This is a genomic window from Bradyrhizobium sp. BRP20 (genome assembly GCF_020194215.1).
Lineage (GTDB): Bacteria > Pseudomonadota > Alphaproteobacteria > Rhizobiales > Xanthobacteraceae > Bradyrhizobium > Bradyrhizobium yuanmingense.
The window spans coordinates 56,354-112,496 of sequence record NZ_JADYVY010000010.1; the positions used below are offsets into that span (position 1 = coordinate 56,354).

51 protein-coding genes, 1 tRNA gene and 1 pseudogene (1 of these 53 only partly in view) are annotated in these 56,143 nt (G+C 65.6%); 24 read left to right on the forward strand and 29 right to left on the reverse strand.

Annotated features, from left to right (window positions below):
• Together I6F33_RS23175 and I6F33_RS23180 are read right to left on the reverse strand one after the other, a co-directional pair.
• On the reverse strand, positions 1-353 hold the beginning of the coding sequence (locus I6F33_RS23175; protein WP_225144238.1) for a YgcG family protein. 562 nt of this gene lie to the left of the window's left edge; 353 of the gene's 915 nt are visible here — the first part of the coding sequence; the start codon lies at positions 351-353; the stop codon falls past the left edge of the window.
• 131 nt (positions 354-484) lie between these two features.
• On the reverse strand, positions 485-1,093 hold the full coding sequence (locus tag I6F33_RS23180) for a LemA family protein (protein WP_036009681.1): 609 nt from the start codon (positions 1,091-1,093) through the stop codon (positions 485-487).
• 143 nt (positions 1,094-1,236) lie between these two features.
• Here I6F33_RS23180 and I6F33_RS23185 point away from each other — a divergent pair, with 143 nt between their 5' ends.
• Genes I6F33_RS23185 through I6F33_RS23195 form a run of 3 tightly spaced genes read left to right on the forward strand, consistent with a single transcriptional unit; the run spans position 1,237 to position 4,455 of the window.
• On the forward strand, positions 1,237-2,091 hold the full coding sequence (locus tag I6F33_RS23185; RefSeq protein ID WP_036028670.1) for an enoyl-CoA hydratase: 855 nt from the start codon (positions 1,237-1,239) through the stop codon (positions 2,089-2,091).
• A gap of 5 nt (positions 2,092-2,096) precedes the next feature.
• Entirely contained in the window at positions 2,097-3,245 is a 1,149-nt protein-coding gene (locus tag I6F33_RS23190) for an acyl-CoA dehydrogenase family protein (RefSeq protein ID WP_225144239.1), read from the forward strand.
• A 13-nt stretch (positions 3,246-3,258) separates the two neighbouring features.
• Positions 3,259-4,455, forward strand: coding sequence for an acyl-CoA dehydrogenase family protein (locus I6F33_RS23195; protein WP_225142135.1), 1,197 nt, complete (start codon positions 3,259-3,261; stop codon positions 4,453-4,455).
• A gap of 213 nt (positions 4,456-4,668) precedes the next feature.
• Here I6F33_RS23195 and I6F33_RS23200 read toward each other — a convergent pair whose 3' ends face one another.
• From I6F33_RS23200 to I6F33_RS23215, 4 genes and pseudogenes are all read right to left on the reverse strand, one after another.
• On the reverse strand, positions 4,669-6,993 hold the full coding sequence (locus tag I6F33_RS23200; protein ID WP_225144240.1) for a xanthine dehydrogenase family protein molybdopterin-binding subunit: 2,325 nt from the start codon (positions 6,991-6,993) through the stop codon (positions 4,669-4,671).
• Positions 6,994-7,119: 126 nt separating this feature from the next.
• The gene (locus tag I6F33_RS23205) at positions 7,120-8,226 is read right to left on the reverse strand and encodes a S1C family serine protease (RefSeq protein WP_036009668.1); all 1,107 of its coding nucleotides are present in this window, start codon (positions 8,224-8,226) and stop codon (positions 7,120-7,122) included.
• Between the two features lie 167 nt (positions 8,227-8,393).
• A complete protein-coding gene (locus I6F33_RS23210; RefSeq protein WP_036009666.1) occupies positions 8,394-9,269 on the reverse strand; it encodes a dihydrodipicolinate synthase family protein in 876 nt (291 codons plus the stop codon).
• A 63-nt stretch (positions 9,270-9,332) separates the two neighbouring features.
• Positions 9,333-10,299: pseudogene (locus I6F33_RS23215) on the reverse strand (VOC family protein).
• Positions 10,300-10,490: 191 nt separating this feature from the next.
• Between I6F33_RS23215 and I6F33_RS23220 the strand changes: the two are divergent.
• Both I6F33_RS23220 and I6F33_RS23225 read left to right on the forward strand, forming a co-directional pair.
• Positions 10,491-11,357, forward strand: a complete 867-nt coding sequence (locus I6F33_RS23220) for a S1C family serine protease (protein WP_225144241.1) — start codon at positions 10,491-10,493, stop codon at positions 11,355-11,357.
• Positions 11,354-11,725 carry a helix-turn-helix transcriptional regulator gene (locus tag I6F33_RS23225; RefSeq protein ID WP_225144242.1) on the forward strand — a complete coding sequence of 124 codons (372 nt, stop codon included), beginning with the start codon at positions 11,354-11,356 and terminating at the stop codon, positions 11,723-11,725. The genes I6F33_RS23220 and I6F33_RS23225 overlap by 4 nt, the downstream gene beginning before the upstream one ends.
• A gap of 25 nt (positions 11,726-11,750) precedes the next feature.
• Here I6F33_RS23225 and I6F33_RS23230 read toward each other — a convergent pair whose 3' ends face one another.
• Positions 11,751-14,087 (reverse strand): Tex family protein, encoded by a 2,337-nt coding sequence (locus tag I6F33_RS23230; RefSeq protein ID WP_225144243.1) that lies wholly within the window; start codon positions 14,085-14,087, stop codon positions 11,751-11,753.
• 242 nt (positions 14,088-14,329) lie between these two features.
• On the opposite strand from I6F33_RS23230, the gene I6F33_RS23235 reads away from it, so the two are divergent.
• Positions 14,330-15,439, forward strand: coding sequence for a ring-opening amidohydrolase (locus I6F33_RS23235; protein ID WP_225144244.1), 1,110 nt, complete (start codon positions 14,330-14,332; stop codon positions 15,437-15,439).
• A 116-nt stretch (positions 15,440-15,555) separates the two neighbouring features.
• Complete coding sequence (locus I6F33_RS23240; RefSeq protein ID WP_225144245.1) at positions 15,556-17,028, forward strand: amidase; 1,473 nt, start codon at positions 15,556-15,558, stop codon at positions 17,026-17,028.
• A 232-nt stretch (positions 17,029-17,260) separates the two neighbouring features.
• On the opposite strand, the gene I6F33_RS23245 is transcribed toward I6F33_RS23240, so the two are convergent.
• Positions 17,261-17,581, reverse strand: a complete 321-nt coding sequence (locus tag I6F33_RS23245) for a hypothetical protein (protein WP_036009675.1) — start codon at positions 17,579-17,581, stop codon at positions 17,261-17,263.
• A 136-nt stretch (positions 17,582-17,717) separates the two neighbouring features.
• On the opposite strand from I6F33_RS23245, the gene I6F33_RS23250 reads away from it, so the two are divergent.
• Together I6F33_RS23250 and I6F33_RS23255 are read left to right on the forward strand one after the other, a co-directional pair.
• Positions 17,718-18,626: a PaaI family thioesterase gene (locus I6F33_RS23250; RefSeq protein ID WP_225126717.1), complete on the forward strand. Its 909-nt coding sequence runs from the start codon at positions 17,718-17,720 to the stop codon at positions 18,624-18,626.
• 68 nt (positions 18,627-18,694) lie between these two features.
• On the forward strand, positions 18,695-19,054 hold the full coding sequence (locus I6F33_RS23255; protein WP_036036192.1) for a hypothetical protein: 360 nt from the start codon (positions 18,695-18,697) through the stop codon (positions 19,052-19,054).
• Positions 19,055-19,056: 2 nt separating this feature from the next.
• Here I6F33_RS23255 and poxB read toward each other — a convergent pair whose 3' ends face one another.
• From poxB to I6F33_RS23270, 3 genes are all read right to left on the reverse strand, one after another.
• Positions 19,057-20,793, reverse strand: a complete 1,737-nt coding sequence (gene poxB / locus I6F33_RS23260) for a ubiquinone-dependent pyruvate dehydrogenase (protein ID WP_225144246.1) — start codon at positions 20,791-20,793, stop codon at positions 19,057-19,059.
• Positions 20,794-20,902: 109 nt separating this feature from the next.
• Positions 20,903-21,535, reverse strand: coding sequence for a 2-dehydro-3-deoxy-6-phosphogalactonate aldolase (locus I6F33_RS23265; protein WP_225134832.1), 633 nt, complete (start codon positions 21,533-21,535; stop codon positions 20,903-20,905).
• A 14-nt stretch (positions 21,536-21,549) separates the two neighbouring features.
• On the reverse strand, positions 21,550-22,464 hold the full coding sequence (locus I6F33_RS23270) for a 2-dehydro-3-deoxygalactonokinase (protein WP_225144247.1): 915 nt from the start codon (positions 22,462-22,464) through the stop codon (positions 21,550-21,552).
• 217 nt (positions 22,465-22,681) lie between these two features.
• On the opposite strand from I6F33_RS23270, the gene I6F33_RS23275 reads away from it, so the two are divergent.
• Both I6F33_RS23275 and I6F33_RS23280 read left to right on the forward strand, forming a co-directional pair.
• Positions 22,682-23,779, forward strand: a complete 1,098-nt coding sequence (locus tag I6F33_RS23275; protein WP_036028702.1) for an LLM class flavin-dependent oxidoreductase — start codon at positions 22,682-22,684, stop codon at positions 23,777-23,779.
• A 115-nt stretch (positions 23,780-23,894) separates the two neighbouring features.
• On the forward strand, positions 23,895-24,449 hold the full coding sequence (locus I6F33_RS23280; protein WP_036009648.1) for a flavin reductase family protein: 555 nt from the start codon (positions 23,895-23,897) through the stop codon (positions 24,447-24,449).
• A gap of 164 nt (positions 24,450-24,613) precedes the next feature.
• Here the strand turns inward: I6F33_RS23280 and I6F33_RS23285 are convergent, their stop codons facing one another.
• From I6F33_RS23285 to I6F33_RS23305, 5 genes are all read right to left on the reverse strand, one after another.
• On the reverse strand, positions 24,614-26,467 hold the full coding sequence (locus I6F33_RS23285; protein ID WP_225144248.1) for a sigma-54-dependent Fis family transcriptional regulator: 1,854 nt from the start codon (positions 26,465-26,467) through the stop codon (positions 24,614-24,616).
• 96 nt (positions 26,468-26,563) lie between these two features.
• Positions 26,564-29,869 carry a carboxyl transferase domain-containing protein gene (locus I6F33_RS23290; protein WP_225144249.1) on the reverse strand — a complete coding sequence of 1,102 codons (3,306 nt, stop codon included), beginning with the start codon at positions 29,867-29,869 and terminating at the stop codon, positions 26,564-26,566.
• Between the two features lie 8 nt (positions 29,870-29,877).
• Positions 29,878-31,599, reverse strand: a complete 1,722-nt coding sequence (locus I6F33_RS23295) for an AMP-binding protein (protein ID WP_225144250.1) — start codon at positions 31,597-31,599, stop codon at positions 29,878-29,880.
• A gap of 146 nt (positions 31,600-31,745) precedes the next feature.
• Positions 31,746-32,417 (reverse strand): aspartate/glutamate racemase family protein, encoded by a 672-nt coding sequence (locus I6F33_RS23300; RefSeq protein ID WP_225144251.1) that lies wholly within the window; start codon positions 32,415-32,417, stop codon positions 31,746-31,748.
• 12 nt (positions 32,418-32,429) lie between these two features.
• A complete protein-coding gene (locus I6F33_RS23305) occupies positions 32,430-34,112 on the reverse strand; it encodes a methyl-accepting chemotaxis protein (protein ID WP_225144252.1) in 1,683 nt (560 codons plus the stop codon).
• Positions 34,113-34,400: 288 nt separating this feature from the next.
• On the opposite strand from I6F33_RS23305, the gene I6F33_RS23310 reads away from it, so the two are divergent.
• Positions 34,401-34,901: a hypothetical protein gene (locus tag I6F33_RS23310; protein WP_225144253.1), complete on the forward strand. Its 501-nt coding sequence runs from the start codon at positions 34,401-34,403 to the stop codon at positions 34,899-34,901.
• Positions 34,902-34,915: 14 nt separating this feature from the next.
• Positions 34,916-35,386 carry a hypothetical protein gene (locus I6F33_RS23315; RefSeq protein WP_225144254.1) on the forward strand — a complete coding sequence of 157 codons (471 nt, stop codon included), beginning with the start codon at positions 34,916-34,918 and terminating at the stop codon, positions 35,384-35,386.
• 3 nt (positions 35,387-35,389) lie between these two features.
• Here the strand turns inward: I6F33_RS23315 and I6F33_RS23320 are convergent, their stop codons facing one another.
• Positions 35,390-35,989: a TetR/AcrR family transcriptional regulator gene (locus I6F33_RS23320; RefSeq protein ID WP_225144255.1), complete on the reverse strand. Its 600-nt coding sequence runs from the start codon at positions 35,987-35,989 to the stop codon at positions 35,390-35,392.
• A gap of 158 nt (positions 35,990-36,147) precedes the next feature.
• On the opposite strand from I6F33_RS23320, the gene I6F33_RS23325 reads away from it, so the two are divergent.
• On the forward strand, positions 36,148-36,525 hold the full coding sequence (locus tag I6F33_RS23325) for a tautomerase family protein (protein ID WP_109145972.1): 378 nt from the start codon (positions 36,148-36,150) through the stop codon (positions 36,523-36,525).
• Between the two features lie 37 nt (positions 36,526-36,562).
• Here I6F33_RS23325 and I6F33_RS23330 read toward each other — a convergent pair whose 3' ends face one another.
• From I6F33_RS23330 to I6F33_RS23340, 3 genes are all read right to left on the reverse strand, one after another.
• Positions 36,563-37,432, reverse strand: a complete 870-nt coding sequence (locus I6F33_RS23330) for a DUF1989 domain-containing protein (RefSeq protein WP_225144256.1) — start codon at positions 37,430-37,432, stop codon at positions 36,563-36,565.
• 76 nt (positions 37,433-37,508) lie between these two features.
• Positions 37,509-38,438 carry a GTP-binding protein gene (locus tag I6F33_RS23335; protein ID WP_225144257.1) on the reverse strand — a complete coding sequence of 310 codons (930 nt, stop codon included), beginning with the start codon at positions 38,436-38,438 and terminating at the stop codon, positions 37,509-37,511.
• Between the two features lie 3 nt (positions 38,439-38,441).
• Positions 38,442-40,007: an amidohydrolase family protein gene (locus I6F33_RS23340; RefSeq protein ID WP_276573694.1), complete on the reverse strand. Its 1,566-nt coding sequence runs from the start codon at positions 40,005-40,007 to the stop codon at positions 38,442-38,444.
• Positions 40,008-40,845: 838 nt separating this feature from the next.
• Between I6F33_RS23340 and I6F33_RS23345 the strand changes: the two genes are divergently transcribed.
• The 4 genes from I6F33_RS23345 (at position 40,846) to I6F33_RS23360 (ending at position 43,462) form a co-directional block, all read left to right on the forward strand.
• Entirely contained in the window at positions 40,846-41,061 is a 216-nt protein-coding gene (locus I6F33_RS23345; RefSeq protein WP_225144258.1) for a hypothetical protein, read from the forward strand.
• Between the two features lie 155 nt (positions 41,062-41,216).
• Positions 41,217-42,200, forward strand: coding sequence for an alpha/beta hydrolase (locus I6F33_RS23350; protein ID WP_225144259.1), 984 nt, complete (start codon positions 41,217-41,219; stop codon positions 42,198-42,200).
• A 189-nt stretch (positions 42,201-42,389) separates the two neighbouring features.
• Positions 42,390-42,860 (forward strand): aminoacyl-tRNA deacylase, encoded by a 471-nt coding sequence (locus tag I6F33_RS23355; RefSeq protein ID WP_036009608.1) that lies wholly within the window; start codon positions 42,390-42,392, stop codon positions 42,858-42,860.
• 182 nt (positions 42,861-43,042) lie between these two features.
• Entirely contained in the window at positions 43,043-43,462 is a 420-nt protein-coding gene (locus I6F33_RS23360) for a CBS domain-containing protein (RefSeq protein WP_036009620.1), read from the forward strand.
• 320 nt (positions 43,463-43,782) lie between these two features.
• Here I6F33_RS23360 and I6F33_RS23365 read toward each other — a convergent pair whose 3' ends face one another.
• The 3 genes from I6F33_RS23365 to I6F33_RS23375 all read right to left on the reverse strand — a co-directional run bounded on the left by I6F33_RS23365 (position 43,783) and on the right by I6F33_RS23375 (position 46,150).
• A complete protein-coding gene (locus I6F33_RS23365; RefSeq protein ID WP_057027740.1) occupies positions 43,783-45,600 on the reverse strand; it encodes a DEAD/DEAH box helicase in 1,818 nt (605 codons plus the stop codon).
• Between the two features lie 73 nt (positions 45,601-45,673).
• Positions 45,674-45,748, reverse strand: a tRNA-Glu gene (locus I6F33_RS23370).
• A gap of 57 nt (positions 45,749-45,805) precedes the next feature.
• Complete coding sequence (locus I6F33_RS23375; protein WP_036009606.1) at positions 45,806-46,150, reverse strand: hypothetical protein; 345 nt, start codon at positions 46,148-46,150, stop codon at positions 45,806-45,808.
• Here I6F33_RS23375 and I6F33_RS23380 point away from each other — a divergent pair.
• Positions 46,149-47,156 (forward strand): RluA family pseudouridine synthase, encoded by a 1,008-nt coding sequence (locus I6F33_RS23380; RefSeq protein ID WP_225130672.1) that lies wholly within the window; start codon positions 46,149-46,151, stop codon positions 47,154-47,156. The two genes, I6F33_RS23375 and I6F33_RS23380, sit on opposite strands and share 2 nt — an antisense overlap.
• Positions 47,157-47,374: 218 nt before the next feature.
• Positions 47,375-48,274 (forward strand): RNA polymerase sigma factor RpoH, encoded by a 900-nt coding sequence (rpoH, locus tag I6F33_RS23385; RefSeq protein WP_036009602.1) that lies wholly within the window; start codon positions 47,375-47,377, stop codon positions 48,272-48,274.
• Between the two features lie 121 nt (positions 48,275-48,395).
• On the opposite strand, the gene I6F33_RS23390 is transcribed toward rpoH, so the two are convergent.
• From I6F33_RS23390 to I6F33_RS23405, 4 genes are all read right to left on the reverse strand, one after another.
• A complete protein-coding gene (locus I6F33_RS23390) occupies positions 48,396-49,022 on the reverse strand; it encodes an N-acetylmuramoyl-L-alanine amidase (protein WP_225144260.1) in 627 nt (208 codons plus the stop codon).
• A gap of 33 nt (positions 49,023-49,055) precedes the next feature.
• Positions 49,056-50,255 carry a GGDEF domain-containing protein gene (locus tag I6F33_RS23395; RefSeq protein ID WP_225144261.1) on the reverse strand — a complete coding sequence of 400 codons (1,200 nt, stop codon included), beginning with the start codon at positions 50,253-50,255 and terminating at the stop codon, positions 49,056-49,058.
• Positions 50,256-50,959: 704 nt separating this feature from the next.
• Positions 50,960-51,571 (reverse strand): LysE family translocator, encoded by a 612-nt coding sequence (locus I6F33_RS23400; protein ID WP_225144262.1) that lies wholly within the window; start codon positions 51,569-51,571, stop codon positions 50,960-50,962.
• Positions 51,572-51,617: 46 nt separating this feature from the next.
• Entirely contained in the window at positions 51,618-51,992 is a 375-nt protein-coding gene (locus I6F33_RS23405; RefSeq protein WP_036009616.1) for a response regulator, read from the reverse strand.
• Positions 51,993-52,113: 121 nt separating this feature from the next.
• On the opposite strand from I6F33_RS23405, the gene I6F33_RS23410 reads away from it, so the two are divergent.
• On the forward strand, positions 52,114-52,950 hold the full coding sequence (locus I6F33_RS23410; protein ID WP_225144263.1) for an SDR family oxidoreductase: 837 nt from the start codon (positions 52,114-52,116) through the stop codon (positions 52,948-52,950).
• Between the two features lie 146 nt (positions 52,951-53,096).
• Here I6F33_RS23410 and I6F33_RS23415 read toward each other — a convergent pair whose 3' ends face one another.
• Positions 53,097-53,903: a lytic transglycosylase domain-containing protein gene (locus I6F33_RS23415; RefSeq protein ID WP_225144264.1), complete on the reverse strand. Its 807-nt coding sequence runs from the start codon at positions 53,901-53,903 to the stop codon at positions 53,097-53,099.
• Positions 53,904-54,050: 147 nt separating this feature from the next.
• Here I6F33_RS23415 and I6F33_RS23420 point away from each other — a divergent pair, with 147 nt between their 5' ends.
• The 3 genes from I6F33_RS23420 (at position 54,051) to I6F33_RS23430 (ending at position 55,655) form a co-directional block, all read left to right on the forward strand.
• A complete protein-coding gene (locus I6F33_RS23420; RefSeq protein WP_036009591.1) occupies positions 54,051-54,557 on the forward strand; it encodes a hypothetical protein in 507 nt (168 codons plus the stop codon).
• A 16-nt stretch (positions 54,558-54,573) separates the two neighbouring features.
• Entirely contained in the window at positions 54,574-54,912 is a 339-nt protein-coding gene (locus I6F33_RS23425) for a hypothetical protein (protein ID WP_225144265.1), read from the forward strand.
• Positions 54,913-55,418: 506 nt separating this feature from the next.
• On the forward strand, positions 55,419-55,655 hold the full coding sequence (locus I6F33_RS23430; protein ID WP_036009587.1) for a hypothetical protein: 237 nt from the start codon (positions 55,419-55,421) through the stop codon (positions 55,653-55,655).
• Positions 55,656-55,673: 18 nt separating this feature from the next.
• Here the strand turns inward: I6F33_RS23430 and I6F33_RS23435 are convergent, their stop codons facing one another.
• Positions 55,674-56,051 (reverse strand): thiol-disulfide oxidoreductase DCC family protein, encoded by a 378-nt coding sequence (locus I6F33_RS23435; protein ID WP_225144266.1) that lies wholly within the window; start codon positions 56,049-56,051, stop codon positions 55,674-55,676.
• Positions 56,052-56,143: the final 92 nt, after the last annotated feature.

Genomic DNA, 56,143 nt, shown 5'->3' on the forward strand with positions numbered 1-56,143 from the left:
AAATGCCGGTCGTTCTTGGCGACGACGAGAATCGCGCCGTCGTCGACCTTCTTGCGACCGATCTTCCAGGCCTCCGCGACGCGAATCGAGAATTGCTCGATCGTCTCCGGCTGCGTGGTCGCGACGATCAGGACAGCGATCTGGCTGCCCTTGCGGTTTTCGAAGTCGCGCAGCTTTTGCGTGAGCGTGGCGATGTCGCTGCTGGAGAGCGTGCCGGTCTGATCGACGACACGGCCGGTGAGCTGGGGGACGGCGACGTCGGCATGGGAGGGGAAGGCAAAGGTGAGGAGGAGGGCGATGGCGAACACAAAAGAGGCGATCGCTCGATGCGCCCACCAAATCCTCGCTGTCATCGCCCGGCTTGACCGGGCGATCCAGTATTCCAGAGACGCCCGTGGGATGCGGAGAGGCTGCGGCGTACTGGATTCCCCGCCTTCGCGGGGAATGACAGCGGAGTGTGGGGCGCGCATTCGAAACGACGCGCTTACTTCGACGGCGCCGGCGCCGCGTTAAAGTCCACCTTCGGCGCGGTCGAGATCGCCTTCTCGTTCTCGACAGAGAAGTTCGGCTTCTCCTTGTAGCCGAACGCCATCGCGGTGAGATTGGTCGGGAACGAGCGGACGGTGACGTTATAATCCTGCACCGCCTTGATGTAGCGGTTGCGCGCCACCGTGATGCGGTTCTCGGTGCCCTCGAGCTGCGACATCAGGTCCTTGAACAGGGCATCGGACTTCAGCTGCGGATAGTTCTCGGTGACGACCAGAAGGCGCGACAGCGCGCTGGAGAGCTCGCTCTGCGCGGCCTGGAATTTCTGGAACGCGGCGGGATCGTTCAGCACCTCCGGCGTCGCCTGAATGCTGCCGACCTTGGCGCGTGCATTGGTGACGCCGAGCAGCACGTCCTTCTCCTGCTGGGCAAAGCCCTTCACCGAGTTGACGAGATTGGGCACGAGATCGGCGCGGCGCTGATACTGGTTCACGACCTCGGACCAATTGCCCTTGATCTGCTCGTCCTCGCTCTGGATCGCGTTGTAGCCGCAATTGGTCAGGCTCAGCGAGGCCAGGGCGGCCAGCACGGTCAGGATCTTGCGCATTAAATTTCTCCCGGTGGAATCCGGCGCAAACTATCAGATTGCGCGCCTGAGAAAAGCAGCAGGCTGACGCAAGCCTCTTGCCTCGCACCGGCCGACATAGTCAACTCCGGCAAAACAAGAGCGGAAACACCAGGGGGAACGCGATGTCCTCGTTCGAGACCATCCTCGTGGAACGGCCTGAGCCGGCGATCGTCCGTGTCGTGATGAACCGGCCCGAGGCGCGCAACGCGCAGAACCTGCAAATGACCTACGACCTCAACGCCGCCTTCGACGCGGCGGTGCAGGACGATGCGGTCAAGGTGATCATTCTCGCCGGGAACGGCCCGCACTTCTCCTCCGGCCACGACCTGCGCCCCGGAGACAAGAATACCGCAGGGGTCGATTTCCCGCCGATTGGAAATTGGGGCGGTTTCGCCGAGCCGAACGCCCATGGCCGGTTCGCCCGCGAGCAGGAGATTTATCTCCAGATCACCCGGCGCTGGCGCAATCTGGCAAAGCCCACCATTGCCGAGGTGCATGGCAAGTGCATCGCCGGCGGCTTGATGCTGGCCTGGGCCTGCGATCTCATCGTCGCCAGCGACGATGCGCAGTTCTGCGATCCCGTCGTCACCATGGGCGTGTGCGGCGTCGAATGGTTCGTGCATCCCTGGGAGCTGGGACCACGCAAGGCCAAGGAGTTCCTGTTCACCGCCGACAGCTGGAGCGCGCAGGAGGCGCACCAGCTCGGCATGGTCAACCAAATCGTGCCGCGCGCCGAGCTGTCGTCGCGCGTGCTGGAGCTGGCGCGAAGGATCGCAACAAAACCGTCCTTCGCGCTGAAGCTGACCAAGGAGGCGGTCAACCGCTCGGTCGACGTCATGGGCCAGCCGGCCGCGATCGACCAGGCCTTCGCGCTGCATCAGCTCTGCCACGCGCACAATCTCCAGGAGTTCGGCATGATCGTCGATCCATCCGGCCTGCATCCCTCCGTGCGCAAGCCGCCGGCCGCCGCGGAGTAGACGCGATGGATCTCAATCTCAGTGACGAGCAAAAGTTGCTGCGCGAGAGCGCGGAACGATTCGTGGCCGAAAGCTACGATGCCGACCACCGCCGCAGAATCGCGAATGATCCGCTCGGCTTCAGCCCGGCCGTTTGGAAGCAGTTCGCCGAGCTTGGCTGGCTGGCGCTGCCGCTTCCGGAAGAGTTCGGCGGGCTCGGCGGCGGCGCGGTCGATATCGGCATCTTGATGGAGGCCTTCGGCCGGGGCCTGGTTTCTGAGCCTTATGTCGCAACAATCGTGCTCGGGGCCGCGCTGATCGCCAGATGCGGCACCAGCGAGCAGAAGCAGGCGAGCGTGCCCAAGGTGGCGGACGGATCACTGAAGCTTGCCCTGGCGCATTCGGAGCGCGCCGCCCGGTTCGATCTTGCCAAGGTCACGACCAGCGCCAACAAGACCGGACAAGGCTGGCGCCTTTCCGGCAGCAAGATCGCCGTGCTCGACGGACATGCCGCCGACGAGATCATCGTCTCCGCCCATATCCACGATCATCGAGGCCCCTCGGGCCGGATCGGCCTGTTCCTCGTGCAGGCGACGACGTCAAGCCTCGTCATCAGTGATTATCCCCGTCTCGGCGGCGGACGCGCCTGCAACATCGAGCTGTTCGACGCGCATCTGCCGGAAGACGCCCTGCTCGGCGACGGCAGCGACGCCGTGCCCGCGATCGAATGGGCGATTGATCGCGCCATGGCCGCGCTCGGTGCGGAAGCTGTCGGCATCATGCAGACGCTGCTCGACACCACGCTCGACTACACCAAGATCCGAAAACAATTCGGCCGGCCGCTCTCCGCCAACCAGGTGATCCGCCACCGCCTCGCCGACATGGCGATGCAGGTGGACGAGGCCCGCTCGATGGCGCTGCGCGCGGCGTTGAAGGCCGATAGCGCGCCGATCGAGCGTGCCCGGGCAGCCTCGGGCGCGAAGGCGAAGATCGGCAAATGCGCGCGCTTCGTCGGCGAGCAGTCGATCCAGCTCCATGGCGGCATGGGCGTCACCGAGGAGCTTGAGGTCGGCGCCTATTTCAAGCGCCTCGTCGCGTTCGACACGCTGTTCGGCGGCAGCGCGCATCACTATGCCCGCCACGCCGAGCTGAGCCGCAGGGCCATCTCTGCTTAACAAGGAGCGCATCATGGACCTGTCGTTCAATGCCGAGGAGCGCGCCTTCCAGAGCGAGGTGCGCGGCTTCATCGCCAAGAATCTCACCGAGGAAATGAAGCGCGCGACCGCGCTGACGCCATCGGTGTTCTCCGATCCCGACATCGGCATGGCCTGGCAGCGCGCGCTGCACGCCCAAGGCTGGGGCGCGCCGGGCTGGCCGGTCGAATATGGCGGCCCCGACTGGACGCCGGCGCAGCGCTGGATCTTCGAGACTGAATGCGCCCGCGCCGGCGTGCCCAACGTCAACGTGATGGGCGTGAAGATGGTCGGGCCCGTCATCATCGGCTTCGGCAGCCCCGAGCAGAAGAATTTCTACCTGCCGCGGATTCTCTCCGGCGAGGATTATTGGTGCCAGGGCTATTCCGAGCCGGGCTCCGGCTCAGATCTGTCGTCCCTCAAGACGCGCGCGGTGCGCGACGGCGACGACTACATCATCAACGGCACCAAGATCTGGACCACGCACGCCCATCACGCCAACCGCATGTTCGCGCTGGTGCGCACCAGCGATGGGCCGCGGCAGCAGGACGGCATCAGCTTCATCCTGATCGACATGAAGACGCCGGGCATCACCATCCGTCCCATCCTCACCATCGGCGGCGACCACGAGGTCAACCAGGTGTTCTTCGACGACGTCCGCGTGCCCGTCGCCAACCGCGTCGGCGAGGAAGGCAAGGGCTGGACCTACGGCAAATATCTGCTTGAGTTCGAGCGCGGCGCGGGCATCGCCTCGGCCAAGCTGCGCGAAGGATTGAAGGCGGTTGCCGATCTTGCCGAGTCCGACCTCACGGGCCGCGCCATCGACAGCCCCGACATCGCGACGCGGATTGCCGAGGTCGAGGTCGACATCGACGCGCTCGAGATGACGGAGCTACGCGTGCTCTCGGCACTCCAGACCGGCCAGAATCCCGGCGCGGTGTCGTCGATCCTGAAGCTGCGCAACAGCGAGATCCGCCAGGCCGTGACGCGGTTGGGAGCCGACGTGATCGGCCACGACGCCCTCGCCGTCGAGCCGATGCGCCCGCTCTACAAGCTCAACCACGAGCCGGCGACGCCTGAGGAGATGCTGACGGTGATGCCGGAATATCTCAACGGCCGCGCCTACACCATCTTCGGCGGCACCTCGGAAATCCAGCGGGATATTATCGCGAAGATGATGCTGGGGATTTGACGGGCGGGCTGGCGTGGATAGAGCCACTCGCTCGGTGTCGTCCCCGCGAAGGCGGGGACCCATAACCACAGGAAGATGTGGTTATGGGGACTCGGAGTTGCCAGCTTCGCACGACAACCACTTCCTGTGGTTATGGGTCCCGGGCTCGCGCTTTGCGCGCCCCGGGACGACGGTTGAGTCTGCTGCGACAGCTAGAGCAACAAAGCGTTGGGCTCAACCCGCCGCCTTCGCGTCCCGGATCGCCTGCCAGATCTTCTGCGGCGTCAGGGGCGTGTTCAGCTGGGTGATGCCGAGCTCGGCGAGCGCGTCCATCACGCCGTTGGTGACGCAGGGCGGGCCGCCGATGGCGCCGGATTCGCCGCAGCCCTTGGCGCCGAGCGGATTGGTGCGGCAGGGCGCGGAATCATCCAGCGTCACTACGATCGGCGGCACGTCGTCCGCGCGCGGGATGCAGTAATCCTGGTAGCTCGCCGTCAGCAGCTGGCCGTCGGCATCATACGACACGCCTTCATACAGCGCCTGGCCGATGCCTTGCGCGACGCCGCCATGGATCTGGCCGGTGACCAGCATCGGGTTCACGGCGACGCCGACGTCGTCGACCGTGGTGTAGCGCACGACCTTGGAGACGCCGGTCTCGGGGTCGATCTCGACCTCGCAGATATGCGTGCCGTTCGGCCAGCTGGGACCATCGACCTCGCCTTCGGAATCGACGCTGAGCCTGGCGCCGCTCTCCTTCTCGGCGAGATCGAACAGGCTGATGCGGCGGTCGGTGCCGACCACGGTGAGCATGCCGCCCTGATATTCGATATCCTCGACCGAAGTCTCCAGCACGTTCGCGGCCTTCTCGCGCGCCTTCTGGATCAAGTCATTCGAGGAGACCGCAACCGCGGTGCCGCCGACGAACAGCGAGCGCGAGCCGACGCTGCCGAAGCCCATGGCAAGATCGGTGTCGCCCTGCACCACGTCGATCTTGTCCATGGCAATGCCGAGCGTGTCGGAGATCATCTGGGTGTAGGTGGTCTGCAGCCCCTGCCCCATCGCCATGGTGCCGGAATGCAGCACAACGCGGCCTTGCGAGGTCGCTTGCAGCGTGACCTTCTCGGTGTGGGCGCGGCCGCCGGTCCACTCGATGTAGGAGGTGAGTCCGCGGCCGTAGAGCAGGCCCTTCTTCTTCGCGGCCTTCTTGCGCGCGGCAAAGCCGTCCCAGTCAGCGAGCTTCACGGCGCGGTCGAGCATGTGCGCGAAGGCGCCGGAATCGTAGACCTGGCCGGCCGCATTGGTGTAGGGCAGCTGCGCCGGCTTGATGTAGTTGGCCTTACGGATCGCGCGCGGATCCATGCCGATTTTTCGCGCAGCGGCGTCGAACAGGCGCTCGACGATGAACACCGCCTCAGGGCGGCCGGCGCCACGATAGGCCCCGACCGGCGCGGTGTGGGTCATCACCGACTGCACCTCGAAGTGCACCAGCGGCAGGTCGTAGACACCGGTCTGTACGAACGGCCCGAGCACCAGCGGGATGATGTTGGCCGCGCCCGAGGAATAGGCCCCGGTGCAGCCGATCGACTTGACGCGATAGGCCAGCACCTTGCCCTTGTCATCCAGCGCGAAGGACGCCGTGGACGTGAGATCACGGCCGTGGGTACCGCCGACGAACTCATCGGTGCGGTCGCCGCGCCAGCGGATCTTCTTGTTCAGCTTGGTCGCGGCATAGGCGACGATGCCGTCCTCGGGATAGAGATTGGTCTTCTGGCCGAAGCCGCCGCCGATGTCGCCGACCAGCACGCGGACACTGTCCTTGGGACGCTTGAGCACGGCTTCCGCCAGCACGTCGCGGGTCGAGGCCGGCGTCTGCGACTGCACGTGCAGCAGGAGACGGCCGGACTTCTTGTCGATCTCGGCAATGGTCGAGCGCGGCTCCATCGCGGACGGAACGAGACGCTGGCTGACGATATCGAGCTCGACGGTGTGCGCCGCCTTGGCAAAGGCCTCGTCGACCTTGGCGGCGTCGCCGTAAGACATCGCGCCGACGATGTTGTCGGGCGCCTCCGGCCACACCACGGGCGCGCCTGATTTCACCGCCTCGACGGGATCGACCACCGCGGGCTGCACATCGTATTCGACCACGATCGCCTCGGCCGCGCTCTGCGCCTCCACGCGCGATGACGCCACCACCGCGGCCACGGCCTCGCCGGCATAGCGGACGACCTCATGGGCGAGCAGCCGGCGCGGCGGCACCGTCATCGGCTTGCCGTCCGGGCGCTTGAAGATGTTCAGCGTCGGGATGGTACCGATGTCGTCCTTGACGAGGTCCGCGCCGGTGTAGATCGCGGCAACGCCCGGCATCGAAGCCGCGGCGCTGGTGTCGATCGAGACGATCTTGGCGTGGGCGTGCGGCGAGCGCAGCACGTGCAACCACAGCGCGCCGTCTGCAGGCTTGTCGTCGATGAACTGTCCCTTCCCGGTGAGCAGCCTCTGGTCTTCCAAACGCTTGACGGGCTGCCCCGCTCCGAAACGCAAATTGCCGGGAAGAATGTTCATTCCGCTGTATCCTCGAGATCGGGAAAAACGACGGCGGCGGTTTTAACCGATTTTGCGCGCCAGACAACCGAGCCCCGGCGCATCGGCAATGCGCGTCAGGGCCCCTTGCAGGCGCGGATTGGGCGGCTAGGACCTGTCGATATCGACAATGCTCACATTCACATCACGGGTGTCCGAGCCGCGCTTGACCGTGAGCCGAACGGTCTTTCCGGCCCCGGCCTGCTCGAGCGCATCGGTCAGGTCGGCAAGGCGCCGCACCGGCTTGCCTTCCACCGCGGTGATGATGTCTCCGACCGCTCCCGTGGAAAAGTTGACGCCGCGAATCCCCGCCCGCTCGGCAGGACTGCCGGGGGCCGTCCGCACCACGATCACCCCTTCGACAGCAAGCCGGGTCGAAACATCCTCGCCGGCGGCCACGATGCCGATGCCCGGCGTCGGCACCCGGCCGTTGCGGATCAGCTCGGGCACGATCCGGTTCACGACATCGACCGGCACCGCGAAGCCGATGCCGGCGTTCGATCCGGAGGGCGAGATGATCGCAGTCGTGACGCCGATCAGCCGGCCGGCGGAATCCAATAGCGGCCCGCCCGAATTGCCGGGATTGATCGCGGCATCGGTCTGGATGACGTTCGCGATCTCCCGGCCGCCATGGGTCGGGAGCCGGCGCTTGAGCGCGCTGATGATGCCAGAGGTCATCGACTGATCCAGCCCGAAGGGATTGCCGATCGCGAAGGCGGATTGTCCGACTTTCAGGTCGCTCGAACTGCCGAGAGCGATCGGCGCTGGAAGCTGGCGCACGCTGCGGATGCGCAACACCGCGAGATCGTAATTGGGCGCCGTGCCGACCAGGTCGACCTGGGCCACCTCACCCGAGGCAAAGCGCACGGCGATCTCGCCGCCATTGGCGACAACATGATTGTTCGTCACCAGGTGGCCGTCGCGGTCCCAGACAAATCCCGTGCCGGAAGCACCGCCGCCGGCCTGGCTCTCCTCGCCCATGAGGGGACTTGCCGCCGACTTGGCCGCAACCTGAACCACCGACGGCGATACGCGCTCGAAGATGTCGATGGTTGCCTTCTCGCCGTCCCACAGCGGCCCGCGCTGCTCGACGGCACGTGCGGAGGGCGCGGCCCATGGGACATACGAGACGGGGACATGCAGGATCTTCGCGGCCGTGACCGCGACCAGCAGGGCGGCGAAGGCTGCCGCGGCAATCGCATAGCGACGATTCATTGGGTGATCACCGTGTCTTGTGCTGAATGCGGGCTGTGAGATGCACATGCATGAAGTGGCATGATCTCGCTTACGCAGCAACGTCGCAAACGCGCGGAAGTTTCTCGGTCAGGTATGGACCATTTTGCGCCCGGCACGGATGCCGGGGCATATTGCCGCGTGGCGAGCTATTCCAGCTCGCGCAGCGCCGTTTCCACGATTTTGCGCGCATCCGCCGTCAGTGGCGCCTGCGGCGGGACGGGGCCGCCGACGTCATAGCCCTGGATCGCAAGGCCGGCCTTGATGCACGCCGCGAGATTGAAACGGGCGAAGGCTTCGTTGATCCGCCACAGCCGCCGCTGCAGCGCCATGGCCTCGTCCCAGCGGCCGGCCGTGCATAGATCGTAGAGCATCACGCTCTGGCGCGGGATGATGCAGGCAGGTCCGGCCATCCAGCCGCGGCCGCCGATCAGCATCACCGCCGCCGGAATGTGGGCGGAGGCGGAGAACACGCGCAAGGAGTCCCCGCAGCGGTTCATGATCGAGAGCAGCCGACCGGTGTTGGTCGAGGCATCCTTGATGTAGCCGATGCGCGGATGCTCGGCGAGGCGCGCGATGACGTCGAGCGTGAGATCGGAGCGCTGGAATTGCGGATTGGTGTAGATGACGACGGGAATGTCGACGGCATCGGCAATGGCGCGGAAATAGGATTCGACCTGCGCATCGGCCAGGGGGAAATACGCCTCCAAAATCGCAAGGATGCCGTCGGCCCCACACTTCTGGCAGGCTTTCGCCTGCGCCACCGCATCCGCCGTTGCGGTCGAGGCGACGCCGGCGATAACAGGCACGCGCCCCTGCGCGGCCTCAATCGTGGTCTGCACGACCGCCATGCGTTGCGCGGCGTTTAGGTAAGCGAATTCGCCGGTCGAGCCCAACGGCGTCAGCCCGTGCACGCCGGCGCCGATCAGGTCGTCGCAGAGTTTTGCCAGCACGTTGGTTCGCACCGTGCCGTCGGCATCGATGGGCGAGACGAGATACGGAAAGACACCGTGGAATTCGGACATGCGGCGCTGATCCCGGTCGATTGGTTTGCGGCTGACCGCTATTACCAATGCCGGCGCCGGCGATCAAACCCTGAGCAGACGCACCCGCGTGCCCCAGGGATCAATCGCCTCCACCCCATCCGCAAGCGCCGTGACCTTCACACCGCCTTTGCGCAGCCGTTCTTCCTGCGCGGCGAGCAGCTCCGGGTTCGCCATCACCAGCGAGAACCAGGCAAGACCGGTCGTGGACTCGTCGCGCTGGCCGGCGCCCTGGCTCTGCCAGACATTCATGCCGAGGTGATGGTGATAGCGGCCCGACGCCAGGAACGCCGCGCCGCTGCGGCGGCGGGTCGGGTCGAGGCCGACGGTGCCGTGATAGAAGCTCTCGGCCTGGGCGAGATCGCCGACGCGCAGATGCATGTGGCCGATGCGCATTCCATCCGGCGCCTTGGCATAATCGGGAACGCGCGTATTGGTGAGCGACAACAGGTCGGGAATGTTGAGCTCGTCGGTCGCCATCTTCACGCTACCCTCGCTCCATTGCCATTGCGAGGGGTCGCGGTCGGCATAGACCTCGATGCCGTTGCCTTCGGGGTCGTCGAGATAGACGGATTCGGAGACGAGATGATCGGCAAAGCCCGACAACGGCACGCGGTGCGAGGCGGCATGAACCAGCCAGCGCGCCAGATCCTTGCGGGTCGGCATCAGGAAGGCGGTGTGGTAGAGGCCTGCGGCGCTGCGCGATTCAATCGCGGCTTCGGGACGGGCCTCCAGCACCAGCAGCGTGAGGCCTGATGTGCCGAGCTTGGCTGTGGCCGCCGAGCGCTCCATCACGGTGAGCCCGATCACATCGCGGTAATAATCTGCGACTTTGTCGAGGCTCTTCACCCGCAGCGTCACCATGCCGACCCGCATCGGCGTACGGCTGGCAAAGGTGGGGCCGCCGCCCTGCGCTGTGTCCCTCGGCACGGGCCGCGGCTGCGGCGGCCATGGCGAGCGAGGTGGCGCCGGCGAGCTGCAGCAGGGTGCGGCGGGTCAAGTCGATGGTCATCGGTCGGGCTCGCTGGAAATCCTCGAGGCCAAATGGCCCAATTTTGGGATTGCTACACGTTCCCGTGAGGCGCTCCCAATCACATGTTCGTCGGTCGCGGTCTTGCGGAGGCCGTCCTGGTCCTGGCCACCCGGCCAGTTTCGCAATCGCCCGCGGCATCCCAGATTGAGGACAACTTACGGGAGCCCGCCATGACTGATCTTAGTCCCCTGTCCTCACTGTCCTCCGCGCTCGCGGACATTGTGGCGCGCACCGCGCCGTCCGTCGTCTCCGTGCATTCGCATCGCGCTCGCGCGACCGGCTTCGTCTGGAAGAGCGGCCTGATCATCACCGCCGATGAGGCCCTCGCCGACGAGGGCGAGGTCGAGATCAGCCTCGCCGACGGTCGTCGGGTCGCTGCCACGATCGCCGGCCGCGACCACACCACCGACATCGCGCTGCTGCGCACTGAGGCCGCGGTCGCGCCGGTCAAGCTCGCCGCAACCGTCCCGCCGCTGGGCGCATTGTCGGTCGTGGTCGCGACCAGCCGGGAGACACCAAGCGCGGCGCTCGGGATGGTGTCGGCGTCCGGAAAGAGCTGGCGTTCCTTGCGCGGCGGCGACATCGACGCGCGAATCGAGCTCGACGTCCGCCTGCGCGGCAGCCAGCAGGGTGGGCTCGCGCTCGATGCATCGGGCGAAGCCTTCGGCATGGCCGTGCTCGGGCCGCGGCGCGTGCTGGTGATCCCGACCGCGACGATCGAGCGTGTCGCGCCCCAGCTCGAGGCGCGCGGCCGCATCGCGCGTGGCTATCTCGGCCTCGGGCTGCAGCCGGTGCAGCTCGACGACGGCATCGGCGCCATGGTCATGAATGTCGACAAGGCTGGGCCTTCGGCCGCGGCCGGCATTCGCCAGGGCGACGTGATCGTTGCAGTCGACGGCCAGAAGCTGTCGGGCGTGCGCGCGCTATCGCGGACACTGGGACCTGCGAGCGTCGGCGCGGTGGTGGACGTCGCCGTGCACCGTAGCGGCGAGCCGGTCAGCTTCAAGGTCACGGTCGGGGAAAGGCCGGAGGCGTGAGCGAGGACAAGACGGCCGAGATCGTACTATCGCTGGAGATCGACGATGCCGCCCTCGCCGATCGCCTGGCGGCCCTGCTCGGCAATGTCGCCGGGCTTCGCCTCGCAGCGCCCGGCGAGCAGCCCGCCGCAACGATCGTCGCCCGCGATACGCGCATCATGCCTGCGGACATCGCGCTGACGCAGCGCGAGCTCGACGTGCTCGCGCTGATGGCCGAGGGCGCGTCCAACAAGATGATCGCGCGGCAGCTCGGCATCTCCGTGCACACCGTGAAATTCCATGTCGGCTCGTTGCTCGACAAGCTCGACGCCACCGGCCGCACCGATGCGGTGGCGCATGCGGCGCGCCGCGGCGTGATCGAGCTTTGACAGCCCTAACGGCGCCGCTCAGCCGCTACACCCGCTTGCCGTTGTTCTTCTCCGCCGCGCGGCGCAGCGCTTCGGCGAGCGCGCCGCCGCCCGAAGATTCCTGCTTGCGCGGCGCAGACGACGTCATGCGGCTTGCGTTGCGCTGATTGTTGTCGCGCTGCATGCCGGGGGCGTCCTTCTTAGGCCCGACCTCGTCGTCGAGGCGCAGCGTCAGCGAGATGCGCTTGCGGGCGACCTCGAAGTCCAGCACCTTCACCTTGACGATGTCGCCGGGCTTCACCACCTCGCGCGGGTCCTTGATGTAGGTCTTCGACATCGCCGAGATGTGCACGAGGCCATCCTGGTGCACGCCGATGTCGACGAAGGCGCCGAAGGCGGCGACGTTTGTCACGGTGCCCTCGAGGATCATGCCCTTCTTGAGATCCTTGATCTCCTCGACGCCTTCCTTGAACACCGCCGCCTTGAACGCAGGGCGCGGGTCGCGACCGGGCTTTTCCAACTCGCGAAGGATGTCGGTGACGGTCGGCAGACCGAAGGTCTCGTCGACGAAATCCTTCGGCTTCAGCGTGCGCACGACGTCGCTGTTGCCGATCAGCGCCTTGATGTCGCTCTTGGTCGCTTCGAGAATCCGGCGCACCACGGGATAGGCCTCCGGATGCACGCCGGAGGCATCAAGCGGATCCTCGCCGCCGAGGATGCGCAAGAAGCCCGCGCACTGCTCGAACGCCTTCGGCCCGAGCCGCGGCACGTCCTTGAGCGCCTTGCGCGACTTGAACGGACCATTGGCGTCGCGATGCGCCACGATGCTCTGGGCGAGGCCGGAGCCGACGCCCGAGACGCGCGCCAGCAGCGGCGCGGAGGCGGTGTTGACGTCGACGCCGACCGCGTTCACGCAATCCTCGACCACGGCATCGAGCGATTTGGCGAGCTTGGCCTGGCCGAGGTCGTGCTGATACTGGCCGACGCCGATCGCCTTCGGCTCGATCTTGACGAGCTCGGCGAGCGGGTCCTGCAGGCGCCGCGCGATCGACACCGCGCCGCGCAGGGTGACGTCGAGGCCGGGCAGCTCCTCCGAGGCGAAGGCCGAGGCCGAATAGACGGACGCGCCGGCTTCCGACACCACGATCTTGTTCATCTTCAGCTCAGGCAGACCCTTGACCAGCTCGGTGGCGAGCTTGTCGGTCTCGCGCGAGGCGGTGCCGTTGCCGATCGCGATCAGCTCGACGCGGTGCTTGATTGCGAGCCGGCCGAGCGTCGCCAGCGACTCGTTCCATTGCCGCTGCGGCTCGTGCGGATAGATCGCGGTGGTGTCGACCACCTTGCCGGTGGCATCGACGACGGCAACCTTCACGCCGGTGCGGTAGCCGGGATCGAGCCCCATGGTGACGCGGGTGCCGGCGGGCGCGGCCAGCAGGAGGTCGCGCAGGTTCGAGGCGAACACGCGCACGGCCTCGGTCTCGGCCGAATTCCACAGCCGCATGCGCAGATCGATATTGAGATGCACCTGGATCTTGGTGCGCCAGGCCCAGCGCACGGTATCGATCAGCCAGCGGTCGCCGGGACGCTTGAGATCGGCAATGCCGAACCGCTTCATGATCTTCAATTCATAGGCGCTCGGCACGCCCGGCGGCGGCGCCTCGGCCTCGGGCTGAATTTGCAGGTCGAGAATTTCTTCTTTCTCGCCGCGGAACATCGCGAGGATGCGGTGCGAGGGCAGTTTTGTCAGCGGCTCGGAGAAATCGAAATAGTCGGCGAACTTCTCGCCCTCGGTCTTCTTGCCGTCGCGCACCTTGGAGGCCATGCGCGCATTGGTCCACATCTCCTCGCGCAGGGCGCCGATCAGATCGGCGTCCTCGTCGAAGCGCTCGACCAGGATGGCCCGGGCGCCGTCGAGCGCGGCAGCGGCGTCAGCGACGCCCTTCTCGGCGTTGATGAAGCCTTCCGCCACGATCTTCGGATCATTGCCGGGCTCAGCCATAAGCTGATTGGCGAGCGGCTCGAGGCCGGCTTCCTTGGCGATCTCCGCCTTGGTGCGGCGCTTCGGCTTGAACGGCAGATAGATGTCCTCGAGGCGGGCCTTGCTGTCAGCGGCCACAATCGAGGCCTCGAGCGCCGCATCGAGCTTGCCCTGCTCGCGGACAGATTCGAGAATGGCCTTGCGGCGGTCCTCGAGCTCGCGCAGGTAAACCAGGCGCTCCTCCAGAGTGCGCAATTGCGCGTCGTCGAGCGCACCGGTCGCTTCCTTGCGGTAGCGGGCGATGAAGGGAACCGTGGCGCCGCCGTCGAGCAGCGTCACCGCCGCCTCGACCTGCTCGGCGCGAACCCCAAGCTCCTGCGCAATTTTCTGGTTGATGTTGGCCACGCGAGATTCCCTCTAATCCAAGCTCGCGGGCGCAGGGGCGAACCACCGGCCGCGGGACGCCGCTTATGGACCAACCCAGGTTGATTCATCAAGGTGCGGTGCGCAACCGTCGACAGAGGATTTTTTGCCCGACCGATGCGATCTCGCCACATTCGTGGGGGCGCGGCGACTTGACATCGGCCCCGCGTTCCGCGCCTGCTTGCTCCCGCCGGGCCAATGAACTCTCCGCACGAGGACCAATCATGCGTACCACATCGGTCGGCGTCTTCAGGATCGCCACCACGGGACCCGGCGACGTCTCCGGCCTGATGGACTTGATCGTTTCAGGCGCGATCGATCCCACCTCGATCCTCGCCGTTCTCGGCAAGACCGAGGGCAATGGCGGCGTCAACGATTTTACCCGGGAATACGCGGTGGCCGCGCTATGTACGGCGCTGGCACCCAAGCTTGGCCTGTCGGCGGAGGCAGTCGAGCAGCGTATCGCCTTCGTGATGTCCGGCGGCACCGAGGGCGTGCTGAGCCCGCACATCACGGTGTTCACGCGCAGCGAGGCCGAGCGGCCGGCAGGCCTCTCCGGCAAGCGCCTCAGCATCGGCATGTCGCACACGCGGGATTTCTTGCCCGAGGAGCTCGGCCGCGCCGCGCAGATCGCCGAGACAGCGAAGGCCGTGCAAACCGCGATGGCGGATGCCGGCATCAACGATCCCGCGGACGTTCATTTCGTGCAGATCAAGTGCCCGCTGCTGACCAGCGAGCGCGTTGCGGCGGCAAACGCCCGCGGCAACACAACGGCAACGACAAGCGCTTACAGCTCGATGGCCTATTCGCGCGGCGCGTCCGCGCTTGGCGTTGCGGTCGCGCTCGGCGAGATCAGTTCCGACGTCGGCGACGAGGACGTGCTGCGGCGCTATGATCTGTTCTCCAAGGTGGCCTCGACCTCGTCGGGGATCGAGCTGATGCATAACGTCGTCATCGTGCTCGGCAACTCGGCATCTTCAGCGAGTGAGTTCGAGATCGGCCATGCCGTGATGGAGGATGCGATCGACGCCGCGGCGGTGGTATCGGCGTTGAACAGCGTCGGGCTCGGCGCGGCGCCGCAAACCACCGCGGGCCGCACGCTCGTCAACATCTTCGCCAAGGCGGAGGCCTCGCCTAACGGCACAGTGCGCGGCTTCCGCCACACCATGCTTGAAGACACCGACATCAGCGCGACACGCCACGCCCGCGCAGCGGTCGGCGGCCTGATCGCGGGCCTTGCCGGCACCGGCGCAATCTACGTGTCCGGCGGCGCCGAGCATCAGGGGCCGGCCGGCGGCGGCCCGGTTGCAGCGATCGCACGACTGTCGGATTGATAGCCGGCAGCCCGACCTCTCCGCCGGGCGCAACCCTGCCCCTCGTGGCGCCTCGGTTGATTCACGCGGGCCGTTGCGAAAAAGGTGACGCCGCGGCCTTAAGGGGATTTGACTTCATGACTTTGCCGATGAGCTGGAATGAATGGGCACAGCACGATGGCGTCGCGCTGGCGGGGCGCGTTCGCAAGGGCGAGCTGACGGCGAAGGAGCTGGCGCGCCAGGCCGCCGCGGGCGTTGCCAAGGTCAATCCAGCGCTGTCCGGCGTGGTCGAGCTGTTCGAGGACGTGATCGCCGATCCCGCCAAGGACGGCGCCAATCTCGCAGGTCCGTTCGCCGGCCTGCCCTTCCTGATGAAGGACCTCGGACCGACCATGAAGGGCCGGCTGCAGGAGATGGGATCGCTGCTGATGCGCGGCAATCGCGCGAGCGCCGATACGTTCCTCACCGGCAAATTCCGTCAGGCGGGGCTCAACCTGATCGGTCGCACCACGACGCCAGAATTCGGCGTGTGCTCGTCGGCCGACAATCCTGCCGTCTACGTCACGCGCAATCCCTGGAATACGGACTACACCACCTGCGGCTCATCGGCAGGCAGCGCGGCGATGGTGGCCGCGGGCGTGGTGCCGATCGCGCATGCGACCGACGGCGGCGGCTCGATCCGCATTCCCGCCGGCGTCAACGGCAATATCGGCCTGAAGGTCTCGCGCGGCGTGTTCTCGCTCGCGCCGCACATGTCGGACCTGACCGGCCTCGTCTCGATCCAGGGCTGCCAGTCGCGCTCGGTGCGCGACACTGCCGCCTTCGTCGATCATGCGCGCGGGCCTGCGCCCGGCGAGTTCATGCCGTTCTGGACCACGGCGCAGCCTTATTGCGAGATGATCAAGCGCGATCCCGGCAAGCTTCGCATCGCGCTGTCGCACACATGGGGCAATTACACCGCGACGCCCGAGCTCGCTGCCGAGCTGGAGAAGGCCGGACGCTTCCTCGAAGGCCTCGGCCATCACGTCGACTATGCGCTGCCGGAGATCGACCTCCCGGCCGCCTTCGAGGCGCAGACCACCTGCTACATCTCGAACTTCGCGGTGGTGATCTCCAACATGCTCGCTGCGCGCGGACTGAAAAAGCCGCCGGAGGATCTGATCGAGCCGATGAACATCCGCATCTGGGAAGCCGGGCGCCACACCAGCTTTGCCGAGCGGGCGAAGATGCAGGCCGTGTTCAACACGACCTCGCGCGGCTTCGGCAGCTTCTTCGAGCAATGGGACGTGATCCTGACGCCGATCACGGCGCTGCCGACGCCGAAGGTCGGCACCAGGGAATATCTCACCATCTCGGACAATCCTGATGTGCGCGACTGGTTCGAGAATCTCTGGCGCTTCTTCGCCTTCACGCCGCTCGCCAATCTCTGCGGCATGCCGGCGATCTCGATGCCGATGGCATCGCAAGACCACGGCCTGCCGCTCGGCATCCAGGCCATCGCCAAGCAGGCCAATGACGGCCTCCTGCTGCAGCTAGCCGCCCAGATCGAGCGCGCGCTCGACGGCAAGTGGAACGGCGGCAAGAAACCGAAGGTGCATGTAGGCTACTAGAGCGTGATGAGATCAGTTCGATCGCTACGGCGGAGGTGCACTCCCTCTCCCGCTTGCGGGAGAGGGCTGGGGAGAGGGTGTTTCCGCGATGGGACAATCCCATAGAGGAGAAAGCCCTCACCCGCGCCTTCGGCGCGACCTCTCCCGCAAGCGGGAGAGGTTGCAGCGAGCCCGTGGCATGGATCTCGCTTTAGCAAGTGTGCGATCGCATCGATACGCGATCGCAACAGCCTCAGTTCTTCACCGCCGGTATCTCCTCCGCCACCGGCTGCTTCTGACCCTGCTGATACATCGCGAGCGCCTTTTCGAGGGCTTCGCGCAGTGCCAGTGCTGCGGCGACACTGCAACGTAAGTGCGCGGTCTGGACCACGTCGACCCTGACGGCAGCGCCGACCGGCATCAACAGGTTTGCGGCAAGCTCGATCTGGATCGCGCCGTTGTGGTGACCGAAGCAGGATGCGCCGTCGAAATAGATGATCGGCGCCCGCTCGGCGCTGGAGGTGGAAATGGTGACGGGCCCCTGGGCGGTCGAGGGCGTTTCGGGGTCGGCCATGGGCGCTCCTTGCAGTTCATCGACGAACGAAGCGCCCACCATCGACGCTTCGGCGCGCCCTGTCGAGACCAAACCGTCCCATGCGGGGCTCATTCGGGATTTTGCGCGAGGCCCGACACTGGTCTAGAAGGTCCCCATGAGCACCACGCCGACCACGCTTGCCTTCGAGGAACTCGCCGAGGCCATCAAGGGCCGCCGCTCCGATTACGGCCATATCAGCGGGCTCCAGCTCGACCGGTTCGCACCTGGCGAGGCTTGGTCCAGCCTGCCCTATCGACCGGTCTTCGTCGGCGACACCGCGACCGGCGTGCTGCATGGCGGCGTCGTCACCGCGATGCTGGACGAGAGCTGCGGCATGGCGGTGCAACTTGCGCTCGACGGCACCCGCGCGATCGCGACCCTGGATCTGCGCATCGACTACCAGAAGCCGGCAACGCCCGGCCTCGACATCAAAGCGCATTCGGTCTGCTACCGCACCACGCGCTCGATCGCCTTCGTGCGCTCCACCGCCTATCAGGAGTCCGAGGACGATCCGGTAGCGACCGCGACCGCCTGCTTCATGATCGGCGCCAACCGCACCAACATGCTCGCCGACCGCCGGATGGATGCGCGCAGCATCCCGACGCTGGAGGCGCCGGAGGATCCGGACGGGCCCTTTGCGCGCAGCCCGTTCGCGCGCGCGCTCGGCATCCGCGTCAACGATGACGGCACGCTGACGATGCCGTTCTCGCCGCAGATCATCGGCAATCCGATCCTGCCGGCGATCCATGGCGGCATGACGGGCGCCTTCCTCGAGACCACCGCCATCATCGGCGTGGCGCGGGAGCTCGGCGCTAGCGCACCGCCCAAGCCGATCGGCCTCACCGTCAACTACTTGCGCTCCGGACGCGCGCTCGACACGTTTGCCGACGTCTCGATCGTGAAGCAGGGCCGACGTATCGTCGCCTTCGAGGCGCGGGCCTGGCAGGACGATGCGACGAGGCCGATCGCCACCGCTTTCGGTCACTTCATGCTGCGCCCGACGCCTGGAAGTGACGAGGAATAAGCCCATTTTGACTTGACGGCCGCAGCTCCGGCCCCAACGATAGCGCGCCTTTCGCCAGAGGAATTGGATTGCGGCATCCGCTCGACATCGTTGCCATGTTCGCCGCACTCTGGCTGCTGGCATCGATGGTGCTCGACACGCTGACGCCGAAGGAGCTGACCGCGATCATGATCGGCATCGCGATCGGCCCGGCCATCGTCATCACCGCCGTGTTCTATTACCTGCGGTGCCCGCGAACGGATTTTGCGGTGATGTTCGCAGCGCTGTGGCTGATCTCCGATATCGCCATCGCCCTCATCTCGCCGAAGCAGCTGCCGCATTTCCTGATCGCGCTCGGCTTTCTGCCGGCGCTGCTGATCGGCGTCGTGCTGCACTGGCAGACTTTCACCTCTCCCCGGCGGGGAGAGGTGAACCACCGCGCCGGCTGATATCACCGCGGCAAGAGATTCGTCTTCGCGAGGTCCAGCACCTCGTCGCCGCGGCCGTTCATCACCGCGCGGAGAACCCAGAGGCTGAAGCCCTTGATTTGCTCGGCCGTGATGGTCGGCGGCATCGACAGCTCCTGCTTGGCGGTGACGACGTCGAGCAGCGCCGGCCCATTGTGCGCCAGCATCTCTTTCATCGCGCCCGGAAGCTCGCCGGGATCCTCGACGCGCTTGGCAAAGATGCCCATCGCGCGCGCCATCGCGGCGAAATCCGGGTTCTCCAGGTCGACATTTGTGTCGACGAAGCCCGCCGCCTTCATCTCCAGCGCGACGAAGCCGAGCACGCCGTTGTTGAAGACGACCACCTTCACCGGCAGCTTCTCCTGCGTCAGCGTGATCAGGTCGCCCATCAGCATGGTGAAGCCGCCGTCGCCGGAGAGCGAGATGACCTGGCGTCCGGGCTGCGCCGCTTGCGCCCCGATCGCCTGCGGCATGGCATTGGCCATCGAGCCGTGAACGAAGGAGCCGATCAGCCGGCGGCGGCCGTTCATGTCGAGATAGCGCGCCGCCCACACCGTCGGGGTGCCGACATCGGCGGTGAAGACGGCATCGTCGGAGGCATGGTCGCTGATGACCTTGGCGAGATATTGCGGATGGATCGGCTTGGCTCCGGGCGTGCCCTTGGCTAGCGAATCGAGGCCCTCGCGGGCTCTCTTGTAATGCGCGACGGCGTCGTCGAGATGCTTGCGCTGCGTCTTGGCCGTGAGCAGCGGCAGCAGCGCCTCGATGGTGAGCTTGACGTCGCCGACGAGGCCGAGATCGATCCTGCAGCGCCGCCCCAGATTCTCCGGGCGGATATCGATCTGCGCGACCTTCGCATCATCAGGGAAGAACTGCTTGTAGGGGAAGTCGGTGCCGAGCATCACCAGCGCATCGCAGGCGTGCATCGCGGCGTAGCCCGAGGAGAAGCCGATGAAGCCGGTCATGCCGACGTCATAGGGGTTGTCGTATTCGACATGCTCCTTGCCGCCGAGCGCGTGCACGATCGGGCTCTTCAGCGCTTCAGCGAGTTGCATCAAAGGCGCATGCGCGCCGGCGCAGCCGCGGCCGCAGAACAGCGTGATGCGCTCGGCGCCGTTGAGGAGATCCGCGAGCGCCCGCAGCTCATCCGCTTGCGGCACGACCTTCGGCGGAGCCAGCGCAAGGCCGCGCGTCGTCGACAGCGCGCGCTTCGGAGGACTGCGGAAGGCGACATCGCCGGGCATGGCGACGACGGCGACGCCGCGCAAGCCGACCGCCGCGCGAATTGCATTCTCCAGCACGTAAGGCAGCTGGCTCGGGTCCGACACCAGCTCGCAATAATGGCTGCATTCGCGGAACAGGTTTTGCGGATGCGTCTCCTGGAAATAGCCGCCGCCGATCTCGGCGGTCGGGATCTGCGCCGCGATCGCCAGCACGGGAACGCGGCTGCGATGCGCATCGAACAGGCCGTTGATCAGATGCAGATTGCCGGGGCCGCAGGAGCCCGCGCAGACCGCGAGGCTCCCGGTCATCTCGGCTTCGCCGGCCGCCGCGAAGGCCGCGACCTCCTCGTGGCGGACATGGATCCATTCGATCGTGCCGCGGCGACGCAGCGCCTCGGTGAGCGCGTTCAGGCTGTCGCCGACGATGCCGTAGATGCGCTTGACCCCGGCCTGTTCGAGCGTTGCCACGAACAGATCGGCCACGTTGTTGATCGCCATGTCGGTCTCCTGATTCACCCAGTCGCATAACACGATGCGCGCATGTCGGCATCGCGCCACCATATGGCAGAATAGACCAAGTCAGGATTACGGCTAGTTTATTGTCGGCTCAATCTTTCTGAATTGCCCGATCGTAAGCGGCAATTGTCACCTCTGCGCGGGCTGCGACATCTGTTGCCGTCATGCCTGGCTTGTAGAGGCTGGAGCCGAGCCCGAAGGCGGTCACCCCGCCCTTGATGTACTCGGCAAAATTCTGATCGGAGACGCCGCCGACAGCGGCGATCATCACGCCTGCCGGCAGCACGGCACGGATCGCGGCGATGCCGGCAGCGCCGAGCACGCTCGCCGGAAAGAATTTCAGGCTCGACGCGCCCGCGCGCGCCGCCAGCAGCGCCTCGGTCGGCGAGAACACGCCGGGCATGGTCACCATGCGATGCTGATGCGCGCGCGCCAGCACTTCGGTGTCGACATTGGGCGAGACCATCAGCCTGCCGCCGACATCGTTGAGACGATCGACATCTGCCGTCGTCAGCACCGTGCCGGCGCCGATCAACACGCCTGATGGCGCGAGCTTCACGGCAAGCGCGATCGAGCGGAACGGATCGGGTGAATTCAGGGGGATCTCGATCGCGGTCATGCCGGCCTCGACCAAGACGCCGACGATCGCTTCGGTCTCCTCAGGCTTGATGCCGCGCAGGATCGCGACCAGCGGCCGCTGCATCGGCGGAAAGGGAACGCTCATCTCTCGCAGTCCTTCTACTTCGTCCAGATCGCGGCTGCCGCCATCGACAGGCCGCGGCGGACGGCTTCATCCGCATCGACCGGATTTGCGGTTACCGAGAGCGCCTCGAATGCCAGCCGATACAGCACCGCAAGCCGCCCCGCGGCAATCAGCTGGACGCCCGCTTGCGGCACCGTGCCGGAGAGGCCCGCCGCCAGCTCGACGCCGACCAACGTGCCCGACAGCGTCTCGCGCGCCGCGGCCGGCGGGCCGCCGAACAGAAGCTGGCGCGACCGCGCGGTGAACAGCAGGTTGGCGGCGAAGGCCGGGGCGGCGAATGCGGCCTTCACGGCCGCCTTGAAGCTCGCGATGTCTTCGGCGTCATCAGCACCGGCGACTGCGAGCGACAGGATCGTCTCGCGCGAGACAGCGCTGAACAGCTCGCCGGTCATGAAGGTGGAAAAGCGCTCGACCGTGCCGTCCTTCACCCGAACCCATTTCGAATGCGTGCCGGGCATGCAGACCAGCGCCTCGCCCGCGGCATCGAGGCCGAGCGCGCCGAGCAACTGCGTCTCCTCGCCGCGCATGACGTCCGGCGCCTTGGCATCGCGCTGGGCGATACCCGGCAGGATGCGGATGTCGCACGCTTCGCCAGGGACACGCACGGCCTGTTGCAGGACGGCGGAGAGCCGTGCCGGCGTGTCGACATAGCCGGCCTCGACCCAGCCGGTCTTGGCACCGGCCATGCCGCAGACCAGAACCGGCAGATGCGCGGGCGCTTCGACCGCGGCCAGATGCGCTTGCAGCACCGCGGGAAAGCCGGTCTTCGCCGCCGCCAGCATGCCTTCGCCGCTGCGGCGCTCGGCCAGCACCTGACCGGCGCGATCGACCAGCCAGAGCCGGAAGCTGCTGGTGCCCCAGTCCACCGCGACATAGGCGGGTTCGGTCATTTCAAGTCTCGTCCTCGTCTCATGGCCAAGACGCCGTCTCGCGACATATGAGACGATGTCCGGCAGGCTCCCGTCGAGATACCGGCTATTGCGCAGGCAAACCAGCCCTTTCTCTTGAATTTGAGGCTTCGCCGCGGTGGCACACCGCTTGCTGACACTTCGTCACTCAACTCCGTCAACGCGCGACAAGACGCGTCAACATCAGATGAGGAAACCCATGGAGATCGGCTATTTCACGATGCCTTCGCATCCGCCGGAGTGCGGCCTCAAGGAAGGGAACGACTGGGATCTGCAGGTCATGCGCTGGCTCGACGAGCTCGGCTATCAGGAGGCCTGGGTCGGCGAGCACCACACCGCGCCCTGGGAACCCAATCCCACGCCGGACCTCCTGATCGCGCAGGCCTTGATGCAGACCAAGAAGCTGCGCATCGGTCCGGGCGGCTTCCTGCTGCCCTATCATCACCCGGCCGAGCTCGCCAACCGCGTCGCCATGCTCGATCATCTCTCCGAGGGCCGGCTCAATTTCGGCGTGGCGGCGAGCGGGCTGCCGAGCGACTGGGCGATGTTCAACGTCGACGGCATGAGCGGGCAGAACCGCGACATGACGCGCGAGGCGCTGGAGATCATCCTTAAGCTGTGGACCGAGCCGGCGCCCTTCACCCACAAGGGGAAGTACTGGACGGTGACCAAGCCGGACACGATGTTCGACTTCCTCAAGCCCCATATCAAGCCGCTGCAGGCGCCGCATCCGCCGATCGGCGTTGCGGGCCTTTCCAAGAACTCGGACACGCTCAAGCTCGCCGGCGAGCGCGGCTTCATCCCGATGAGCCTCAACCTCAACCCGGCCTATGTCTCGAGCCATTGGGACTCGGTCGAGATCGGGGCCGCCAAGACCGGCCGCAAGCCGAACCGCCAGGACTGGCGCCTAGTGCGCGAGGTATTCGTCGCCGACACCGACGAAGAGGCCTGGAAACTCTCGACCGGCGACATGATGGGCCGAATGATGAGCGAGTACTTCCTGCCGTTGCTCGGGCATTTCGGCTTCAAGGACTATCTGAAGCACGCGCCCGATGTGCCAGACAGCGACGTCACGGTCGAATATTGCGCGAAGCGGAACTGGATCGTCGGCTCGCCCGCGACCGTCGCCGAGAAGATCGAGAAGATCTACGACGAGGTCGGCGGCTTCGGCGTGCTGCTCGTGTTCGGCTTCGACTACAAGCATAAGGCCGAGGCCTGGCACCACTCGCTCTCGCTGCTGAAGAACGAGGTGATGCCGCGCCTTGGGCATCTCGGCTCCGCGAAGAAGGCGGCTTGACGCAAGCATGATCCGGAAAAGTGCATAGCGGTTTTCCGAAGAGATCATGCTAGACTCTTGGCGCCGGGTGCGGCGCGATCGTGCCGCACCCGCTTCTATTCTGGGAGATTTCCGCGTGACGGTGGACGCGAAGGACTTCAAGCAGGCGATGCGCCAATGTGCCGGTGCGGTAGCGCTGGTCACGGTGGGCGCCGAGCACGGCAGGCGCACGGGGCTGACGGTGACCTCGGCCTGCTCGTTGTCGGACAAGCCGCCCTCGCTGATCGTCTGCGTCAACCGCAACGCCAGCGCCCATGCCCGCATCCGGGAGGAAGGTGCTTTCGCCATCAACTTCTTGCATGAGGATCACGCGCTGCTCGCCCTCACCTTCAGCGGCCAGAAGGGCGTCGACGGCGACGATCGCTTCGCCTTCGGGCAATGGACGCGTGGCGTGACCGGCGCACCGGTGCTGGCGGACGCGGTGGCCGCGTTCGACTGCGTGCTGGCGCAGGAGTTCGAGACGACGACGCATTCGATCTTCGTCGGCGAGGTCCGCAGCGCCTCGCATTCCGCTGCCGTCACGCCGCTGGTGTACTTGCGCAGCAATTTCCACACGCCACGAGAACTCCGCGAGAACGTGACGATCGGCGATCTCGACGCACGACATCTGAGCTGGACGGATTTTTCGTAGGACGAGTGCTCGCTTTCTTCTCCCCTTGTGGGAGAAGGTGGCGCGAAGCGCCGGATGAGGGGTATCTCTCTGCAAACTCACCAGAGTCATCCGCGGAGAGAGACCCCTCACCCGTCTCGCCGCGGCGCGGCGAGCCACCCTCTCCCACAAGGGGAGAGGGGGAGCTACTGCGTCGTCTCGATCTTCAGCTGCTTGATCTTGCGATAGAGCGTCGCGCGGCTGAGCTTCAGTGTACGTGCGGCTTCCGTCACGCGGCCATCATGCTTACGTAGCGCCGCGACAATCGTCGCACGCTCGGCTGCTTCGAGATCAGGTTCCGTCCGTCCGCCAAACGGCGGCAGATCGAGATCGGCATCGGTGATGACGCCATCTTCCGCCGTGCAGCCGGCGAGCCGCAGCACGTGGCGGAGCTGGCGCATGTTGCCGGGAAACGGGTAGGCCGCGAGCTGCGACCATGCCTCCTCCGAGAGCCGGCAGCTCGGCGCCTCCTCGCGCGCGATCTGGCGGATGATGTCGTCGCGGTCGGCGCGCTCGCGCAAGGCGGGCAGGCGCACTTCGATGCCGCGCAGGCGAAAATAGAGGTCGGCGCGGAAGGCCCCCGCTTCCGCCATGCGGCCGAGATCGCGATGCGTGGCGCTGATCAGGCGAATATCGACGGTGACGGGCTTGAGCGCGCCGAGCGGCCAGACCTCGCGGTTTTCCAGAACGCGCAACAGGCGCGTCTGCAAGCCGATCGGCATGTCGCCGATCTCGTCGAGGAACAGCGTACCGCCGTCGGCCTGCACGATCAGGCCCTTCGAACCCTCGCGCCGCGCGCCGGTGAAGGCGCCCGCCTCGTAGCCGAACAGCTCGGCGTCGATCAGGCTTTCCGGCATCGCCGCGCAATTGAGCGCGACATAATTGTTGCGCGCGCGGTTGCTCGCACCGTGAATAGCCCGCGCGAACACGTCCTTGCCGACGCCGGTCTCGCCATGCAGCAGCACCGGCAGATTGTGGTCGCCGATGCTCCGCAGCCGTTTGACGCTTCGGATCAGGCCGGGGTCGCGGCCGGCGAGCCGGTGCAACGCATCAAAGCGATCGACTTGCGCATCGCGGCGCGGCGCATGCGATCTCGCATGCAGGGGCGGAGCAACATGCCCCTGCCCCAACGGACGGCCGTCGCCATGGCGCAGCTCGACGATCTCGCCGCTGCCACGCGCAGCGTGATGGTCGAACTTGAGGTAGCGCGACAGGTCGATGCCGGAGGCGATCATGCCGTCGGTGAGGCCGAGCAGCGCACGCGCCGAGCGGCAGGCGCCGACGATGCGGCGGTCGTCATCATAGGCGACGAGGCCGCTGCCGCCGTCACCGGGCACGGTGGCGATCCAGGCATTGCGGAAATGCCCGCGGAAGATCGCACCCTCCATCCGCCGCGTCGCCTCCATCGTCACCGCAAGTGCAAGCTGATGCGCGGCGCGCTCCAGATCCTCACGGCAGGAGGTGATGTTGACGGCACCGGCGAGCCGGCCGACCGGATCGAACAGCGGCGCCACCGCGCAGGAGAACATGTGCCATTGCGCCCGAAAATGCTCGTCGCGATGCACCAGGATCGGCTTCTGCTCGGCCAGCGCGGTGCCGAGCCCATTGGTGCCCTCGCAAGCCTCGGCGAAGTTCGAGCCGGTGTAGATCTTCCAATCCAGAAACATCCTTGCATCGGCTTCGCCCGGCAGACGGCTGAACAGCATGGTCGCGTTGACATCGGCGAGATTGACGCAGTAGCCGGCGTCGTGCAGCACACGGGCGAGATCGTCGAGCTCGGGCGTGACGAGCCGGATCGTCTCCTCCATCGGCTCGGCGACATGGCGGATTTCGGCTTCGGTGAGCGTCTGCGGTGGGCCCTGGCGGGCGGGATCGAGCTTGTGGTTGACGAGGCAGCGCCGCCAGGAACTCGCAATCCGCGAGGAGGCATCGACGTCGGCCACATGATTGGCGACGGACAAGACACGGGCGACATGGTTCGAGGCCGAGAGGCTGGCCATCGCGGACGTCTCCACCCTGTATTATTGTGCAAAGTCTGGCAGCAAAGGCGGGGATGTCAATCGGGAACCGGGAAAGCAGCTATTGCTGCACCGCCCTCACCACGTGTCGATGCACGGCCGCTTCTTCGCCGTCCTCGGCTCGGGCTTCGGCACCGTGCGCAGACCGGCCATGATCCAGCGCCGCGTCTCGGCCGGGTCGATGACGTTGTCGATCTCGAACACGGAGGCGATCGAGACCGCCTTGCCGTTGGCATAGAGCTCGGCGACCTTGTTGCGGTAATAGGTCTCGCGCTCCTCGGGATCGGCGATCGCCTCCATCTCCTTGCGGAAGCCGAGGCGGACGTAGCCCTCCAGGCCCATGCCGCCGAACTCCCCGGTCGGCCAGGCCGCGGTGAAGAACGAGGCGTGGAAGCCGCCGCCGATCATCGATTGTGCGCCGAGACCATAGCCCTTGCGCAGCACGATGCCGAACAGCGGCACGGTGAGGCTGGCGCCGGTCACGAACATGCGTGAGACGTGGCGCACGATCGCGGTCTTCTCCGCCTCGGGGCCGACCATGAAGCCGGGCGTGTCGCACAGCGAGACAACAGGCAGATCGAAGGCGTCGCAGAGCTGGAGGAAACGCGCAGCCTTGTCGCCGGCATCGGCATCGATTGCGCCGCCGAGATGGCGCGGATTGTTGGCAATCAGGCCGAACGGCTTGCCTTCGATTCGGATCAGTGCGGTGATCATGCCGACGCCGTAGTCGCGGCGCAGCTCCAGCACGGAATCCTTGTCGGCGACGAGGTCGATCACGCTGCGGATGTCATAGACGCGCAGGCGGTTCTCGGGGATGGCGCGGCGGAGCAGGCGCTGGTCAGCAGCCTCCCAATCCGCCACCGCACCCTGGAAATAGGACAGATATTTTTGCGCGACGCGGGTCGCTTCCTCCTCGTCCTCGACCAGGATGTCGATGACGCCGTTCGGCGACTGGAATGATACAGGGCCGACCTCAGCCGGATGATAGACGCCGAGGCCGCCGCCCTCGATCATGGCAGGACCGCCCATGCCGATCGAAGCGTTCTTGGTGGCGATGATGACATCGCAGCAACCGAGCATCGCGGCGTTGCCGGCGAAGCAATAGCCGGAAACAACGCCGACGACAGGCACGAGGCCCGAGAGCCGCGCGAACTGCACGAAGGACGGCCCGTCGAGGCCGGTCATGCCGAGCCGGTCGGTGTCGCCGGGCCGGCCGCCGCCGCCTTCGGCATAGAACACCAGCGGCACGCGCCAGTCTTCCGCCAGCGTCAGCATGCGATCGATCTTCTTGTGGTTCATGTGGCCCTGCGTGCCCGCGAGCACGGTGTAGTCGTAGGCCACGACGATGCAGCGCGCGCCTTCTGGCCCGAACTTCTCGGCATTGACAGTGGCGACGCCCATGACGAGGCCGTCCGCCGGCGTGTTCTTGATGAGATCGTCGAGCTTGCGCCGGCGGCGCTGCGCCGCGATCGCAAGGCTGCCGTACTCCATGAACGAGCCGTCGTCGACGAGCTGGGCGACGTTCTCGCGAGCGGTGCGCTGGTTGGTGTTGCGGCGGCGCTCGACCGCAGCGGGGCGGTTCTCGTCGAGCGTGTTGGCCTGGCGGGCGATCAGCTCGGCAAGATCGGGACGGATATGGTCGAGATCGATGTCGGCTTCCGCCACCGCGCTGTCGGCGGCGACGTCGAGCGGCTCGAGATAGAGGATCGGCTCGCCATGCATCAGCGTGACGCCGTCACCTGCGACGAGTTTTGTCACCCGCCCGCCCTGCTCGGCCATGACGAGGTGCTCCATCTTCATGGACTCGATCACGGCGAGTTGCTGGCCGGGGCGGACGATCTCGCCTTTCTTCACCTGGATGGTGACGATGGTTCCCTGCAAGGGGGCCGCGACCATCACCGTGCCTTCGGGTACGGCTGGCGCGACGTGCACCTCCGCGCTGTGACCGGCGCCGCGCTCTGCCGCGGCGAAGTAAAGCGGCTTGGCGGCCCCATCCGATGCTTCCACGAGCCTGGCAATGTTGCGGTCGATGAAATCAGTCGCGATGCGGTTGGTCCTGAAATCGGGATGCGCGAGCACCGACTGGAGGAAGGCAATGTTGGTGACGACGCCATCTATCCGGAACTCGCGTAGCGCACGCAAGGCTTTCGCGACGACGTCATGCCAGGCCTCGCTCGGCGTGTGCACGATCACCTTGGCAAGCAGCGAGTCGAAGGCCGCGCTGGTCTTGTAGCCGGCATAGCCGAAACTATCGACGCGCACGCCGGGGCCCGACGGCGGCTCGAACACGGCGAGGACGCCACCGGTCGGATGCGTGGCGCCGGTCTCGTCCAGCGTCTCCATGTTGACGCGAAGCTGCATGGCATGGCCGCGCGGCTTCGGGATCGATGCCTGCGCGAGACCAAGCGAGCTCAATGTGCTGCCTGCGGCGACCGCGAGCTGGGCGCGGACGAGATCGACGCCGAGCACCTCTTCGGTCACGGTGTGTTCGACCTGGAGCCGCGGGTTGGCCTCGATGAAGGCGAAGCTGTCCTCGGCGGTTCCGTCGACCAGAAACTCGAACGTGCCGAGATTGTCGTAAGACGCGGCGCCCGCCAGCTGCTTTGCCGCTTCGATGATGCGGCCGCGCAGGGCATCGCTCAATGACGGGCTCGGCGCCACCTCGATCAGCTTCTGGTGCCGGCGCTGGATGGTGCATTCGCGTTCCCAGAGATGGGAGATCGCACCATGGCGGTCACCGATGATCTGGACCTCGATGTGGCGCGCCTGCCGGATCAGCCGTTCGGCATAGACGCCCTCGAAGCCGAACGCCGCCTTGGCCTCGGACTGGCAGCGCGCATAGGCTTCCGCAAGATCGGACGCGTTCTCCACCACGCGCATGCCGCGGCCGCCACCGCCCGCCATAGCCTTGATCACGATCGCAGCATTGCTGCCGAGCGAGGTAAAGAATGCCGTGATCTCCTCGAGGCTCGACGGCCCGCTGGTGCCGGCAATGATCGGCACGCCGCAGCGTTTGGCCAGCTGACGTGCCGCAACCTTGTCGCCGAACAGCTCGAGCGCAGCCGGTTTCGGCCCAACGAAGGTGATTCCGGCGTCGGCGCAGGCTTTCGCGAATGCCGCGTTCTCGCTGAGGAAGCCATAGCCGGGATGCACGGCATCGCAAGCTGCGCTCTTGGCCGCCATCACCACGGCCTCGATGTCGAGATAGGCCCGTGCGCCGCGGCCGGGGATCTCGATCGCCTCGTCCGCAACGCGCCCGTGCAGCGACAGCGCATCGTCGGCGGGATGGATCGCGACCGTCGCAATGCCGGCATCGGCCGCCGCGCGTGCGATGCGGATGGCGATCTCGCCGCGATTGGCGATCAGGAGCTTCTTGAACGACATCGTCTCTCTCACTGGACGGCAGGAGGATTTGGAATGAGGTCCTGCTTCCTGACCTTGCCCGTTGCCGTCAACGGCAGCGCATCGATAACGCGGACTTCCGGAACCTTGTAGACGGCCATGCGCTCGGCGCACCAGGCGCGCAGTTCCTGTTCTGAGACCGTGCCGATCGCTTCCGGCTTGAGCTGGATATAAGCGACCGGCACCTGGCCCTTGTCCGGATCATCACGGCCGACCACGCCCGAGCCCAGCACCTTCGGATGCTGCCCCAGCAACGCCTCGATCTCCGGCGGAAACACGCTCATGCCCTTGACCTTCAGCATCTCCTTGCGCCGGCCGAGGAAGTGCAGAAAGCCGTCCTTGTCGATGGTGCCGATATCGCCGGTGCGCAACCAGCCGTCGACGAGCGATTCCGCCGTCGCCTCGGGCTTGTTCCAGTAGCTCTTGAGCAGCGACGGCGTACGCACGCGGATCTCGCCTTCGGCTCCCAGCGGCAGCAGCGCACCGGTCTCGAAATCGGTGATCTTGAACTCGGCGCCGGGGACCGGCAGGCCGACGAAGATCGGCTGGCTGTTGAGGTCGAAATCCCCGTCCTGAAAGCCAGCGGTGAAAGTATTGGAGGTGTGGGTCTCGGTCATGCCCCAGGCCGCCTCCATCAGGATCGTGCCGGTGAGGTCCTTCCAGCGCCTGCGATAGCCGGCGTTGAGCTTCTTGACGAAGGAGACCACGCGCACCTGTTGCAGCGACGACAGGTCGGACTCGCTCCAGCGCGGATGGTCCATCATCTCGACCGCGCTGTCGACCGGCATCGCCGTCATCGTGACCTTGTACTTGTCGATCGCCGCCATCGCGCCGACAGCGTCCCAGCGCGCGAGCAGAACCAGCGTGCCGCCCGAGAACAGCGGGAAGATCAGACCGGAATTCTCGCCCGCAATCCAGAACTCCGGAAAGAACGACAGGAACACGCTGCTCTCATCCGAGGGAAACGAGATGCCGTAATTGGCGGCGGCCGTGTAAACCATATCGCGATGGGTATGCACGCAGCCCTTGGGCATGCCGGTGGTGCCGCCGGTGTAATTGAGCGCAGCGACATCATCGAGGTGGGGCGGCGGCAGCGGGGTCGGTGCGGGCAGTGCCGCGAGCGCCGGCAGGAGATCAGTTGCGCCGGAGACCGCAACGCGAGGCGTGCGGATCGAGTCCGGCGCGGGAAACGCAGGCGCCGCCGGCACGACATCGGCGAAGCTGGTGACGATGATCTCGCGCAGGCGCACCTCGCCGCGGACCTGATCAACGATAGGAATGAGCTGGTCGAGCGCGACGATCACCTCGGCCTCGGTGTCGTTGAGCTGGTAGGACAATTCGAACGCGCGCGACAGCGGGCTGATGGGAACGTGGATCGCGCCGAGCTTCAGGATGCCGAAGAACACGACGTGGAATTGCGGGCAGTTCGGCAGGAAGACGGCGACGCGATCGCCCTTGCGCACGCCCTTTGCCTGCAACAGCGCCGCAAAGCGATCGCTCTTCTGATCGAGATCGGCATAGGTGGTCACATGCCCGTAGAAGATCACCGCGGGCCGCTCCGGACTCCGCTTTGCCCAGGTGCGCAGATATTCCGTCAGGGGAACTTCGCCGTGCAGATAGTTCGGCGAGCGCGGCAGGCCCTTCGGCCAGGCCTTGTCCCACAGGCCGCGCAAGGTGGCGAGGTAGTCATTCTCGTCGAGGCCCTTGTTCATGACGTCCTTCCCGTGTTGCTTTTCTTTTCGCGAGGGACGCAAGGCAGCATCGCTCGACCTCGTTACACGTCGAGCACCGCAGAGTTCATGTCAAGGAAAACAGTTTTCCGCAGCACGGCCGATGCCGCGGCGCGGAAAAACCGGGGCTACGCCGCGACGAGACGAATGATCCGTCGCACGGCAGATGGGATCGGGGCGATGATTGGCGCCGCGAACATCGGCTGAAGCTCGCGCGCCGCTTCACCCAGCGGCCCGCCGCCGATGATGACCGCTTCCGCTCTGTCTCGCACAATGCAGGCCTCAACCGCGCCGGCGAGCGCTGCGCGCAGCTGCGCCGGATCGCGCATCAGCTGTTGCGGATCACCATCGGCGAAGCGCGTGCCGGTGTAGCTCGCGCGCAAGCCCAGCGAATCAGGCAATGCATCGATCTTCGCTTTCAGCAACGGCGTCGTGGTCGCCACGCCGAACCGGCGACCGTTCCCGGCGGCTTCCAGCATCGCGGATTCGCCGATGCCGACGGCGGGCAGCTTCATCGCCGCCTTGATCCCGGCGAGGCCAGGATCACCGAAAGCCGACACGATGACGCCGTCGCACTCGCCGTCACGGAGACGCGCGATCTCCTCGACCTCCAGCGCAGCCGCCTCCAGCGCGTCCGCCGAGACGATCATCGCGGGCGCACGCGTTGCCGTGGCGCCGACGATGTCGAAACCATCGGCGGCAGCGGACCTTGCGATCGCCACCATCATCGTGGTGGTCGCCTCGTTGCTGTTCGGATTGATCAGGAGGATGCGCGCGCGTCGATCGGAGTTTTGGCCCATCCTCCCGCTATACTAAGCCGCCCGCACGCCCGCAACGAAGGCGCTGACCTCGTCCTGCAGCGATTGCAGCTTGTGCGTCAGCCGGCCGCTCGATTGCAGTACGAGGCCGGCGGCCTGTCCGGTCTCGGCCGTCGCGTCGGTGACGCCGGAGATGTTGTGCGAGACCTGGTCGGTGCCGGAGGCCGCCTCCTGCACGCTGTGCGCGATCGCCTTCGTCGCGGCGCCCTGCTCCTCGACCGCGGCGGCGATCGACGAGGAGATCTCGTTGACCTCCATGATGGTGGCGCGGATGCTCTCGATGTTGCCGACGACCTGATTGGTCTCGGCCTGGATCGCGGTGATCTGCGCGCCGATCTCGTCGGTCGCCTTCGCGGTCTGACTCGCCAGCGACTTCACTTCGCTCGCGACCACCGCAAAGCCCTTGCCGGCCTCGCCCGCGCGCGCCGCCTCGATGGTGGCGTTGAGCGCGAGCAGATTGGTCTGCGAGGCGATCTGGTTGATGAGGTCGATGACCTCGCCGATCTTGTGCGCGGCGGCGGCAAGGCCCTGCACGGTGTCGTTGGTGCGCTGGCCGTCGGCGGCGGCCTTGTCGGCGACCGTCGCGGCCTGTGCCACGCGCTGACTGATCTCGGCGATCGAGGCCGATAATTCGCCGGCGGCGGAGGCCACCGTCTGCACGTTGCTCGAGGCCTGTTGACACGCGGTGGCGACGAAGCTCGCACGGTCGCTCGCCTTGTTCGCGGTTTCCGACATGCCCTGCGCCGCCTGCTGCATCGCGCGGGCCTCGTCGAAGACGTCGCGAACGACGGCCTGGACGCTCGCCTCGAACTTGCCGGCGAGATCGGTCATGGTCTTGCGCTTCTCCTCGTCGGCCGTCTGCTTCAGCTCCTGCTGCTCGGCATGCATCCGGCTCACCGCCGATGCATTGTCCTTGAACACGGCGAGCGCCTTGGCGAGGCCGCCGACCTCGTCGCGGCGGTCGGTGTAGGGCACGTCGAAGGCGCTGTCGCCGGCGGCAAGGCGCTCGGTCAGCGCGGTGATCCGGGCCAGCGGCCGGGTGACGCTGCGGCCGATCAGGAAGGAGGCGCCGAGCACCACGACCAGCACAGCGAGACAAATATAGGCGAAGGTCATCGCGTTCTGGCGGAAGGCGGCATCGACGTCGTCCAGATAGATGCCGGTGCCGATGATCCAGCCCCAGGGCGCAAAGCCCTTCACATAGGAGATTTTCCCGACCGGCTGGTCGAAGCCGGGCTTCGGCCAGAGGTAGCCGTAGAAGCCCGCACCCTGCTTGTTGACGACGTCAATGAAGCCCATGAACAGCGCATTGCCGGCGGGATCCTTCATCCCGGAGAGATCCTTGCCGTCAAGCTCGGGCCTGATCGGATGCATGACCATCTTGGGGGTCATGTCGTTGATCCAGAAATACTCGACCTTGTCGTAGCGCAGACTCTTGATCTCGGCCATCGCGCCGGCCTGCGCCTGCTCGCGCGAGAGCTTTCCTTCGCTCTCGAGCTTCTGGTAGTGCGCCAGGATGCCGTAGCCAACATCGACCATCTGCTGCGTCTTGGCCTGACGGTCGGCAACCATCTGCGTGCGCAGGGTCGAGAGGGCGACCGGCGCCAACGCGATCATGCCGAGGAGGCTGATGCCGACAATCAGGACCAGCTTGAAACTGATGCGGGAGAAAATCATCGGTGCTCACAGAAATTGGAAGGGCTGATATGCCAGATTATCCCGCGTCTCTTAGCAAAGCTTTAAGCATTCGGGTTCCCGACACTCCGAAATTTTGCGGGTTACCGGCACGCTCGTATGGCCACGAGACAAGCAAGACCGACCTCACCCGAGATACGAATTCTTCCAATCTAGAACACCTCGACATCGCCTCTCCGCGCGTTGACTTGGAGAGCTCTCTGGCAGAACGATCGGCGCAGATCATCCGCGCCAGCGCTGGCGTGAGCGCAGCCGGAGGCCAGAAGCACAATGCATCGATCGACATACACCAGGCCCGTCGACCTTCCTGCGCTGAGCGCAGCGGAGCGTCTCTTCATCTGGGGATTTCGGGCGAAGGCGCGTAGCGGAAGCGCCGTCCCGACGGCGGCCGATATCCAGCAGGTGTACGACCATTTTCGCGTCGGCGATGCCGTGCTGTCGCTGGATTCCATCATCGAGATCTTTGCCTGCACCGCGCATACCGCGATCGAAGTGCACTGCCCCACCTGTCCGCGCATGTCCGACAGCGAGCGCGGAATCTTGCGCGCGATTGCCGCGGCCCAGCAGGACCGCGTCGATGTCGCGCGCGAGCAGTTCGAGCGCTGGCTGCCGCCGATCGGCGCCGATTGGGCGCTCGCGCCGGTCCTGGGGCTTGCGACGATCTTCCGCATGGCCGGCCTCGTCCTGCCCGACCGGCACGTGCAGCCTATCGAGCATGACGGGATGTTGGCGATGAAGAGCTGGTTCGTGGGCAGCGCGACGTTGCATTGACGAGATCGTTCACGATGCGGGCCAGTTGCGATTCCGAGCCGACGTCGGACGCTGGTGAGCCGCTGCTCTGTCCACTCCAGGCCGCGCTTGCGACCCGGCCGGACATCGACAGCTATGATGATTTTTCCCGCCTCGCGCTGGCGCTGCTCCGCTTCATCGGAGCGGCCTATGCGACCGGCGCATCGGATTGCTGCGAAGCGGCCTATCGCTTTGCCGAGGAAGCGCCCGGCATTGCCGACAGCCCGCTGCTGGTCGCGCGCGCGGCCGCGCTCGTCAGGATCCTGCGCAGGGAGCGGCCCTGCGAGCTGTGCTTCATGCCGCCGTCCTGCAGGCGGCTTTCCAAGGACGAGGCGGAATTGATGCGACTGCTGGCGGTCGCGCGCCGCAAGCCGCCGGGCGAGCTCGAATCCACCGTTGGCCAGCTCGTTGGCTCCGGCAAGGAGGATGCTGCGACACGCGCGGTCAACGCGCTCGCGCTGTGCTGACACCTATCCGCCATTCCTGCCGAGCACGAGATCGATCGTGTGCGCGGCGATCTTGCGCAATTGGGGCTCGTCCCCGAAGGCACGCTCGAGCACGGCGAGGCCGCGCGTCACGGTGACGATGTGCAGCGCCGCAGCCGCGGGATTGCCGTCGAACTCGCCCCGCGCCGCGCCAGCGGCCAATGTGTCCTGAAGCAGTGCGGTGATGCGCGAGATCAGGTTCGCAAAAGCCTGGCGCGCGTTGTCGTCGAGCCCCTCGCCTTCGGCGCCGCCGAGCTCCATCAGCCCGCGCGTCGTCGGACAGCCGCGCGGCGGCGTGCCCGAGCGGAAATTGGTGATGGTCAGATCGAAGAACGCGGTGAGGCGCTTGCGCAAGGAACCTGCCCCGAGCGCCTTTTGCAGCTTGGCGAGATAATCCCCCGCGTAGCGTTCATAGGCCTGGAGGAATAGCGTCTCCTTGCTGCCGAAGGCATTGTAGAGACTCCCGCGCTGGACCGCCGCATCGCGCGCAATGTCGGACAGCGAGGTGCCGCGCACGCCCTTGCGCCAGAACTGGTCGAACGCGATGCGCAGAACCTCGTCATGATCGAACTCGCGCGGTCTCAAGCTTGGCTCCGCAAAGTATTTGACATGCCGTCAAGAATATGCTTTCTCGACATCGTGTCAAAAACCGATCGAGATTGATAGTCCGTTTTTCTCAATTGGCCGAGCCGGCGGCGTTCACATCGCCGTGTCGGCCGGAGCCGCATGCAAAGGGCCGCGTGATGCCTCTCCTCCACATTTCGATGCGCGCCGGTAAGCCGCAAAGCTACCGGCAGGCGATTCTGGACGGACTTTACCGCGCGATGCGCGAGGCCCTGAACGTGCCCGAAGGCGATGCGTTCATGGCCATCACCGAGCATGAGCCGGCTAACTTCCGCTGCGGCAATGCCTACGGCGTCGAGCGCAGCGAAGACGCCCTGCTGATCCAGATCACCGTGTTCGCCTCGCGCACGGCCGAGCAGAAGAAAGCGCTGTATCGCCGGATCGCCGACCTGCTCGGCGAGAACCCGGGGATCAGGCCCGAGGACGTGTTCGTCAACGTGCTCGACGCGCCCAAGGAGAACTGGTCCGTCGGTCACGGCATCGCGCAGTTCGCGTGAGGTGCACGGCGACGGAATGCCGGTCGAAGACTGAGATTCAGCTTCCCGCATGCGCACCGTGGTGACGGTGATACGCGCTCGGGGTAGGCCAGGTCCAGCCTTTCAGGGCCGTTCGATCCGGCTCGAAGATTTCGATCTTGAGCGGATGGCATGCCGCGGCATCGCTGGAATGGGTTGCGCTGCAGTCTCCACCCGGACAGGCCGACAGCGCGCCGAGCAGGTCGATCTCCGCGAAGAGCTCGATGAAGTCGCCGGGGCGGACCGGACTTGCCTTCATGAAATATTGGTGCGTGTCCCTGGTGAAGCCGGTGCACATGAAGACGTTGAGCACGTCGTGGACATGATGCTCCACTGCGGCCGGATCCGCCTTCAATTCGGTGGCGAGGGCGCGGGACAGGTTGGAGTGACAGCAAAAATCGTAAGCCGTGCCGTTCAGCAGGAGATTTGTGTAGGGATCGCAGCGCGTGCCGATCACATCGTGAATGCCGGCACCGTCCGCGTCGAAGCCGTACCAGCCAAGCGTATCGTGGCTGATGGTCGCCATCGGCCGAAGATAGGGCATATTACTCCAGAGCCGGTCACCGATGCCGACATGCGTGCCATGGAGCGCCCGCGTCTTGCCGCTGAAGAAGCGCTCGTAGAGATCGTCTGCATTCCAGAGATTGAGGTCACCGACCTGAGGGCCTTCGATGCTCACGATGCGGAAGAACTGGCCGCGCGCCACGCGAAAGGCACGGGCATCGCGTGGCGGCACGATAAGCTCGTGCGTCTTGACCGCGGCACGGCGGACTGCTTCGAGCGCGGCCATGTCCGGCCCGGGCATCGTCCCGGCCGGATAGACGATGGCCGGCTTGGCAGCGCGGCGCGAGGCAGCATCAGCGGGGGCGGGTGGCATATTTGGCGGCATAGTTCGGCCTCGGATCGACTCGGCAAGAGGAGAGGTGGTGGCTAATGGCGGAAGCGGTTGACCCTACCCCCTCACCTCAGCCGCCGGCAACGCACGCCTCCATGACTTCATCGAGCTCCGCCTTCGAGAGCATGCCAAGCTCGGCAATGAAGACGATGCGCGTCCGCGCCGCGCCCGGTGTCGGCGCATCGCCAGGCGCCAGGGTCGCGCGGCCGGCGGCGAACTGAAACACCATCGTGCGGCCGGGCTGCTCGATGGTTTCGAACAGGCCCTTGGCGCGCGCCAGCTTCGGCGCAAGGCGGCTGATGGCCTGCTGCAGGCGCGGCAGCGAGACCGGCTTATCCGAGGTCCAGCTCAGTGCCTCGAAGCGCTCCTCCGCCGGCCGTTTCGGTCCCACCTCGCGCGGCGCCGGAGCGCGGTCGGCACCGGCGGGAAACAGCAGCGCGGGCGGAATCTCGCCGTGCTGTGCCTCGACCACCACCGCGGGCACGCGCTGGGCGCGGATGGCGTCACGCATCCGCACCCCCGCGCCCGCGCCCACCAGATCCAGCTTGCTCAATGCCACGATATCGGCGACGCGCAGCTGCGACCGCATCAGCGCGTCGTCCAGAGCCGAAGGCGGTGTCCCTGCGTCCATCACGCAAAGCACCGTCTCCAGCTGCGCCTCGCGCAGGATCACGGGGTCCATTAGGTTGCGCACGATGTCGGCGGGATCGGCAACGCCACTGGTCTCGATGACGATACAATCGGGCTTGGGATCACGCCGCAGCAGCGTCCAAAGCGTGCGGAGCAGATCGCCCTCGAGCGAGCAGCAGATGCAGCCATTGGCAAGGCTGACCACGCCGTCGCTCGCACCCGCGATCAGCTCCGCATCGATGTTGATGGCGCCGAAATCGTTGACGACGGCAGCGATCCGCCGCCCCTCCGCATGCGCCAGCAGATGGTTGACGACCGTGGTCTTGCCGGCCCCCAAGAAGCCCGTCACCAGGAGAATGGGGACCGCCATGGATCAGCCCTCGACGATTGGGCGGCGCACGGGCCTGCCCGGCCGCGCGGTCACATCGAGCATGCCGTCGCTGATCAGCACCTGACCGCTGACGACCAGATGCCGTACACCCTCAGAGGGCCGGTTCATCGCCGTGAAAGTCGCTCGGTCCGAAAGCTTCTCGTAGTCGAACACGACGATATCGGCATCCGCGTCCTTCGCCAGCCGGCCCTTGCTCCGCATCGCCGGCGTGCTCTGCGAGAGGATCTCCGCCGGGATCAGCGCGCACTTGCGCACGCCTTCCAGCAACGACACGGCTTTGCGCTCGCGCACCCATTCACGGATGAACTTCGTGAAGCAGCCGGCCGAGCGCGGATGCGAGGTCGCATCATCCGGCAGCGGCCAGGCATCACCGGTGTAGGTTGAGCCGTCCGACAGCGTCCACGGCATCGCGTCGGAGGCGATCGCGCCGCCGGGATACAGCACCGACATATCGAGCAGGTCGCGGTGGTGCGCATTGTTCTCGGTGTCGAGAATGTGCCAGAGCACCAGCGAGGACGGCTCCTCCGCCTGCGCCTTCAAGAGCTCCTCGCGGTCGTGGAAGCGGTAGCCGTCGGTGACGCGCTGCACGGAATCGTAACCGGTGCCGTTGCGCTCGACGAACTGGGGATCACTGAAGAAGGCCGCGGCCAGCACGGTCGAGCCGGTGCCGTAAGGATAAGCCTCGACCGTGATCGGCAGGCCCTGTCCTTGCGCCTTCTCGATCAGCACGCGGCAACGCTCGACGTCGGTCTTGCTCGACGAGTTGAAATGGCAGATGTGCATGTGCGCGCCGGTGGCGCCGGCATAGCCGATCAGGCGGATATAGGCTTCCACTGCGCTCTCGGGATCGATGCGCGACATGAAGGCGACATGGGTGAAGGTGGGGACGTCCTGCTTCGCGGCCAGCTGGCACACTGCGGTCAGCTCCTGCACGCCGGCGCCGGGCGCATAGGCGTTGAGGATGCCGATGCCGATACCGCCTTCGTTGAGGCCGCGGGCCAGACGCTCGAGAATGCCCGACACCTCCGCATCGGTTGCGACGTTGTCCATCCAGCGACGGTCGCGCATGGCGTTGCCGAATGCTTCCAGCGAGCTCTCCGCGTTGGAGCCCGTCATCGCGCCGATGCGGGCAAAGGCCCAGTTAGTGGCCGCGCCATAATTCAGCACGCGGCCCTTTCGCGCCTGGCGCTCATACCAGGACCCGACCGGCAGCACGCCGGCCTCGAGATCGAGGGTGGTCGTGACGCCGTCGAACGCCTGCATGCGATCGGCCGGGATCGACTGGCCATGGGCATGCAGATCGATGAAGCCGGGCGCCACCACGAGGCCGGTAGCGTCGATCACCCGCTCGGCGCCGCCGAGGCCCGTGCCGACGGCGGCGATCTTGCCGTCCACGACCGCCACATCCCCAACGGCGTCCATCCCGCTCGCGGGATCCACCACCCGGCCGCCAGAGACCACCAAACCGCTCATCTCGTCACTCCGAAAAGCAAATTGACAGAATTTCCGAAGGCCCGGCAGCAGCTTCGGAGGCGCATCGGCGCGCATAGTGCATATTCTCGTGAGAACGACCACCACCACTGATGCCGATGCAGCATGCTTGCAAGTGAGGCCGGTGAACGCAGGAAGTGTATCGGACCGGAGCCCAACAATGCCGCTGCGTCAATCCGCCGATCCAATCGGCATACGCTCGCGTTCTCGCGGCGTGATCCGCCCGAGCTATGCTCCGCTTCACACACCCCCTCAAGGAAAGGGCGCAGGGAAGACCGGGCGCCAGCTGGCACCCATAAGACCCCTGCGCTGAACGAATGCACACGCAGTGCACAGGGAGACACAGGGCAGCCGAAACCAGGCCTTCCCTGCGCGATGGTTTGACGGCCTATGCCGCGCTCTCCCGGGAGCCGAGTTCCTTCTGGCCTCCCTCGCCTCCGCGAAAGTCACGCCTCTCGCGCCGGTTGACGCGATGACGTCTTCGCCAAGGCTTGACCGTAGCAACGACGGCCAGGACCACACGGTTTCGCCGTACGCAGGGGCGCCGTTCGTCTTCGCGGGTCCCGCATGCTCACGAGGTTCGTCTCGCCCTGCACGCGCAAGCTCCGCCTTTAACGCCGCCCGCGTCCACCGCAACTTCCAGCCCGCGCTCGAAACCGACGTACGACCGCCCCTTGGTGGGCTGGAATGGCCGACACATACGACAAATCCGAATTTCGGTAAAGTGGAATATTTTTGGCGGGAGGGGTTGACAGCGGATCGGGGTGTTCTGCCGTCGACGCCGGGGCAGTTGCTTCTGGACACGGCGAGGGTTCATTGCCTCGAAGGACGATCCGCTTATACTGTCCGGGCCGATTGCAGACATTGCGGCGTCGGTCCGTTGGCAAGGTGTCCAATGCGCGTGAAATTCGGAGACATCCTCCAGGCTTTCCTGCCGAACGAACTGGACGACGTTCGCTATATTTTCAGCAAACGCGGCGCCTATCAGAAGTTCAAGGGCCTGCTCTCCCGACGGGGAGCGATCGATGCTTGGCATGACTACCGCAACAAGGCGAGGGAGCGGGCATTGCGCGATTGGTGCGAGATTCAGGCAATCGAGATCGTCGACTGACCCGCCATTCACTTGAAGGCGACGACATGCGCGAGGCGGCTCCGCCGCGATCTCGCCCCCATTGTCATTCAGAGAGCAGATGGGGCGGCTGTCGGGGGCAAAGTTCCCATGGGTTCCCAGTGATAGGTCGACGTCTTCTCCAAACAAATCATTCCATGTCGCGCCGCGCTCTCATCGGCGGTCTCCTGTCGACGGGTAGCGCGCTGGCGCTTGGCGGATGCGCTGGCCTCGGTGCGACCGGCGCGCGCTTCGACGCCTCCTCGCTCTCCGTCGATCCGACGTTGCTTGTCGTCACCACACGCAAGCCCGTGAACGGCGGCCGCGCAAAACCCTGGTTCGGGCCGGAGCGTGCGACGAGCATGACGGTCGCGCGGGCGAAGCTGACGGCGCCGGACGAGAGCCGGCTTTCCCTCGCCTCGGTCGGACTCGAGAACTGGCGTCTCGACCGGATCGAGCCGGTCCCGGCCGACGCCGGCGATCTCGCTGCGCAGGCCGGCGGCGGGGACGTGCTGATCTATGTGCACGGTTTCAAGCAGACATTCGAGACGGCGGTGCTGGATGCAGCCCACCTTTCCGATGGGATCAAGTTCCGCGGCCGGACCATGGCGTTCTCCTGGCCTTCCAAGGCAGGACTGTTCGACTACGCCTATGACCGCGACAGCGCGATGTGGTCGCGCGACAATTTCGAGCGCGTGCTCTCTGCGCTGGTGTCGGCGCCGGGGGCGGGGCGCGTGCACATCGTCGCCCACAGCATGGGAACCATGCTGACCCTCGAAAGCCTGCGCCAGCTCCATGGGAGATACGGCGACACGGTGACGAGCAAGATTGGCACGGTGGTGTTTGCCGCGCCCGACATCGACATGGACGTGTTCTCGTCGGCGATCCAGCGCATCGGCCCTCTCGCCGGCAAGATCACGGTGATCGCCTCGACCAACGATCGTGCACTGGCGCTGTCGGGGCAGCTCGCCGGCGGCATGACCCGCGTCGGCGCGGCCGAGAAGGCCGCCATCGCAGGGCTCGGTGTGCGCGTGGTCGATGCCTCCCAGGAAGGCTGGGGCATCATCAACCACGATTTGTTCCTGTCGAATACGGAAGTGCAGCGGGTGATCCGCCGCTCGATCGACGGCACGACGGCGTAGGAGAGCGCCGAGCCACGCGAAAAGCCTGCTCCTGCCCACACCCGTTGCGGCTCCGAGGGGAATTGCATTGCAGCTTGCGGATGGAAGACCTATGTTGGGTAGCTAGTCAGGCAGCCGCCCATCGAATGGCGAGAGTCTGCAGGATCGCCTCACGGTGGATGGTTTCCATTCCGCATCGGAGGTGATGCCATGGCCATTGCTCCCACCCTCCAGAAATACCTCGCCGCTGAGAACATCCAGTACGAGGTGATCCCGCACGAACTCAGCATGACGTCCGCCCGAACGGCGCAGGCATGCCATATCTCCGGCGACCGCCTCGCCAAGGGCATCGTGTTGCGGCGCGACGGCGGATACATGCTGGCCGTCTTGCCCGCATCGCATCACCTCCGCCTGTCCGACCTGAGGACAAGCCTCGGCGACAATGTCCACATGGCCAATGAAACCGAGATCAATCGGCTGTTCAGCGACTGTGCACACGGTGCAGTTCCTGCCGTCGGCAAATGCTACGGATTGGATATCATCGTCGACGACAGCCTCGAGGCACAGCCGGACATCTACATGGAAGCCGGCGATCATGAGACGCTGCTTCACATGGGTCACGCGCAGTTTGCGCGCTTGACGGCCAACGCACCGCACGGCCGCTTCAGCGCGCATGACTGAGGACCTGTGCACCGCCCATTGTCCTTGCGGCCCTGGGCGGGAACTCTAGCCGCAAGTTCGCCATCATACCGTTCCGCAGGGTGGCGGCGAAAGTGTTTGCGCTTTGTCTGGTCGGAGTTCGGAAGATGGGGGGGCCGCTGCATTGCATCAACGCACTTGAAACCCACGAACGGAGGCTCGCCATGAAAGTCAAAGACGTGATGCACAAGGGTGTCGACTGGGTCAGCCCCGACACCCCAATCACCGAGATTGCCAAACTGATGCGGGCGCATGACATCGGCTGCATTCCGATTGGCGAGGATGACAAGCTGGTCGGAATGGTGACCGACCGCGACATCGTCTGCAAAGGACTCGCGAGCCACAGCTTCGATGCCGGCCGCGCGACGGCACGTGACGTGATGACCGAGGGCATCCATTGCTGCCGCGAGGACGATGACCTCGCCAAGGCGATGCATCATATGGAGAAGCTGCAGGTCCGCAGGCTGCCGGTGATCAACAAGAGCAAGCGGATGGTCGGCATCATCAGCCTGGGTGACGTCAGCCATTCCTCATCGGGTGACATGCTCACCGAGACCGTCAGAAGCGTTTCGGCGCATCACTGAAGTTACCGCCAAAACGTATGGCCACGGCTCCTCTCGCGATCCCCCCGAATAGGGTTGAGTGGGAGCCCGAGTCATGCGCTCGTGGTGCAACTATCGCGCGGCGCAGAAGCGAGGACGCGATGCGGCTCATTTTGCGCCGGAGTGAATGCAAGTTGCGCCGGAATGGATGCAAGGCCCGTTCACTCGATCACGTCATCATCGATGACGCTGCGACGCGCAACCTACCACGATGTGTTTCTTTCGAATGCGGACGTGCAGCGGGCGATCCTCCGCTCGATCGACTGCACTACCGCGTGAAAGAGCGCCTGCGCGGCGTCGGGCTACGCGATCAAGCGCTGCACCAATGCCGACTCGCTCGAATACGTCAGGAGCGCCTCGTGAGTTGCCCGGGTCACCCCGACATAGGTCAGCCGGACACATTCCTCGACGGTCTCGCCGTGGCGGCCGAGCAGGCCCAAGCCGGCGATGGCGACGCAGGGAAACTCCAGCCCTTTTGCGCTGTGCATGCTCAGGAATCGCACGGCGACCCGCTTGACCGAAACCCGGTTGCGATTGTCCTTGGCGATGTCGATCGGCGCACCATGCCCGGCGAGAATCTGCGCAACCCGTCCGCCGATCCAGTGCTCCGGGTAGAGACACGCCATCTGCGACCACTCGTAGCCGGCTTTCTTACGGTCGAGAAACCACTCGGCAACGCAGTGAGCTTCCGCCTCGATGCTCACGCACCGCCGCACATCCGGCTCCAGTCCCTGCCGACCCGCATCTTCGGGCAGCAGGATGGCGTGCTCGTCGTCGGCCGTGATGCCGGGAGCGCCGATGACGTCCGCGGCGAAGCGTCTCGCGAAGGCAACGATTTGGGCGGTGTTGCGATAGTTCACCTTCAGTACGGTCGTTCTGCCCTTTGCTTCAATGCCGAGCTGGCTCCAGACCGGCCGTTCACGCCCCTTATAGATAGCCTGGATATCGTCGTAGACGACCATCAGCGCCTTGGTGCGCGGGTTCACCATCTTGGCCGCAAGCGCGAGCCATTGCGGTTCGAAGTCGTGCGCCTCGTCGATCAGGACCGCGTCGTACTGCTCCGCCGGGATATGGCCGTGATCGACCGCCTTCACGACCTCTGAAACGCTCGCAGCCAGGCGCTCCGCGTAGTCCGGATAGTCTCGCTCGGATGGGGCGGCAATCCCGTACGTCCGCAGCATCCGGTAGCACCACGAGTGGAAGGTGAGAACCTGAACGCGGTCCTCCACGCCCCTGCTCTGCATGGCATCTTCAAGCCGGCCGGCGATGCCGTTGGCGTAACACAGGATCAGCACCGGCTTTGCCGCCGCACGTGCCAGATACTCGGCGCGAAAAGCGAGGATCAGGGTCTTGCCCGATCCGGCGACGCCGCGAATGATGCGATGCCCCTCGCCCAGGCTGCGCGCGAACTGCTCCTGATGAAGGTCCATGACCGCGAGCGTCCGATCCGAAGAATCGGCGCGAGGCGCATCGTCCAAAGGCAGGGCAATCTGTCGTATCCGAACCTCCGGAAACAGCAGCGCGCGCAGGCGGTCGAATTGCGGCATGGACAGCGGCTCTTCGAGACACGGATGAACCATGCGCCACAATCTCGATCGGAATTCCTCGGGGTCCGCGCCCTCGGTCATCTCGTCCTTGAACAGGCAGAGATGCTCGGAGAACACCTCCTTGAGATCGGTCTGATCGAACTGCTTGCGGGTGATGTTAGTGAACACGGCCCCGAAGCCGAACGGAACGATGGACCGGCCCGCGAGGCGATGTCCCGGCGGAAACAACAATTGCCCGTCGCGCTCCAGCGTGCGCACGACCTCGAATGTATATTTGCGAGCCTGCTCCAGCGGATTGCTTTCCCGCACCACACCACGACTTGTCAGCAGTTCGACCTTCGTCTTGTCGGCCGACACGATCGTCTCCAGGCGCCAATCCTTCACCTCGAGCACGAGCAGGCCGTTCGCGGGATGAATGATGATGAAGTCCGGATGCCGGTTGCGAGGCCCGACAGGCAGGTTGTGCCAAACGACGGCGTTCTCCTCGAGGAAGTCCTTCAATCGTTCCGCCAGTCGTAGCTCACCACGGCTGTCGAAGCGCGCGAAGCCGAGACTCGGGATCAGGATAGCCATGTCACGACCGCGAGCACCTCCAGGCTGACATGGTCGCCTAGAGTGTGCAGGTTTTCAATGGCTTAGGATCAGCTGGCGCTCCCTAGGGGAATCGAACCCCTGTTTCAGCCTTGAGAGGGCCGCGTCCTAACCGCTAGACGAAGGGAGCGTGAGGGCTAGCCAATAGCCTCGAAATTTGTCCGCCGCAAGGACCCCGAGGGGCGTTTTACGGCTCATTGGCGAATTTCAGCCGTCCGGCCGACTTCAGGGTATGGGCATCGAAGGTGCGGATCTCGATGATTCCGCCGAGATCCAGCGTCACTACGAGGCGGTCGCCGGCGACCCCGGTCGAGACGATTCTGGCGCCCTTGGGCAGGGTGGCAGTGACATCGCTTGCCGCTTCGACCGCCCTTCCCTCAGACTTGAAAAGGCGGTAGCCCACCGCGATCAGCACGGCGCAGAACGCCAGCGCCGTGGTCAACCCCGCGATCAGCATCATCCGCCGCACCCGCGCGAACAGCGCGGCCTGCTCGGGGGTCGGTTCGGGAACAGCGGTATCAGACGTCGTCATGGAAAGCCCTGGGTCAGCGCAAAGGTTGGAGGTTGTGGTCGAAGGCTCCGAGGGCTCGGCCCGGCTCGACCGCGTGCTGGCGGCGCGCCTGCCGGAGCTGTCGCGATCGAGGCTGAAAGCCCTGATCCTGGCGGGCGCAGTGCACCTGAAGGCCTCCGCGGTCCGCGACCCCGCTTATCACGTCGCATCCGGCGATACGATCATAATCGACGTGCCGGAAGCGGCGCCCGCCGAGCCCAAGGGGGAGGACATCGCCCTCGATATCGTGTTCGAGGACGACGACATCGTCGTCCTCAACAAGCCCAAGGGCCTCGTCGTGCACCCCGCGGCCGGCCACGAGACCGGCACCTTGGTGAACGCGCTGATCGCCCATTGCGGCGCCTCGCTCTCCGGCATCGGCGGCGTGCGCCGGCCCGGGATCGTGCACCGGCTCGACAAGGACACGACGGGGCTGATGGTGGTTGCCAAGAACGATCTCGCCCACGCTTCATTGACGGCGCAATTCGCCGATCACGGCCGCACCGGCGCGATGCGGCGCGGCTACATGGCATTCGCCTGGGGCGTGCCGAACCGGCACCGCGGCACCGTCGATGCGCCGATCGACCGGCATCCGCATGCACGCGAGAAGATGGCCGTGCGCCAGGGTGGCCGCGAGGCGGTGACGCATTGGGAAATCCTGGAGAGCTTCAAGGGACGCGACGGCAAGGGCGTCGCCGCCCTGCTCGCCTGCGAGCTCGAGACCGGCCGCACCCATCAGATCCGCGTCCATCTCGCCCATATCGGCCACCCGCTGATGGGCGATGCCGTCTATGGCCCGCATTTCAAGACCAAGGCCAACCAGCTCGGCCCCGAGTCGCAGGCAGCTTTGGCGGCGCTGGGGCGGCAGGCCTTACATGCTTACCTGCTGGTATTGGAGCACCCGAGGACGGGAGAATTACTGCACTGGGAGGCGCCTTTGCCGGAGGATTTGCTTCTCCTGGAACGTGCGCTCAAGGCGGCGCTATGACGCAGGCCGCTTCAGAAAGCCTTTACATTACAAAAAGTTATAGCTGCCACACGGGGACGTGACGTCAGCAATCCTTCCCTTTTTGACCCCCGATGGGGTATATTGCGTCTGCGTTGAAATGACCAACGCGGAACATCGCAGCTACGGCCGGCTTTAACACAGCGGTCGTCTGCCTGGCCCGCCGCTATCGGGGGCCTGAACCTTTTGGAGGGCGCACTATGGCCCGTACCGCTGCTTTGCCGGTCCTCAATGGAGAATCCGGCCTTTCTCGCTACCTCGCCGAGATCCGCAAATTCCCGATGCTGGAACCGCAGGAGGAGTACATGCTCGCCAAGCGTTGGCGCGAGCATGACGATCGCGACGCGGCACACCAACTCGTCACCAGCCATCTCCGCCTCGTGGCCAAGATCGCCATGGGCTATCGCGGCTACGGCCTGCCGATCTCCGAGGTCGTCTCGGAAGGCAATGTCGGCCTGATGCAGGCGGTGAAGCGATTCGAACCCGAGAAGGGGTTCCGTCTCGCCACCTACGCCATGTGGTGGATCAAGGCGTCGATTCAAGAGTACATCCTCCGTTCGTGGTCGCTCGTGAAGATGGGCACCACCGCGAACCAGAAGAAGCTGTTCTTCAACCTGCGCAAGGCGAAGAGCAAGATCAACGCGCTGGACGAAGGCGATCTCCGCCCCGACCAAGTCAAGTTGATCGCCAAGCGCCTCGGCGTCACCGATCAGGACGTGATCGACATGAACCGCCGCCTCGGCGGCGATGCGTCACTCAACGCACCGATCCGCGACGATGGCGAAGCCGGCGAATGGCAGGACTGGCTGGTCGACAACACGCCCAACCAGGAAGCCATGATGGCGGAGCACGAGGAGTATGATCACCGCCGTGACGCGCTGAACGGCGCCATGGGCGTGCTCAACCCGCGCGAACGCCGCATCTTCGAGGCCCGCCGCCTCGCCGATGAGCCGATGACGCTGGAAGACCTTGCTGCCGAGTTCGGCGTGTCGCGCGAGCGCGTCCGCCAGATCGAGGTCCGCGCCTTCGAGAAGGTGCAGTCCGCGGTCAAGGGCACGATCGCAAAGGCCGAACAGGCCGCGCTGGAAGCCGCGCATTAAGCGCGGCGGCTCAGCGCCAGAGATTGGCGGATCGAAAGAGACGAAAAGCCGGCGGCAACGCCGGCTTTTTTGTTGGTGTGATGCGAACTGCGCCCGATAGCGGTGCGTGTGGGCACACCGCCTACTCCCCCCATTGCCTTGCCATCGTCGCGAGCGTGCAGCCTTCGCAATAGCGGGCGTCCTTGTAGTCGATCCAGTTGTGCGCGTAGACCCGCTCGAGCGGGATGTCGTAGCGCGCGCGCAGCACTTTCACGAGGATCCTCCACGCCGCGACCTGTGCCTCGGTCGGCCCCGCCGTCACGTCGGGATAATTGCCGGCGAACTCGACGCCGATCGAATTGTCGCGCACCACCTGGCGGTAGGTCGGACGGTTGTCGATGTACTTGTTGTCGTTGCGGTTGGCGCCGTCGCCGTGGGTCGGCACGAGGTTCTCGGCGACCGCCCAATAGACCGTGCCGTCGGTCTCGACCCAGACCGTGACGCCGCGCCGCGTCGGGTTCTTCGCCTGGGCCTGCGCGCCGCCGCGGGCAGAGCCCGCAGGTCCCTCGGTCTGGTGCACGATGATGTTGCGCCAGGGTCTTGCGTTGCGGACCTCGCCCCAAGGCGCCAGCCAGACGATCTTCAGGCCGGGAATGACGGGCGTGCCGGAGGCGCGCGCGAGCCTGGCGAGCTCGGCATCCGCAGCAGCGGCGGGGAAGATCGGAAGGAGAGCGGCCAACACGGCCGCGAGCAGGCGAAATATCATCATGCAGGGTCCAATGCGACCCAAGCCTAACAGGCTTTACGCGAATGTCCTCACCGTCCCGACAGACTCGGGCGATAACGGCGGGGTGGGGTCATAGACCGCAAAATCGTTCTTGCCGTTCTTCTTGGCCGCATAGAGGGCATGGTCGGCATTGGCCATCAGGCGGTCCGGGAATTCCCCGATGCCGCGATCCCACTCCGCAACCCCGATCGAGATCGCGATCGGAATGTCGCGGCCGCTGCAGCTGACGGCATCCTGCCGGCAGACCTCAAGCACGCGGCGGGCGATCGCGGCAGCCTCGCGCAGCGACGAGGACGGCAGCACGATGCAGAACTCGTCGCCACCGGTGCGGGCGAGCATGTCGCCGGGCCGCAGGCGCGTCTCCGCCATCAGGGTGAAGTGCTTGAGGCAGGCATCGCCGGCGGCATGGCCATGGGTGTCGTTGATGGTCTTGAAGCCGTCGAGGTCGATCAGCAGCAGCGAGAACGGCTCACCGCTGCGCCCCGAACGGGCGCATTCCTCGGTCAGGCGCTGCAAGAGATGCCGCCGGTTGGCAACGCCGGTGAGATCGTCGAGCAACGCGAGGTCGGCAACCTCGCCCCGCAACCGGTCCATCGCCATCAGCAGGAAACCGAAATTGAGCGTCATCGACAGGAACAGCAGCCCGAGCACCATGATCGCATGGGCCTGGCCGCCGGCGCGCGCCGAGAGATCGTAGCCGAGCAGATTGCCCACGGTGCGCACGAGCAGGATCGCGATGATGCTGAGGATGACGATGCCGGACAGCTTGGCGCCCGGACTGACGCGGCCTTCCGGCGACAACAACAGACGCAGCGCCAGCATCAGCGGCAGGGCCTGACCGAACGTGTAGCTGAGCATGCGCAGCTGCATGTGCTCGAATCCGACCATGAAGAGCACGACGCCGACAAGGCTCAAGCATCCTGTCGCGGTCATCAGGCGCCACGAGACCGGCCGGTCGTAGAAGCGCTGAATTCCCATGGCGGCAAGGCAGCTCGCAGCGATGACACCGCCGGCGCCGAGCAGCAGCGGCAGGGGAGAGGCGACGAACAGACGGATCAAGGCCGTCATCGCGCCGGCGGCACCGACGAAGGCCGATGCCATCCAGAACCGCGCAGCCGCGAAATTCGGATAGGAACGCGTCACGTAGGCCCAGATCACGCCGAGCGCCAGGAAGTTGACGACGAAGACCGTCCACAATGTCGGTACGTTCAGCATGACGCGTACAGCACGCGCAGCGTCCCGCCCCCCGATCCCGGCAGCCGTCCGTCCATGACCCATCCCCGTTTTCTTGCGGAAGACAATGCGATGGTTGCGCTTAATGGAGTCTCACTGCGGCTCGCGAAAACGCGCCCTTGGTTTTGGATTCATGAACGGCACGCGGCTATTGCCGGATCGTTAAGGCTGTCGCGCCCGATGGCCTGACGCGTGGAGCGGATTCGCGCCAAAAATCACCCGAAAGTGCATCTGAGCTGTGGATAACAGGATGACACGGATGTGACGACGCGGGGCAGCCGGCTCCGAATCTGCTGAGTTTGTCGTCGAGGATGTTGCGAGGCTGGCCCTCCGCCGAGCACCCTCGTGTCGCGTTCCACCATTAACCCTTGAGAGGATACTATGGCTAAGAAAGCGAAGAAGGCGGCGAAGAAGAAGGCGAAAAAGGCCAAGAAGGCGAAGAAGAAGTAACGAGGCTTCTGCTTCTTTGCCCGGGTGGAGTGAGCTCCGCCCGGGCGTCGGGTCGATGGAAGATGGCGGGCGCAAGGCCCGCTTTTTTATTGTGCGAGAGTTCGAAGTGTACCCGCTCTAACAGCGTCATGGCCGGGCTTGTCCCGGCCATCCACTCCTTGCCGCACAGTCCGAAGAGCGTGGATGCCCGGGACAAGCCCGGGCATGACGAGACCTTTCGAGAGGTGACGAAGAAGCTATCGCTCCGACAACGCCAGCTTGGCGCCGAGCGCGGCGAAGCCGGCGGCAAAGGAGCGGCGCAGCCAGGCCATGACGGCCGGGCGGGAGATGACGCGCTCGCGCACCGCGGCGGCGCAGAGGCCGTAGAGGACGAACACCGCGAACGTCATCGCCATGAAGGCGCCGCTCAATTCCAGCATGCGCGCCAGCACATGGGCCTCGTCCGCCGCGACGAATTGCGGCAGGAAGGCGAGGAAGAAGATCGACAGTTTTGGATTGAGGATGTTGATCAGGAAGCCGGTGACGATGACGCGGCTGCTCGACCGCTCGCGGATGTCGCCGCCAACCGCCAGCGCCCCGGTCTCGCGCAGCGCCTGCCAGGACATGTAGAGCAGATAGGCGACGCCGCACCATTTCAGCGCGGCGAAGGCGAGCGCGCTGGTGTGGAGCACGGCGGCAAGACCGAGCATCGCCGCCGCCATGTGCGGCACGATGCCGAGCGTGCAGCCGAAGGCGGCCGCCACGCTGGCGCGCGAACCGCGGGTCAGCGCGGCGGCCAGCGTGTAGAGCACGCCGGTGCCAGGGGAAGCGACCACGATGAGCGAGGTGAGCAGGAAGGACCAAGTCATGGGTCCGACCTTATCACCGCAGCGCGCTGCGAGAAAGCGAAGCGCGTCAGGACAGCTGAGCGATCTCGGCCTCGCGCAGCACGTCGAGCGGCGCCCAGGGCTTGGCCCAGAACTTGGCGCCGTCGGGCAAGGCCTGCTTCAAGGGCCGGCCCGAGGTGACGACGACGTCGAGCTTCGGATTGCGGTCCTTGGCGACATGCGCGAGCTCGACGCCGTTCATGCGGCCGGCCAGCTGGACGTCGGTCAGCATCAGACAGAGCGCGCCGGCGTTCTTGTCGAGCACGCGCTCGGCGGCCTCGGCGCTTTCGCACTGGATGACCTGGTAGCCGCTCTCCTCCAGGAGGACGCAAAGCATCTCCCGCTGCATGGCGTCGTCTTCAACGATCAGCGCTGTCGCGCGTAATGGCGTCGCTTGTCCCATCGGCGGCTCCCAATGCATGCCCTCATAACGGATGTTAAAAACCCAGGCGGACGTGGGTTCGGTTTCATTTCAAAAAAAAGTAATTCATAGTTCCATCATCGGGGACTTGACGGGGGAACTCATGACGACGATTCGGGGCGCCGCCGCCATCACGGGAGCCGCGAGCGGCATCGGCCGGGCGCTGGCGATCGAGCTCGCGCAACGCGGCTGCGACCTCGCACTGGCCGATCGCGACGAGGGTGGATTGAAGGCGCTCGCGGCGGAGATCGGAACAACGCGCAAGGTCAGCCTGCACCGCGTCGACGTCGGCCAGCCGAGCGACATCGCGCAGTTCGCGAGCGAGGCCATCGCCGCGCATCCTTCCCTCGGCATCGTCGTCAACAATGCCGGCGTTGCGCTGATGGGCACATTCGAGGAGATCGACCAGGCCCAGATGGACTGGCTGTTCGACATCAATTTCTGGGGCGTGGTGCACGGCACACGCGCCTTCCTGCCGCACCTGAAGACGATGAGCGAGGCCCACATCGTCAACCTCTCCTCGATCTTCGGCATCATCGCCCCGCCGGGCCAATCGGCCTATGCCGCGGCGAAGTTCGCAGTGCGCGGCTTCTCGGAGAGCGTGCGGCACGAGCTCAGCGTCGCGGGCAGCCCGGTGAAGATGTCGGTCGTGCATCCCGGCGGCATCGCCACCGCGATCGCGCGCAACGCCCGCACCGGCGTCGGCGTCACCGACAATGCCCGCCGCGCGCAATCGATCGAACGGTTCGAGAACGCGGCGAAGACCTCGCCGAAGGACGCGGCACTGCGCATCATCAGGGGCATCGAGCGGAACGAGCCGCGCATCCTGATCGGCAACGACGCCCGCTTCATGGACCTGCTGCAGCGCTTCCGCCCGGGAACCTATTGGGCGCCGCTGCAGCGGCGGCTGGAGAAGATGGCGAAGGGGATAGAAAAGTAGCCAGGAGCGCAACGGCCTCCACACCCACCGCTGTCACTCCCCGCGAAGGCGGGGAATCCAGTACGCCGTGGCTTCTCGGCTCTAGCCGCGCCGTCTCTGGAATACTGGATCACCCGCCTTCGCGGGTGATGACACCGATGATGTGGTCACTGCCCCATCAGCCGATCGGCGAAATAGCCGATGGTCTTGCGGTACACCACCGCCCTGTTCCACTCGCGCATCGCCTCGAAGTTCGGCGTTCCCTCGCCATAAGGCTGGCCCATCTTGAAGCCGCTCGTGTGCAGGAGGTTCGCGGTCGAGGCGAGCACGTCGGGGATGCTGTGGCGGAGATCGACATGGCCGTCGCCGTCGAAATCGACGCCGTACTTGATGTAGGACGATGGCAGGAACTGGGTCTGGCCGATCTCGCCGGCATAGGCGCCGATCATGTCGCGCAGCTGCAGGTCGCCGCGCTGCACGATCTTGAGCGCGGCGAGCAGCTCGCCCTGGAACAGATCGGTGCGGCGGCAATCATGCGCGAGCGTCGCCAGCGTGCGGACCACCGGTAGCTTGCCGGTGTCGCCCTTGCCGAAATCGCTCTCCAGCCCCCAGATCGCGACCAGGATATAGCGGGGCACGCCGAACTTCTGCTCGATGCGCGACAGCAGCGCGGCATGCCGCTGCAGCATCGCGCGCCCGCCATTGATGCGGCCGGGGCCGACGCGAGTCGAGACGTACTGCTCGAAGGTCTTGTTGAAGGTGTAACGCTGGCGCCGGTCGAAGGCGAGAACCGCAGGGTCGGGCGCAACGCCGCCGAGCGCCGCATTGGTCACGCTCGCCGAGACGCCGGCGGCCTGCGCCTCCTGCGCCATGCTGGCGATGAAGCCGTTGAAGTCGCCGCCGCAGCGGGCGGCCTGCGCGGATCCGCCGGCCAAAGACAAGACGAAGGCGGCAGCGAGAAGCAGTCTCAGCATGTGGAGCAATCCCCCAGAGAATTCCAGTGCGAAGCAGCGCTGAGGATCATGCCCGGGAACGCCGTGAGCGTCAAAGCACAAGGCTTGATCCGCATCAAACCGTCTCACGCCGTGCTTTCTAGACAGAGCCGAGCAGGAGAACCACACATGACCGGAATAACCTTGAGCGCCGAGCAGATCCGCAATGCGCCAGCACCAGTGCGGCAATGGATCGAGCAGGAGGTGATCGCCGCGCTCGGCCTTGCGCCACGGACGCCGGCGGCCGCGCCGCCGCAAGTCCCCCACCTCGTCGCCTGCAGCGTGGAAGACATGGCCGGCGTGCTCGAGCACATCCGCGGCGTGCTTCCGGCCGTGAACGTGCTGTTCGAGCTCGGCCGCCCCGGCATCAGCTTCGGCCGCCCCGCGGTGATGACGTTCCGCCTGATGGACCTCCTGCATCACACGCGCCTCTCGGACGTCAGCGAGGTCATGACGTGTCTCGAGATGATCAACCAGGCGCTGACCGAGGTGAAGAAGGACGCGTCCGTGCGGTTCTGCGGCTTCGACAACGAGGGCCATTGCCTGATCGCGCCGCAGACGCAACAGAGCATCGCGACACTGTGGCAGACCATGATGGAACGGCAGCAGGCCGCGCGCGCCGCGCCGGCCGCGTGAAGCAGGCGGCATCGCCATGCCCAACCGCCAGCAGCCTCCATCAACCCGCTCGCTCCTCCGCATCCCGCTGTTTCGCCTGCTCGCCATCAATCTCGCGGTCGGCGCCTGCGCCGCCGTGCTTTTGGTCGGCGGCCTGCTCTGGCTCAATCCCGGGCATCTGCGGGAGCTGATCTTCGCCGACCGCGCACCTGCCATTGCGCTCGTGCTGCTGCTCGCTTCCTTCCTCATCACCTTCGGCTCGGCCGCGATGGGCAGCGCGATCATGGCGCAGGGACGCAAGGAGCGTAGCAACAAAGGCGGCGGACGGGGATCGCGGCTCGCCGTGCAGGAGGTGGTGCACCGCCGGCGAGATTGAGGCGCGCAGCGCGAAGCGTGCGCGTCGGCGCCGAAACAAAACCGCAAAAACAACCCCATGCACAGTAGAAGTCTTGATGTGATCTTTGCGATTTTTCCGAATTGACGTTGACCGTCGGGCAAAACAGTGGTATGGTGCCAACATCGCAGGACTCCAGACGCTGACGCCCGCGCGCTCTCGTTGCCTTCCGAGAGCGCAGCAAGATGAACAAAGTACTTCGAGGATCCAAAGCATCTGATTTTCGAGATTGTGGGAAATCGCGATATCCATCAGCTGCATATCTGATGCGCCTGCTGCGACATCGTCGCGCGACGATTTACCTTGCCATCGCGGCGCGCCTTCTATAGCCTTCTATTTTAGGTTGTCGCCCTGCCAGCCCCGGGCGACGCTGAAAAGATAAACGGCGGGCTTCGGCCCGCCGTTTATTGAAGGGCGTGGCGACGATCGCGAAGGTCACAATCCCGAAAGTCATTTGACTGCGGCGTCCTGATCGAGGACAAGCCGCCATGGCCAAAAAACCCGGAACCAACCCCAAAGGCGAATTCGCCTTCTTCAACGTCGTCTACGAAGACGATTCCCAACGCTCCAACCGCCGCGTCCCTTCCGAACTGCTCGGCGGCCTCGACGGCGACGAACCCGCCCGCAACTTCATCATGGAACAGGACCGCGAGATCGCGGAAAAGAGCGGCCGCCCGGCGCTGGAGATCAAGCGGATCGAGCGGGTGGGAGCGAAGAAGAAGTAGGCGGGCACAGCGGGGCGTTCACCAGCGCCCGCTCCATTTATTCGAGGCAAATAGCAGATCGGCAAACCGGTCATAGGCAAACCGCGTGATCGGCAGCGCCACGCGATTGCCTGATAGCACCGCAAGCCACCCCTGCCCCGGCGTCAACCGCCACAGCGCAATCGCGACATCAGCGCCGACGACGAGCCGCCCGGCCTCATCCGTCGCGTGTAGGCGCCGCCTGATGTCGTCGAGCGAAGCGCCAAAGTGCGCCAGTGCATCAGGCTGCTCGTTGATGTCCCTGAACTCGACGGTGCCCGCGCGCACCAGCGCCAGCAGCTTGTTGCGCTGCCAGTCCATGCCGGCGTCGCAGACGGGGCAGCGGGTGTTGTAGTAGACGGTGAGGTGGGGTGGCATCAATGAGCCTTTCTCGTCGGAATTATAGTCCGAAAGAAAGCCAGATAAACGCCTTCGGCTGAAGCTGCCGATACAAAGGCACAAAGAAGGAC

What these genes read in the sequence shown, in the direction of transcription:
- I6F33_RS23405 (WP_036009616.1), bottom strand. Translation starts at nt 51,992, where the DNA reads ATGGGACAAGCGACGCCATTACGCGCGACAGCGCTGATCGTTGAAGAC.
- I6F33_RS23395 (WP_225144261.1), bottom strand. Translation starts at nt 50,255, where the DNA reads ATGCTGAACGTACCGACATTGTGGACGGTCTTCGTCGTCAACTTCCTG.
- I6F33_RS23180 (WP_036009681.1), bottom strand. Translation starts at nt 1,093, where the DNA reads ATGCGCAAGATCCTGACCGTGCTGGCCGCCCTGGCCTCGCTGAGCCTG.
- I6F33_RS23400 (WP_225144262.1), bottom strand. Translation starts at nt 51,571, where the DNA reads ATGACTTGGTCCTTCCTGCTCACCTCGCTCATCGTGGTCGCTTCCCCT.
- I6F33_RS23265 (WP_225134832.1), bottom strand. Translation starts at nt 21,535, where the DNA reads ATGAGCGTTCCCTTTCCGCCGATGCAGCGGCCGCTGGTCGCGATCCTG.
- I6F33_RS23245 (WP_036009675.1), bottom strand. Translation starts at nt 17,581, where the DNA reads ATGGCCGACCCCGAAACGCCCTCGACCGCCCAGGGGCCCGTCACCATT.
- I6F33_RS23410 (WP_225144263.1), top strand. Translation starts at nt 52,114, where the DNA reads ATGACGACGATTCGGGGCGCCGCCGCCATCACGGGAGCCGCGAGCGGC.
- I6F33_RS23210 (WP_036009666.1), bottom strand. Translation starts at nt 9,269, where the DNA reads ATGTCCGAATTCCACGGTGTCTTTCCGTATCTCGTCTCGCCCATCGAT.
- I6F33_RS23240 (WP_225144245.1), top strand. Translation starts at nt 15,556, where the DNA reads ATGACTTTGCCGATGAGCTGGAATGAATGGGCACAGCACGATGGCGTC.
- I6F33_RS23290 (WP_225144249.1), bottom strand. Translation starts at nt 29,869, where the DNA reads ATGTCGTTCAAGAAGCTCCTGATCGCCAATCGCGGCGAGATCGCCATC.
- I6F33_RS23325 (WP_109145972.1), top strand. Translation starts at nt 36,148, where the DNA reads ATGCCTCTCCTCCACATTTCGATGCGCGCCGGTAAGCCGCAAAGCTAC.
- I6F33_RS23345 (WP_225144258.1), top strand. Translation starts at nt 40,846, where the DNA reads ATGCGCGTGAAATTCGGAGACATCCTCCAGGCTTTCCTGCCGAACGAA.
- I6F33_RS23300 (WP_225144251.1), bottom strand. Translation starts at nt 32,417, where the DNA reads ATGGGCCAAAACTCCGATCGACGCGCGCGCATCCTCCTGATCAATCCG.
- I6F33_RS23195 (WP_225142135.1), top strand. Translation starts at nt 3,259, where the DNA reads ATGGACCTGTCGTTCAATGCCGAGGAGCGCGCCTTCCAGAGCGAGGTG.
- I6F33_RS23340 (WP_276573694.1), bottom strand. Translation starts at nt 40,007, where the DNA reads ATGCGCGCCGATGCGCCTCCGAAGCTGCTGCCGGGCCTTCGGAAATTC.
- I6F33_RS23415 (WP_225144264.1), bottom strand. Translation starts at nt 53,903, where the DNA reads ATGCTGAGACTGCTTCTCGCTGCCGCCTTCGTCTTGTCTTTGGCCGGC.
- poxB (WP_225144246.1), bottom strand. Translation starts at nt 20,793, where the DNA reads ATGGCGATCAACAACGTGGCCGATCTGTTCGTGGCAACGCTCGAACAG.
- I6F33_RS23315 (WP_225144254.1), top strand. Translation starts at nt 34,916, where the DNA reads ATGCGGGCCAGTTGCGATTCCGAGCCGACGTCGGACGCTGGTGAGCCG.
- I6F33_RS23295 (WP_225144250.1), bottom strand. Translation starts at nt 31,599, where the DNA reads ATGAACAAGGGCCTCGACGAGAATGACTACCTCGCCACCTTGCGCGGC.
- I6F33_RS23365 (WP_057027740.1), bottom strand. Translation starts at nt 45,600, where the DNA reads ATGGCTATCCTGATCCCGAGTCTCGGCTTCGCGCGCTTCGACAGCCGT.
- I6F33_RS23430 (WP_036009587.1), top strand. Translation starts at nt 55,419, where the DNA reads ATGGCCAAAAAACCCGGAACCAACCCCAAAGGCGAATTCGCCTTCTTC.
- I6F33_RS23355 (WP_036009608.1), top strand. Translation starts at nt 42,390, where the DNA reads ATGGCCATTGCTCCCACCCTCCAGAAATACCTCGCCGCTGAGAACATC.
- I6F33_RS23200 (WP_225144240.1), bottom strand. Translation starts at nt 6,993, where the DNA reads ATGAACATTCTTCCCGGCAATTTGCGTTTCGGAGCGGGGCAGCCCGTC.
- I6F33_RS23375 (WP_036009606.1), bottom strand. Translation starts at nt 46,150, where the DNA reads ATGACGACGTCTGATACCGCTGTTCCCGAACCGACCCCCGAGCAGGCC.
- I6F33_RS23335 (WP_225144257.1), bottom strand. Translation starts at nt 38,438, where the DNA reads ATGGCGGTCCCCATTCTCCTGGTGACGGGCTTCTTGGGGGCCGGCAAG.
- I6F33_RS23420 (WP_036009591.1), top strand. Translation starts at nt 54,051, where the DNA reads ATGACCGGAATAACCTTGAGCGCCGAGCAGATCCGCAATGCGCCAGCA.
- I6F33_RS23285 (WP_225144248.1), bottom strand. Translation starts at nt 26,467, where the DNA reads ATGGCCAGCCTCTCGGCCTCGAACCATGTCGCCCGTGTCTTGTCCGTC.
- I6F33_RS23205 (WP_036009668.1), bottom strand. Translation starts at nt 8,226, where the DNA reads ATGAATCGTCGCTATGCGATTGCCGCGGCAGCCTTCGCCGCCCTGCTG.
- I6F33_RS23235 (WP_225144244.1), top strand. Translation starts at nt 14,330, where the DNA reads ATGCGTACCACATCGGTCGGCGTCTTCAGGATCGCCACCACGGGACCC.
- I6F33_RS23350 (WP_225144259.1), top strand. Translation starts at nt 41,217, where the DNA reads ATGTCGCGCCGCGCTCTCATCGGCGGTCTCCTGTCGACGGGTAGCGCG.
- I6F33_RS23330 (WP_225144256.1), bottom strand. Translation starts at nt 37,432, where the DNA reads ATGCCGCCAAATATGCCACCCGCCCCCGCTGATGCTGCCTCGCGCCGC.
- I6F33_RS23190 (WP_225144239.1), top strand. Translation starts at nt 2,097, where the DNA reads ATGGATCTCAATCTCAGTGACGAGCAAAAGTTGCTGCGCGAGAGCGCG.
- I6F33_RS23425 (WP_225144265.1), top strand. Translation starts at nt 54,574, where the DNA reads ATGCCCAACCGCCAGCAGCCTCCATCAACCCGCTCGCTCCTCCGCATC.
- I6F33_RS23220 (WP_225144241.1), top strand. Translation starts at nt 10,491, where the DNA reads ATGACTGATCTTAGTCCCCTGTCCTCACTGTCCTCCGCGCTCGCGGAC.
- I6F33_RS23270 (WP_225144247.1), bottom strand. Translation starts at nt 22,464, where the DNA reads ATGACCGAACCCGCCTATGTCGCGGTGGACTGGGGCACCAGCAGCTTC.
- rpoH (WP_036009602.1), top strand. Translation starts at nt 47,375, where the DNA reads ATGGCCCGTACCGCTGCTTTGCCGGTCCTCAATGGAGAATCCGGCCTT.
- I6F33_RS23305 (WP_225144252.1), bottom strand. Translation starts at nt 34,112, where the DNA reads ATGATTTTCTCCCGCATCAGTTTCAAGCTGGTCCTGATTGTCGGCATC.
- I6F33_RS23310 (WP_225144253.1), top strand. Translation starts at nt 34,401, where the DNA reads ATGCATCGATCGACATACACCAGGCCCGTCGACCTTCCTGCGCTGAGC.
- I6F33_RS23360 (WP_036009620.1), top strand. Translation starts at nt 43,043, where the DNA reads ATGAAAGTCAAAGACGTGATGCACAAGGGTGTCGACTGGGTCAGCCCC.
- I6F33_RS23275 (WP_036028702.1), top strand. Translation starts at nt 22,682, where the DNA reads ATGGAGATCGGCTATTTCACGATGCCTTCGCATCCGCCGGAGTGCGGC.
- I6F33_RS23435 (WP_225144266.1), bottom strand. Translation starts at nt 56,051, where the DNA reads ATGCCACCCCACCTCACCGTCTACTACAACACCCGCTGCCCCGTCTGC.
- I6F33_RS23380 (WP_225130672.1), top strand. Translation starts at nt 46,149, where the DNA reads ATGGAAAGCCCTGGGTCAGCGCAAAGGTTGGAGGTTGTGGTCGAAGGC.
- I6F33_RS23250 (WP_225126717.1), top strand. Translation starts at nt 17,718, where the DNA reads ATGAGCACCACGCCGACCACGCTTGCCTTCGAGGAACTCGCCGAGGCC.
- I6F33_RS23185 (WP_036028670.1), top strand. Translation starts at nt 1,237, where the DNA reads ATGTCCTCGTTCGAGACCATCCTCGTGGAACGGCCTGAGCCGGCGATC.
- I6F33_RS23390 (WP_225144260.1), bottom strand. Translation starts at nt 49,022, where the DNA reads ATGATGATATTTCGCCTGCTCGCGGCCGTGTTGGCCGCTCTCCTTCCG.